This is a genomic window from Microbispora amethystogenes, assembly GCF_016863015.1.
GTDB lineage: Bacteria > Actinomycetota > Actinomycetes > Streptosporangiales > Streptosporangiaceae > Microbispora > Microbispora amethystogenes.
Genome location: NZ_BOOB01000047.1, coordinates 56,835 through 114,505, shown reverse-complemented (window position 1 = coordinate 114,505; position 57,671 = coordinate 56,835). Strand labels below are relative to the sequence as shown.

Sequence of the window (57,671 nt, the reverse complement as noted above, 5' to 3'; positions counted from 1 at the left end):
GCTGCCAATCGATCCTCTTCGTGGGAGGCGGGGAGCCGATGACCCATCCCGCTACCGTGGACGCGATCGAGCGGGCTGCTGGACACGGGATGTCGGTCGGTCTCGTCACGAACGGTTCCCGAGTCTTCCCCGAGCACGCCGCTCGGCTCAAGCAGGCCGCCACCTACGTCCGGTTCAGTCTCGACGCCGCAGACCCCCGGCTGCACGCGCGGTTGCACCGCAACGACGATCACCACAGGATTGTCGCCAACCTGCGCGCGCTCGCCGAGGCCGACGGTCCCTGCACGGTTGGCACCGGGTTCTTCATCAACGAGGTCAACGTCGGCGACACCGTGGCCTGCGGGCGGCTGGTGAAGGACTGCGGTGTCGACTACATCCAGTACAAGTCGTACTCCGGAATCGCCATTGACCGCGAGCTGCACGAGCGGATGCTTCGGGAGCTGGCCGAAGCCATCGAGCTGGACGACGAGACCTTCGACGTGCACATCGTGGACCGGATTTTCGACAACGCTGTGCACCAGGTTCGTGGTTACAGTCGCTGCCACTGGCAGGCGTTCAAGCCGGTGATCGGAGCGGACGGTTCGGTATACCTGTGCGCCCAGAAGCGAACCAGCACCGACGGGGTCATCGGCAACGTCAACACCACCTCGCTGTCGGAGATCTGGCACGGTGAGCAGCGCCGTCAGGTCCTGGCCGAGCTCGACCTGAAAAGGTGCCCGTTCTGCGTCCATGATCGACAGAACAAGCTGATCGAATTCCTGGGCTCCTTCGCCGCCCCACACAGAGCCTTCTTCTAGTCGCTGGAGGTCCCGATGAAGGGATTCGAGCTCATCACGGCAACGGCCAGGCCTGCCGACTACTGGTCAGGCGTCAAAGCCCTCTACGCAGCGGACGAGACGAAGGCTGCCGACCCGGACGTCTTCGACGGCGGAATCGCGATCCGGTCCGCACCTTGGTCATTGGAGCTGTACCCGACGATGGCCTGCAACGTGTCCTGCGTCCACTGCTACGCCCAGACGCGCAACGAGCAGTACGGCTTCTCCGGCATGAGCATCGAGATGATGGACCGTCTGCATGCGTCGATTACGCGGATGGGTGTGCGGGGCGTCCAGTACTGCGGCGGCGGAGAGCCCACCCTGTGGCGCGGCGGAAAGGTGGCCGACTACATAGTGGGGCTGCCGGAGCAGGCCCGCGCCGCTATGGCTTCGAACCTGATCAAAGGTCACGTCCTCGCCCGCGCCGACGTGCTGGCGAAGATGACATTCATCGAGGCCGCCGTGTTCGGCTACGACGACCCCACCTATACGGAGGTCGCAGGTGGCCGCGGCGGACACACCGCGATGACTCGCGCCGTACGGGCGATCCTGGATGCCCGGGACAAGGCCGGCCTCAGCACTCCCGTCGTCAACGCCAAGGTGCTCATCAACAACCGCAACTACACCTGGCTCCCCCGCATCTACGACTGGGCAACCTCTACGGGCTTCGACAACGTCCACCTCCGCCTGGTCGACGACTACGAGGGCATCGGCGGGTTCACCCTCAACGACGCCCAACGCGCGGAGTTCCGCGAGCTGCTGAGCACGTTCGCGAAGGACCAGGGCATCACCGCCTGGCTTGACCAGCTCGATCTCATCATGGGCGACAAGGGGGCGGCCGACGACCACCGGTGGTGCTGGACGGTGGCGATCGGGCTGAACTGCTGGGTCCTGGCGAACGGCGAGGTGTACGCCTGCGGACCCCAGTGGGGACGGTCCGATTACCTCATCGGCACCCTTGAGGAGAACGACCTGGAGGACATCTGGAGAGGTGAACGGCACCGTCAGGTCGCCCAGCGGCTCATCGACTCCATGGCCGCGAGCCGCTGCTTCGCCACCGGCTGCCGGCACATCAAGCAGACCATGGCCATCGAGGCCTGGCGCGCTGGCGCCCTGCCTGCGCCGCCGGCCGACGAGTTTGCATCTCGCCACGCGTGGTTCCTGTGACGTACGACGTGGTCATCATCGGAGCCGGCCTGTTCGGCATCGTCACCGCTCAGCACCTGGCCGAACACGGTCTGAGTGTCGCACTGGTGGAACGCGACGCGCAGATTGGCGGCCTGTGCCGTTCGGAACGCCACTCCACGAGGGTCGAGTTCTGCCCGTACGGCACCCACGTCATGGCCACCGACGACCTGGGCATCTGGCGGTATCTGTCACGCTTCGCCGACTGGATCGACTATCGGCACACGGTTCACGCCCTGGTCGACGGACATCTAATCCCGATGCCGATCGGGCTCACGGCGATCCGCCACTGTTACGGACAGGAACTCAACCCCGAAGAGGCGCGTCGGAGCGTGGATCGAGACGCCGCGCCGTACCGGAATCGCCTGCCGGGGACCGTCGAGGACGTCGCTCTGGCCAGCCTCGGTCCACGGCTGTACGAGATGTTCGTCGCCGCGTACGTGACCAAGCAATGGGGTGTGCATCCGTCCCAGCTCGATGCCGCGGTCTTCACCAGCCGCTTCGCGATCCGTTTCGACGATGAGGACGGCTATCGCCAACGTCGGTTCGAAGGCCTGCCCGCCGACGGCTACGGGGCCATGTTCGCCCGCATGGTCAGCTCCCCACTGATCGACCTGTACATGAGCCATCGAGGGCCATGGCCGCGTTCACGGCACGCCTGCGTCTACACCGGACCGCTCGACGCCTACTTCGGCCACCGGTACGGCCGGCTGGCACGCCGACGAGTCGCCCTGGAATGGCGTGAGGTCAACCAGGTTCCCGGCGTTCCGGTGACGACGCACCCCGATGCGGCTACTCCTCACTACCGCACGCATCGGCCCGACCTACTGCCCTGGAACCAGGCTCCTGCTGTAGCCCTGGTCGGGACCGAGCGAGCGGGCGACGGGGAGCATGCCGTCGAATTCGTGCTTCGCACTCCTGCCAACACGGCCCTGATTCGCCGTTACCGGGAACTATCCGACGCCACCACCGGCGTGGTGTTCGCCGGCCGAGGCGCGGGTGCCGACTTCTACCTGGACATGGGGCAGACCGTCGCCGCGGCGCTCAGCTGGGCCCACCAGCTCGTCTCGCGCGCCGGCAAGGAGATCGCCTGATGGGCCTCGTCGTCGCAATTCACCAGCCTCACTACCTGCCGTATCCAGGGTTCTTCGACAAGATGCGGCGCGCCGACGTGTTCGTCTATCTCGACCACGTCGCGTTCACCCCTGGATGGCAGAACCGCAATTACATCAAGGCCAGGACCGGTCCGGCTCGGCTCACCGTCCCCGTCACGCGCCGCTCTCGCGGCGGTCCCATCCGCGAGGCCTCGATCGCACAAGGAGCCGACTGGCAGAGGCGGCATGAGTCCACGATCCGGCAGGCCTACGCTCGAGCCCTCCATCTGGGGATGTGCGCAGATCTGCTCGGCCTGCTGTACCACCACTCGTGGACCAACCTCGGCATGCTGAACCTGGCCTGCGATCTCCACTTGACCCGGATGCTAGGCATCACCACGCCGTGGGTGCTCAGCAGCAGCCTCGGCGAGTTCAGGCAAACGAAAACCGCCCTCCTCGCGGAGATCTGCCGCCGTCTCGGGGCCGCTACCTACCTCGCGGGCGACGGCTGCGCGTCGTACCTCGACCCTGAAGTCCTGGAGGTGGCGGGGATCGAACTGCGCTGGCAGGGCTATCGCCCACCGCGCTATCCCCAGCTCCACGAAGGCTTCCTGGACAACCTGAGCGTCCTCGACTTGCTGATGAACGCCGGCGCGGAGGCTGGACGAATCCTCACGTCGGGGGAGTCGGCATGACAAGGATCGCGTCCTGGAGGACGCTCGTCCTACCGGAGGTCCGCGACGCCATCAGCGATGACGTCGCGAGGATCATCGTCTCAGGTCTACTTCGCGGCGGCCCGCATACGAGAAGGCTGGAGGAGCGTCTCGGCGCCGACTGGAACCGCCAGGCCGTGGTCGTCGGGAGCGGCATGGACGCCCTCGAACTCGTCCTTGAGGATCTCGACCTCATGAGCCGTAGGGTCCTGGTCCCGGCCAACTGCTTCGTCGCGATCCCGGGCCTTGTCGCCCGGCTCGGCGGCATCCCGGTGCCAGTTCCCGTCGATGCCGTACGGTTCGCTCCGCTCATCGACCCAGACACCGTCAGCGGGCGGGCCGTGGTGATCTGGATTCACCACGGCGGGATGGTTGGTGAGCACGCAGAGGCCAGCATCTGCGCCCTTCGCGCCCAGGGGTGCCTGGTGATCGAGGACTGTGCCTATGTCCTTGCCGGCCCGCGGCCCGGCTCCGGGCCAGGGGCCTGGGGAGATGTCGCGATCATGTCGTTCGCGCCGACGAAACCGATCTGCGGGAGCGGCGGCGGAGCCGTACTGACCCGCGACGAGCATCTCGCCGAGCGAATCGCCGCCCGTCGTTCGCACAGTGGGCAGGAACACCGATGGGCGGTCGGTGAGAGTATCTACCGCTTCCGGGGGATGAGCGAGATCGAAGCAGTGATCGCCTACCACCAGTGGGAGCAGCGTAATGTTCTGCGTGCCTGCCTCCAGTGCGTCGCGGAGACCTACCAACAAGCTCTCCCCCAGGCCGTCGTGATGCCGGGCCGTACTCCTCAGGCCACCCAGAGCCGCTACGCCGTCCACCTTCCGAACCCGATGCCTGACCTACGGGGAAGGCTCGCGAGGCACGGCGTCGCCAGCACGGTCATGTTCGAGCGGCCGTGGTTCGACTACCCGGCCCTCGCCGTCCACCAGGACGAGGAGGACTGGGACGAGATTCGGGACTTGCTGATGCGCACGCTGTTCCTCCCCTTCCATCCATCGCTCGGCACAGCCGACTGCATGACCGTGGTGGACGCCCTGAAGCGCTGTCTTCTGAGCGAAGACCTGGAGAGGTGGAAGACCAGCCTATGATCGCCATCTTGCTCGCCGGAGGCAGCGGCACCCGACTGGGCCGCGACAAGGCAACCCTCCGGTTGGGCGGAGAGACTCTAGTGCAACGACACATGCGCCAGGCTGCTCGCGCGGGGGCTCAGCATTTCCTGGTCATCGCGAATGACGGGAACGTGCAGCAGATCAAGGCGGACGTCGCTGCCGCGGGCTGTCGCGATGTCCAGGTCTGTCTGCAGGAGGGCTTCCGTGCGGATGACGCCGCTCTCACCGGGCTGCGGCGCGTCGGTGCCGCGGAGTCCGTGTTCGTGTGCGGCATCACCGACGTGGTCCCCGACGACGCCTACGAACGCTTGGCCGCCTGTCCGGCGCCGATCGCCGTCACAACCGCAGTGCTCCAGAGCACCTTCATCGGCGGCATGCTCACCCTTGGTCCCGGGTTCCATATCAACAAAATCGTCGAGCGCCCTGCGGGCGGCTGCCCGCCCGGAGCTTGGGCCAACATCTGGGTCCACCGCATCAACGGCGCCAGCCTCGTCCGAGAGTTGACCGCCACTCTTGCCGACCTGGGCTACTACGAGATCTCGATGAACGTGTTGTTCGCCCGCGGACACCAGGGCATGGCCGTACCCGTGGAACAGTGGGTGCCGATCAAGACCCCCGAAACGATCCGCCAGGCCGGCACTCGCTTCGGCCTTGCCGTACCTACAGAGGAGACGACCGCATGACAGCCGCGCGGAAGATCCGGATGCTCGTCACCGGGGGCGGGACCGGCGGACACACCTACCCCGCGCTCGCGACCATCACGGCGATACGCGAGCATGCCGCCGCGCAGGGCCGCGATGTGGACGTGCTGTGGGTGGGCACGTCGGACGGGCTGGAAGCGCGCATCGCCGCGGAGCATCACATCCCGTTCAGGGCGATCAGCGCGGGCAAAGTCAGACGATCACCCAACCTCCGGGAGCTCGGCCAAAATGTGATCGACCTCTTCAAGATCCCCGTCGGCGTTTTGCAGGCGGCCGCCATAGCCGCCCGCTACCGGCCCGATGTGGTGTTGTCGACGGGAGGGTACGTCAGCGTTCCCCTCGGCCTTGCCGCCCGCCTTCTCGGCCGCCCGCTGGTCATGCACGAGCAGATCACCTCGCTCGGCCTCGCGAACCGCATCCTGGCCCGCGTGGCCACAACGGTCGCGCTCACCCACCCCACCTCCATCGACCACCTCCCTCAGCGGGCACGCGCACGAGCCGTGGTCACGGGCAACCCCATCCGCCCCCAGCTCCTGCACGGAAACCCTGCCCGGGCGCATGAGCGGTACGGCCTGGCCCCGGATCTCCCGCTCGTCTACGTGACCGGCGGCGCTCAGGGCAGCCGGCAGATCAACATCCTGATCGAGCAGATACTCCCCACGCTGCTCACGCATGCCCAGGTGCTTCACCAGTGCGGTCGGGACTGGATTGGCCATCTCACCGAGGTCGCCGCCAACCTCCCCACCGAGATCAGTGAGCGCTATCACCCCACGGCGTACGTCGGTGAGGAACTGCCTGATGTGTATGCCGCCGCGGACGTCGTCATCTCCCGCAGCGGCGCGGGAACCGTGGCCGAGCTGGTTGCGCTCGGGAAGCCGTCCGTCCTCATCCCCCTGGTTCCCGCTGCCGGAGACGAGCAGCGCAACAATGCCCGCTACCTTGTCCACGCCGGAGCCGCTCGCGCCCTACTCGAACCCAACCCGACCCCTCAGCAGCTCCTGGCCGAACTCGACGAACTTCTCCTCGGTCCCGGCCTTCGAGCGCGCATGACCGATGCCGCCAAAGCCCTCGGCCGGCCCGATGCCGCCGACGCCCTCGTCAAAATGATCACGGGCCAATTGAAGTAACCTTGGCCAGCAATGATCAACAGCCTGGCGGTTCCGACGCTGGCCCCAAGTCGTTGTCGGCAGACACGCCTCATCCGGGCGACTCGGTACAGAAGTGGTGGAGGATACACGGCTTCTCCGGGGAGCTGAATTGGAACGAGATTGTCTTCCGCCCACCGGCGCAGACGGGCCAAGCCAGAGCCGAGGTCGGGTAGCGGCGGGCCGTCCGCGAGGCCTACCCGCATCATGGCCTGGCTCGCGTCGACGCCGGCAGGTAGGCGGTTGCCGCCGCAGGACCGCGAAGGGGCGCAGAGGCCATCACGACATCCACGGCAGGTACCGCGTAAGCCATGGCCACGACCTCCTCGAATGCCGCGTATCGGCACACCGATGCATCAGGCCGAACTGCGGTTATCTCTGAAAGTTACTGGATGAAGACTTTAAGTGGCGCCCACTTCTCTGCCAAGTCCGGGGGCGAGGTCGAGCCTGTTGGTGAAGCCGAACGGCCGTCGTCGCCAGTCTTGATGGTGCTACACCAGGCCGATAAGCGGTTCGAATGCCCCGCGCTCGCCAGGGAAGTCCTTGGCCTCGCTATGACGGGTGTCACGGGGTGCGGCAGGAGGCCGCCACATCGGGCTGGCCCCGCAGTTGGGACTTGCAGAGGATCGACATCTCTAACAAGGTTCCAGTGTGTCCGAAGGAGACGCCTTTAGAGAGACAGTTGAAGAGTAGATCGTGAGGGGAATCTGATGCTAACGTGATCACACCGTCCGCGAAGATCACATGCGGATGGCTCCCCTATTGACAGGAGTGGGTCATGCCCAGCGGTGAATACGCAGACAGGTACAACCACCTGGTCGGAGTGGTCCTGTACGTGATCACGCTCGTCATCGTGATCAGGCTTCTGCAGCCTCAGCCGGAGTGGCTTCTGGGAGTCGGCGGCCGATGAATGAGACCGGGGATGCCCGGATGGGCATCCCCGGCAGTGGAGCCGGTCCCGAAGATGGGACCGGAGCGGCTTAGCCGACGGACCGACTCATACGGACGCACTGGCCGCAATGGGGCTATGCACTCAGGTGTGCTAGGAGCCCTGCTCACAAGGCTGGTCCAGCGTAACGCGGCACCTGGGTTGGACAGGAGTCGGGCGAAGTCCCGAAAGTGTCGGCGGGAGCGGCTAGATTGCGGATCCTCCTGCTTGATCCGATCAGAGCGTCTTCGAGGTGATCCCCCCGATGCCCGACGAGCGGCGGACAGAACAGACGGAAGACTTCGGCGCGTTCGTGTGCCGCGCCGTGGGGAAACCGTTGACGCCGTACCCCTACCAGGCGAGGTTGGCTCGGGAAGGGCTGCCGGAGCTGTTGCGGGTACCGACCGGCGCGGGTAAGACGCTGGCCGCCGTCCTGCCGTGGTTGTGGCGCGGGAAGGCGTTCCCCGACGACACCCCGCGTCGGCTCGTCTATGTGCTGCCACTGCGGACGCTGGTGGAGCAGACGGCGCGGGAGGTGGCCCGGTGGCTCTTCAACCAGGGTGAACGCGCCTCCGAAGATCCCCGTCAGGCGTGTCGCGACGACTCGGTGGTCCTCCAGATGCTCATGGGCGGGACCGATCGGGAGGACGACGCCTGGCAGCTCGCGCCCGGCAAGCCGGCCATCCTCATCGGGACGCAGGACATGGTGCTGAGCCGGGCGCTCATGCGGGGATACGCGGAGTCCAGGCCCAAGTGGCCGATCTCCTATGCGCTGCTGCACTCCGACACCCAGTGGGTCTTCGACGAGACGCAGTTGCTCGGCCCTGCCCTGCCGACGAGCGCCCAGCTCCAGGGACTGCGTGACCGTCTGGGTACGGCCGCGCCGACGGCGACGATGTGGATGTCGGCGACCCTCGCGGAAGAGGGATTGTCGACCGCCGACCACGACGTGACCGCGCTGCGCACGGTCGAGCTGACGGCGGAGGACCGCGAAGGTGAGCTCGCGAAGCGCCTCGACGCGCTCAGGACGGTCGAAAGGCTCGACCTTCCGGCTGATTCCAAGAACTATCCCGTGGCTCTGGCCCGGGCGCTGCTGGCGCGGCACCGTCCCGGCACGCGCACCATCGCGGTGCTCAACACCGTGGAGCGTGCCACCGCCGTACGCGAGGCGCTCCGAAAAGAGGCGCCGGAGACCGATGTGGTGCTGATCCACTCCCGGTTCCGGCTGCTGGAGCGTGGAAAGGCCATGGATCTGGTCACAGCCGACCCGCCATCTGGCGGGCGGATCGTGATCTCCACCCAGGTCCTCGAAGCCGGGGTGGACATCACCTCGTTAACGCTGTTCACCGAAGCCGCGCCGTGGAGTTCGATCGTGCAGCGCGCGGGGCGCTGCAACCGGGGAGGGGAGTACGAGGACGGGGCCGCGCTGCTGTGGAGCCTCCCGCCGGACGGGCGTTCCCCTGCCGCGCCGTACGCGCAGGAGGACGTGGACGCCGCGGCGGTCGCGCTCGGCGAGCTGGAGGGGGTCGCGGTCACCTCCACCGTGCTCCAGAGGCGTCCGGTCAAGCAGATCCACGAACTTCATGCCGTCCTGCGCCGGCGTGACCTCCTCCAGCTCTTCGACACCATGCCCGATCTCACCGGCGCGGACATCGACGTCAGCCCGTGGATTCGGGACGGCGATGACACCGGCGTCTTCGTGGCCTGGCGAGACTGGGCCGGGAGCGAGGGCAGGCCCGCCGAGGACGAGCCGCGGGCCAGGCGCGACGAGCTGTGCCCGGCCCCGATCGCGGACGTGCGGAAACTGGTCACGCTCCCTGGCGGGCGGCGGCTGTGGGTGCGCGACCGGGTGGGAGGGCAGTGGCGGTGGGCCTCACGGGCGGACGTCGTACCCGGTGCCGTGCTCCTGGCCGACGCCAGGGCCGGGTGGTACGACTCGGAGCTCGGCTGGTCCCCGGCCGTGACAACACCGGTCGAGCCCGTCACGCCGGTCGAGCCGGGCGAGGACAGGGAAGGGACGCCACCGGCGGATGGCGACGCCCTTGGCGACGACCCGTTGTCCGAGAGCCGCGACACCTGGGTGGGGCTGGCCCGGCATCTGACCGACGTGGAAGAGGAGGTCGCCGCGGTAGCCAAGGGTCTGCGCCTTCCCGGCCTGGCCGCCGAGGTGGTCGAGGCGGCGGCGCTGGCCGGGCGCTACCACGACCTGGGCAAGTGTCATGAGGTGTTTCAGGCGACGCTCAGAAGAGGCGGTCAGAATCCCCCTGACGGGTTGCTGGCGAAGTCGCCGGGCAGCGGTGGCCGGCACTCCCGGAGACACCTGCGGCACGAACTGGTCAGCGCGCTGATGCTCACCAGCCCCGAGTGCCGCCTGCTGGAGGACCGCCCGGAACGCGAACTGATCGTCTATCTGGTGGCCGCGCATCACGGCCGCGTACGGATCAGCGTGCGCTCGGTCGCCGATGAGGCGCTCCAGCGGCCGCCGCTGCTGCTCGGCGTGGCCGACGGCGACCACACCCCGGCGTTCGAGCTGACGACGGGGGAGCACGTGAACGCCTTCACGCTCTCGACCTCGTCACTGCGGATCGGTGCCGCCGATGCCCCCGGCTCCGCGGCGGACGGCTCGTGGACGGAACGCGCCGTGGCACTGCGAGACCGCCCCGACCTCGGCCCGTTCCGGCTGGCCTACCTGGAGGCGCTTGTCCGCATCGCCGACATGCGGGTCAGCCGGCGCTACCGAGAGGAGGGGTGACGCCGTGAACAGGATCACGCTGCGCGGCTGCCGGGCCGACGTCCTCGCCGGCTACCTGCAGGCGCTCGGCCTGCTCCGGGTCGTCGCGGCCCAGGCCGACCCTCGCGCCCGGTTGCACTGGCGCGGTGATGTCGCCGTGCTCGACACGGTTCTCACCGAGGACGACATCTTCACCTGGCTGGTGCGCCGCTATGTGCCCGCGCCCATCGTTTCGCCGTGGAACTCCGGCTCCGGATTCGCCGGAAACGGCAAGAGCCGCACCGCCGAGGAGTCGCTGGCCGCCGTACGCGACCTCGACGACGACCGCTTCCGTCCCCTGCGTGAGGCGATCCTGCGGAGTGAGCGCGTCGTGGCGGAAGGACGGCGACGGGGATGGGGCGGCGCCAAGGATGAGCTGTGGGCCAAGGACCACAAAATCGACGTGATCCGCCTGTGCCGGTCGGTCCTGCCCGACGACGCGTTGCCCTGGCTGGACGTGGCGGTGACCCTGACGCTCGACGATCTGACCTTCAACGCCCTGGCCGGAACGGGTGGCAACTTCGGCCGGCAGGATCTGTCCGCGACGTACTACGACCGGCTGCTGCGGCTCATGGGACCAAAAGCCAAGGTGCCCGAGAGCCGCGCGTGGGCCGAGGCGGCGCTGCTGGGCCGGGAAGACGTCGCTTATCTGCGCGACACGGTGGGTCAGTACGATCCTGGCCGCGCCGGTGGGATCCTTTCGGCCGCCGACGAGAAGGGCGACGGGTTCGCCAACCCCTGGTCCTTCGTGCTCGTCATGGAGGGCACGCTGGTGTTCGCGAGCGCGGCGGTGCGGCGCAACGGAGCGACCAGGGCAGGGGAGGCCAAGCCCTTCTTCACCCGCTCGACACCACTCGGCCACGGCAGCGCGGCGGAGGCCGAGCCGGTCAAGGGCGAGCAGTGGGTGCCGCTGTGGGACCAGCCTGCCGGGGCGGGGGAGATCGCTCACCTCATCGGCGAGGGCCGGGCCCAGTGGCGGCGCCGTCAGGCCACCTCCGGACTGGAGTTCGCCCTGGCCCTGGCCTCGCTCGGGGTGGACCGCGGACTGACCGGCTTCCACCGGTTCGTGATCGCCGAACGCCTGGGACAGAACCCACTCGCGATCCACGCGGGCCGGATTCCCGTCGCGGTCCGCCCCGAAGAAGGATTGCTGCGCCGTCCGTACACCTGGTTGGAGCAGGTGCGCAGGGGGAAGCCGACCAGCGCCGTGGAGACCGCGCTGCGCCGGGTCGAGCGTGAGGCGTTCGCCGTCGCCTCCGGTGACGGGCAAGACGCCCTCGCCCGCTTCGTCATCGAGTTCGGCCGGCTGCACGAACTGGTCGGCCGTTCCGGGCACATGCGTTCGCAGGTTCCGCCTTATCGGCCAAAGGAGCGGCCCGACTGGCTCGCGGCGCTGGAGCGTCTCGGCACAGGACGGGAGGAGTTGTGGCTGGCCGCCGGCTTCGCCGGGCTGTGCGACGACCCGGCCACCGCCGGCCCCGGCATCCGCGCACTGCTTACCCGCGCCGACGGGGCGGTCTGGCAGGACGCTCCCGGAAACGGCACGGACCTGTACGGGTCAACACTGGCGAAGGCGCTCGCCGAGGCACACCGCGTCCGGGTGATCAAGGCGCAGGACGACCGGCCCCGGCTGAACGGCGAGGATGTCACCGCCCGTGGTGTGCAGACGGCCTTCGACTTCGGGCAGCGGCTGCCGATCGGGCTGCTCGACCGGTTCGTGACCGACCCCTCACGCGATGGCCTGGTGGCCGACTACCTGCGCGGGCTGCTCACGCTCGGATGCGCCACCCGCACGGAGGCGGCCTGGCCGCATCGTGAGCATGCGGTGCCAGGCTGGGCCGTGTCGCTGCTCGCCCCGTTCTTCGGCACCGGTGATCTCACCGTACGAGTGCGCGACCGGCGCAGCGGTGACCACCGGCTCCACCCGGTGCGGCTCGCACCGAGGCCCGACTGGATCTCCCGGCTGATCGCGGGTCGAGGGGATGCGGTGGCCGCCGACGCGCTGCTCCGCCTGCGGCTGGCCGGGCTGGAGCCCAGAGTTCCCGTCCTGTCCGGGTCCCACGTCGACGGCACCCGGCTGGCCGCCGGACTCCTGCTGCTGACCGGACAGAAGGACCGCGAGCGTTCGCTGACCCGAATCTGCGTCGCCGAGGCATTCCACCCCGAAACCCTTCATGATGCTGACTCACAAGGAGCTCTCGCATGATCCCCCTTGACCGCCCCCGCCTGCGGTTCACCGCCGACCTGCAGCCCCTGCTCGGCTCGATCTTCCAGGCCACGAACTTCCCCGACATCGGCTCAGCCAAGTTCCAGCGCGCCCAGGGCGGCGACAGCCTGCTCGTGGAGTCGGTCCAGTCGATGGCCAACCGCCTGGAGGGCATGGCCTGGGACCGCGCCTCCCATCGGCCCGTCCCCCTGGTCGAGGCGCTGCCATACGTACGCGTGCACCGCAGGGACGACCCCGAGACGTACCTGACCTCCAGCCGCGAGGAGGCGCACCGGCTGGCCTCCGCGTTCGTCCGCGAGGCCACCCTGGACGGCACGCCGATGACAGACGTCATCCGCGACCGGCTCGGCCTGGTCAAGGACACCCCGCTCGACTACCCCCGGATGGCTCGCGCCGTTCTCGGCCTCGACCCGTTCTGCCTGCTCCACGGGGTCTTCTTCGGCCGGAAGGAATGGCTCGGCCAGCCCAAGTTCACCCGGGCGATCTCCGGCGTCATCGAGGCGCACGACGTACGCGAGGTGGTCAGCGGAGGACGCAAGGCCGACCATGTGCGCCACCAGCTCGGCGAGGGCGGCGGCACCAGCGAGGGCTATGGTTCGGTCCCCTTCCATCGGGTCGAATGGACCGCCGGTGAGATCAAGGCCATGTTCGTCGTGGACGTCGACCTCCTCGCCTCCTACGGCCTCGGCCCCGAGATCACCGAATTGCTCGCGCTCATTGCGCTGTGGGAGATCCGCACGCTGCTCTCTCGCGGCCTCCGGCTGCGCACCGCCTGCGACCTGGAGGTCGTGGAGGAGCCGAAGGACCTGCCGCACCAGGCGGAACTCGAGGCTCGCATCGGCGAGCTCATCGCGGCGACAGAGGTAAGCGCCGACCCGATCACCGTGCTCTGGAAGGGCTGACATGGCGGTCGTCCTGGCGATGCGCTTCCCGTGGGGGCGTTATCACGCCACTCCCTGGGGGCGTTACGTCAACGAAGGGGCGGTGGAGTTGCCGCCGTCGCCGTGGCGGCTGCTGCGCACCCTGTATTCAATCTGGCAGCTCCGGGCGCCCGAGCTGGACGCCCACGTGGTCAACGGCCTGCTGGCCCGGCTCGCCGTCCCGCCCTCCTACCTGATCCCGCCCTACCGCGTCGCGCACTCGCGGCACTACTACCCCGACACCAGGCACCACGCCGGGAAGGCCAGCACCGACAAGGCCGTGGACGCCTTCGCCGTTCTCGACGACGATCAGACCATCTATGCCATCTGGCCCGGAGAGCTGGACCCCGAGCAGCACGACGCTCTGGCACGGCTGGCCAAGTCGATCCCCTACATCGGGAGAGCCGACTCCACCTGTGAGGCCGAACTGCTGCCCGCCGTGCCGCCCAGCGCGTACGGCCACGGCCGCGCCGAGCCGCTCGGCCTGGATGGCGAGGAGCTGGGTGACGGGCACGAGCCCGCCGAGGTGCTCTGCCCCGAGCTGCCGCTCGACCTGACGGCGCTGGTTATGCGGCCTGCCGACGTACGGGGCAGGAAGCTGCTCTTCCCGCCGAGCACCAGGAAGATCACTTATGCCGTGCCGGCGCCCTCGCGGGTGTCCCGCCCCGCCCGCCGTACGGAGGAACGGACCAGCGTGGTGCGCCTGGCGGTGAGCGGTGTGGTGCAGCCGCCGATGGCGCACGCCGTCCCGCTCATGGACGCGCTGCGCGGCGCCTGTATCAAGGTGCTCACCCGGCGCGGCGGCGCCTTCGACAGCATGCTCGCCGGGAAGTCGGCGGACGGCAGGCCGCTGGCGGACGGGCATCGCCACGCGCACTTCCTGCCGTACGACGCGGACGGCGACGGGCGCATCGACGAGATCATCGTCTGGGCCCCCGGCGGCCTTGTCCCTCGAGAGGTCGATGCGCTGGACACCGTGGCACGACGCGAGATCGGCGTCCCGAGCGGCGTCACCGGGCCACGCGACCTCACTATGCTCCTGACGGCCTCCGGCCACGAAGATCTCCTTCCGGCCGGGTGGCATCAGCCCGCCGCACGGCACTGGACGTCTGTCACACCGTTCGTGCCCTCCCGCCACCGCAAGCCGAGGCAGGAGCCCGCCGAATTTCTGCGGCAGGAGGTGCTCAGGGAGCTGGGCTACCGTGGGGAACGCTTCCCCGAGGTCCTGGTCACCGCGGGGAACCTCGGGTCGGAGTTCGCCGGCTTCGTACGGCACCGCTGGCGGGCCCGGAAGCCCAACGGCACCCCGCCCGGCTACCGCGTCGATCTGGAGTTCGCCGAGCCCGTCGAAGGCCCCATCCTGCTCGGCCATCTGTCGCACTTTGGTCTCGGCCTGTTCGCCGCCACGGGCTGAACGGCTGGACTGCTCCTTGACAACTGAAGAGAGGACAAGCCGGCCCGGCTCATCGGGCCAGGCCAGCCGGTACGGCCCCGATTCAGGGTGCGACCGCTCCAGTAATCAAGAGCCACCCGGGGAGCACTCGCACGTAGGTCAGAGGCACCGAGCAGCACACCAACCGCGTATCGAGCTGCCCGGGATCGGCGGTCTCGCGACGGCGCTCGCACAGACCGCTAAACTCCCAGCTCAACGGCCTCGAATTTCCGGAGCCGTCTCCGGGGCCGCCCAGCCCGGCTCCATTGCGGCCAGATGGGTGCGACGCTGACCCGGATCAACGTCATGGACGTCTCCCGGGTCGCCCAGCCCCGGCTCCATTGCGGCTGGGACTGCCGGGTTCACCAACCTCGCGTTGACCGCGTCTCCGGGGCCGTCCAGCTCCGGCTCCATTGCGGCCCGCATCCGACCACGCGGAATCTGAAGATGGAGCGCCGGTCTCCGGGGCCGCCCAGCCCTGGCTCCATTGCGGCGGCAACAACGCCGGGACCGCGATCATGGGCAGCATGTCTCCGGGCCGTCCAGCCCTGGCTCCATTGCGGCGCGTTGGTGGCGACGGAGTTGATCCAGTAGTTCACGTCGTCTCCGGGGCCGTCCAGTCCCGGCTCCATTGCGGCGGGCACCTGGGCGACCTGCACTACCGCGATCTGACGGGTCTCCGGGGCGTCCAGCCCCGGCTCCATTGCGGCGGCGGGGCGTTCAACCTCGACCGCGCCCTGGCGCACGTCTCCGGGGCCCTCCAGCCCCGGCTCCATTGCGGCGCCTCCGCCGTGATGCGGTACGCCCGCGCGAGCAGCGCGTCTCCGGGGCCGCTCAGCCCCGGCTCCATTGCGGCCTGTAGAAGCTCGCGTCGGCCATCGGCACCGGCATCGAGTCTCCGGGGCCGTCCATCCAGCCCCGGCTCCATTGCGGCCTTCGTACGCTCAGGGTTGCCCGGGCCGGGCGGGCGACTGCGTCTCCGGGCCCGCCCAGCCCCGGCTCTATTGCGGCCAGGATGCGGCGACGGCCGCCGACAGATACGCGCCGGGTCTCCAGGGCTGTCGAGTGCCGGCTCCATTGCGGTGCCTTCAGGTGGCCTGTGTCGATCTCTAGCGCTTGGGTCTCCGGGGCCGCCCAGCCCGGGCTCCATTGTGGCTCCCACCGGCCGTAGCAGTTGACTGCGGTCGCGCCGTCTCCGGGGCCGTCCAGTCCCGGCTCCATTGCGGCTGGTCAGGGCATTGCGCGCCGACGACCAGTCAGCCGGTCTCCGGGGCGGTCCCCCAGCCCCGGCTCATTGCGGCCTGGAGACCATCCAGCGGGACATCACGCAGAGGGTGTCTCCGGGGCCGTCCAGCCCCGGCTCCATTGCGGCCGCTGGTTCAGCACACGCCGGGCGTCGATCGCCGTGCGGTCTCCGGGGCCGTCCAGCCCCGGCTCCATTGCGGCCTGCTCACCGCCCTCTAGGGCGTGGACGAGGACCGCGGTCTCCGGGGCCGCTCAGTCCCGGCTCCATTGCGGCTATTCTTCCTGCTCAGCGTTGTCGAAGGTACGGCCGGGTCTCCGGGGCCGCCCAGCCCCGGCTCCATTGCGGCCGGCATTCGTGCGAGTCGCCGGAGTACACAGCGCCGCGTCTCCAGGGCCGTCAAGCCCCGGCTACATTGCGGCCAGTACAGGCTGCCGTTCGTGGGCGTCGGCATACCCTTCGTCTCCGGGGCCGACCAGCCCCGGCTCCATTGCGGCAGGCCGTCCATGCCCCGGCGGAACTCCTCATCCGACATGTCTGCGGGACTGCCCAGCCCCGGCTCCATTGCGGCGACGGACTCGACGTCGCGCTCATCGGCAGCGTGACGCGAAATCCTCGTCGTGTCTTCGGGGTCGTCGTGCCCCGGCTCAATTGCGGCTTGTGGACCTCGATGTAGTGGCCGATTTCTAGCATCGGGTCTCCGGGACCGTCCAGCCCCGGCTCCATTGCGGCGCGTACTACTTCTGGGCCCACCGACACGCATAGGAGGTCTCCGGGGCCGTCCAGCCCCGGCTTCATTGCGGCCCGATGGCGATCATTCTCGACCCGCCGCCGACCATCAGGTCTCCGGGGCCGTCCAGCCCCGGCTCCATTGTGGCTTCGTCACCAGCCCCGCGAGCGGGTCCGCCTCGATGAGGTCTCCGGGGCCGTGGCCACGTTTGGAAGCCAAAACGACGAACAAAGGAGCTGTGCGATGCCTCGACGCCCCGACTCGGTGGATCCCGCGCAGTCCCCGCTGCATTTGCTCGGGGCGGCGCTGCGGCACTGGTGCGACGTACGCGGAATGTCGCTGCAGGAGGTCGGCAAGGCGGTGTTCATGGACTGGTCGACGCTCGCCCGCTGGGAGCGTGGAGAGCGTCGTCCCCCCGACGACGTCATCGAACGGCTCGATCGGGCGTTGAAGGCGGACGGCTGCCTGGCCGCGCTTCACGGGGTGGTGGTGGCCAATATGACCCCACAGGTCATTCCGGCGGTGCCCGAGCCGGGTGAGTGGCGAGAGCATCGCCGCAGCCGCTTATGTGAGGCATCCGCGTCTTACTGAACGTCTATGCCCCTCACCTTGTGTCGGCCTGCGCCTTGCTCGATGGCAGAGGTAGTCCGCTCCTGAACCCTCGCCGGGGTCGCGTCCGAGATGCGGTGTAAAAGTGAACGAGCGTAGGTTGCCGTGCTGAACCGTCCAAAGTTCGCACTACGCAAGGACCTACGCTCGTGGCACGCACACTACCGCCCGTTCATGCCATCCGCGCCGAGATCGATGCCCTGTTCACCGAAGGTCGTGACCTGGTCGAGGTCATCGAGGACGTCGCCCGTCTCGGTGCCCGCCTGATCATCCAGACCGCCGTCGAAGCCGAGGTGGACGCTTTCCTCGGCCGCGCCCGCTACCAACGCGCCAACGCCGCCACCAGCAGCGACCAGGCGCACACCGTACGACCCGGTCACCGCAACGGGCACTGCCCGACCACGATCAAAACCACCACCGGGCCGGTCACCATCGCCCGGCCGAAGCTGCGCGGCACCACCGAGAAGTTCGCCTCACGCTTGTTCGGCGCCGGTGTGACCCGCACCAACGCCCTGGAGACCCTGGTCATCGCCTCCTTCGTGCGTGGCCTGTCGACGCGTGACGTCGAAGGCGCACTGGCTGATGCTCTCGGCCCCGAAGCCGCCATGTCGAAGTCGACGGTCTCGACCATCTGCCAGGCCATCGTCGCCGAGTACGACGGCTGGTGCCGACGGGAGCTGTCCGGCGTCGAGCTGGACTACCTGTTCCTGGACGCCTCGCATTTCAAGATGCACCAGGGGCAGCACGCCGAGCCGATCCTGGCCGCCTGGGGCATCACCACCGCAGGCAAACCCGTCTTCGTCGGCCTGGCCGCCGCCGCGGCCGAGTCCACCGATGCCTGGCACGACTTCCTGTCCGACCTGGTCGCCCGCGGCCTGCGCTCGCCACTGCTGATCGTCTCCGACGGCGCGCCCGGCCTGATCAGCGCCGCCGAACGGATCTTCCCCGCCTCGCTGCGTCAAAGATGTCTCGTTCATCGCGCCAGGAACGTGCTCGCGAAGGTCAGCACCGGCGACCAGGCCGAAGTGAAGGCCGCATACTGGCAGATCTTCGACCTCGGCGAGCTCGGCGAGCTCGGCGACGACGTTACGGCCGGTCAGCCGCTGGTCGACCTCGTTCAGCGGCGCGTCGACGCCTTCGCCGGCACCTGGGGCCGCCGCTACCCGGCGGCGGTCAAGTGCCTGCTCACCGACCGGCAGAGCCTGACCCCGTATTTGCGCTTCCCGCTTGAGCACCACAAGCGCGTCCGGCACTCCAACTTCATCGAGCGCACCTTCGGCGAGACCCGCCGCCGCGTCAAGGTCATCGGCCGCTTCCCCGGCGAGACCAGTTGCGTGTCCCTGGTCTGGGCCGTGCTCGACCGCGCCGCCCGCGGCTGGCGCGGCTTCACCATGACCAGCAAGGGCCTGCGCATCCTGCAAGACCTCCGCCGAGCCCTGCTCCACCCGCCCACCCAGCTCCACGCAGAGGCCACCCCCGCTACCGACTCGACGCCCTCGATGGTGGCCGCTTAAGATCAACCCACGGCACCTACCTCGTCGAGCTTTTACACCGCTCCGAGGACGCGACCCTCGCCGGCCTGGTGGAGGTCATCGACTTGCCGAGAGCTAACGCACCGGAGGGATCACGGGCGGAGCCCCATCAGGGCAGCCCACAACCTCTGCTAGAAGATGCCATCAGCGGGAACCTTCATTACCAGCGAACAGCGTCGCGAAGGCTTTCTCTGCTCTTGGAGCAGGCGGAATTCCGAGGTCGGTGTGGCGCTGCCGCAGCAGCTTGACGGTTCGACGCGCGTCGTCTCTGCGGCCGAGGTCTAGCTGCAGACGGACGATGCGGAGGTATGTCTCCTCTGTGTCAGGATCCATCGCGCGAGCTCTCTCCAGGGCATTAAGCGCTTGCTCAGGATCGTTATCACCGCATAGTTCGGCGAGTTGGCTCAGGATGTCGGCCTGCGACCGGGTCAGAGGGTAGCGGTGCTCATCGATCCACTCGGTCTCCAGGCCATGCGCTAGTTCGCCACCGCACAGCTGCGCTGCCTTACGGAGAGCGGAGAGCTTGCTCATAGGTTCTGATGCTGTCCTGAGCTCCTCCAAGGCTGCCCGGTAGTCCCAGAGATCCACGCTGACCAGTGCTGGGTCGATATGGTACGTTGCGCCTTCCTGGGTGGTCGACGCGTTGATGAACGGTGCCCGCTTCCGCTCGGGGTTCTCGTACCCAGTCGCGGTAACCAGCGCATTCCGAAGGTGCCGAAGCGTGTTGTGCACGTCCTTGCCGGTGTCCTCGGGCCATAGGGCTGTGGTGAGCTGGTCGCGAGTGACTCCTGCGGGGTGGAGAGCGAGGTACACGAGGGCGTTGAGCTGCAACCAGCCCAGCTCAAGGGGAGCGGACCGCCCGCGTACGTTAACGGTGGGTGGGCCGAGCACCGAGAGGCGAACCAAATGCGGGCCAGACCAGCTTTCAGGTGCTGAACTCGGAGCAGGCCCTTCCACGACGGCCGCCGGCTCCTCCTGGGGCAGCAGCTCTCGTAGATGAGCTGCAGCTTCCTCCTCGTTGATATGGAAGAGCTCGGCGCCGGAGATCGCCTCGGCGAGCTGTCCCTCAACTTTGACGACCTGATGATCCTCGTTGATCTCGGAGGTCGTGCCGCACGGCCAGTCGCCGAGAAGCACTGCGGCGACTGCTGCCGTCGAGGGGGCGACCAGGGGAGCAGAGACGCGGTCGAACACTTCGTCATCGACTTCGGCTACGAGGACGATGGTCGGCAGGACTTCTCCGGGATCCCGCTCGCGCAGTTCCTCGATGTTGCTCGCTTCGCGTTCGAGCAGCATGTACTTCCGGGTGAAGTACGTCTGCTCGAAGTGCTGCAGCGCGGCATCCGCTGTCGGCACGACCACCAGGCCAGGTAGGGCGTCGCTCATCGCGCTCAGTTCCTCGGCGGGAATTCCGGTGATGACCTCCGCCAGCTCGCTGCACACCACGACCTCGATGCGGAAGTTGCTTGACTGCCGGACCATGTCGACCAGGAGGTAGCGAGCGACATCCTGAGCGCCGTCGCCGGTGAGGCTCAGCCCGGGGCCGGTAAGCGCGATCTCGACTGGAGAACCGTCAGCGTGCCTCCCGATGGAGAGCTTCTCCGGTACGTCGATCGAGTGCGCATCACGTAGGAGCTCGATGTCAGAGGGGACCTGCTCGCCGCGTTCAGTGAAGCTGCGAATGTGGGCGCGGCGGACCTCGGCCACAGCAGGATCTGGTTTCGGCTCAGGCGTGACGACGACGGGATCGGATGCCGACGGCGGGGTGTGGCGTCGGCGTCGGCGCAGTCGGTTGGCCACGTATGCCGTGCTGATGCCCGCGGCATAGCCCAAGGCCACAAGAGAGCCCGACTCCAACTCGATCGCGCTGCGGCGGTCCTGTTCCACAGAGGTGTGCAGCGTCGCCTGAGCGGACTCTGCCGGCTCGTGACGATCCTCTACCTGGGCAGCAGGGGGCCGAGATGCCGGCTTCGTTGGTTGTTGAGTCTCCAAAGGGCGGGACGTGTCGCGCTCAATCCTCCTGCCCTGGTACGGGAGGCGGAGCTTCCAACCAGGCTGGATGACCCCGGGGTTGCTGAACCTGCTCCCGTCTGGCTGTGGGGAGCCGGCGTTGAGTTTCCAGATCTGTTTCCATCGTCTCGGGCTGCCGAGCTTGTCGTCGGCGATCTCCCACAGGCTGTCGCCCTGCTCCACCTGGTAGACGGGCTCATGCGCCGTTGGCGGCTCGTTCCGAACGACGTCGCCACCGAGAGCATGCGATGGCGCCATGGCGACGACAGGAGGCGGAGCCGCCTCCGCCGCCATGGCCGCCGGGGCAGTGGCGAGGAGCGAGGCGGAAGCCACCAGGTAGGCAGCCAGACGTTGCATCCCGCCCAGGCCGGACAGCCTGGGAGTGAGCCTGGCGCCGATGAGCCGGGCACCGATCTCGAAGAGCACCGAGAGCGAGAACGCCGCCCATGCCACCCATGCGATGAGCTCCAGGACGGCGATGAAGAGAGTGCCGTCATCCCGGGCAGCCAGCCTCTGCCCGACTTCCTGCAACGTTGGGATGTGGTCGGGAAGCGGGAAGCCGACGAGCCGGTAGAAGAGGATCGGGAAACCGACAACGGTGGCGGCGAGCACGATCGCCGCGACCAGTGCTCGTAGCAGGCGAGACAGCGTCATCACTTGGGCCTTTCGACGCCGGAGACGAGATCAGCGGTGGCGGTCGCGGTCATGGACACCGAGGAGAGACCGACGAGCGAGAGCAGCCACGTCGGCTTGGTGACGGTGACTTGCACCCGGATCGAGTTCGGGCCGGAGAGGCCGACGGTGCCGGGCCGGCCGGTAGCACTGAGATACGCCCGCGCTGCGCGTACGGCGGCGCCGCGATCGAGGATGAAGTTCCGGCCCTCGTACGCGGCGCGCCGGTCGATCTGACCGGCGCCGGCGCGAGCCGCTTCCTCGGCGATGCCCACTGCCTCCCAGCCCGCCCGCAACTTGGTGCCCCCGTCCACCGCCAGGCCGATGAAGAGCATGAGCACGAGAATGGAGATGAGTGCGTACGGTGTGATCGATCCGCGTTCGGCCTCGTAGGGCGCACTCACGATTCCCTCCCGCGGTACGGGTCCAGCGGGCTGGTGAAGGTGGCTCGCCGGGCGACGCTCCCTGGCAAGCCGGGGAAGGCCACGTCATCGAGCGGCACGGAGCAGAAGACGGTTGCCGAGACGGTCGCGGGGCTCCCTACCGGTCGGCTGAACCCCGACGTGCTGAGACGGACGCTTACCGAGTCGCATCGGACACCGCGGCTCCTCAACGACTCACGTGCGCTCGACTCCGCTGTCCTGCCGGCCTCGGAGGCCGACCGGGCGATGGACGCCTGACGAGCGGCATCTCGCGCCGCCGCCTCCACGGCCGCGCTGGCGACCGTGATCCTCCCTCCGGCCACGCCGAGCAGGATGACGAGGACGATTGCCGTGATGGCGAGCATCGCTTCCACCGTTGCGCTGCCACGGTCGTTCATGGCACTTGCCCTGGTGTGGTGAAGCGCTCGACAGCTCCCGCAGCCTCCTCCGAGACCCGGATCGAAGGCAGGAACGGCACCAGGGAGAGCGCACGACCCTGCACCGTCACCCGCACACTCGTCGCATCACCTGCACTGCTCGTGCTGATCGAGTGGAGGAACCCGCCCGCCGTCCGCTCCGCGTAGCTCCTGGCCACGCCTGCACCGGCCGTACGCGAAGCACCGTCGGCGCGTGCGGCCCGGACGCCTTGCTGAGCAGCGGCGAGCGCGACCGACTGCGCGAAGAACAGCAGGCAGAGCTGCATGCAGACGAGGATCGTGAACATGACGGCAGGCAACGCGATCATCACTTCTGCCGAAATTGAGCCCTGATCGTCTCTGCGCCTCACGCTGCGGGTCACAGGTTGATCGAGTTGGCCTTGGAGATGATTTTCGCGGTGACGATGCCCATGACCGTGATTGCCACCAGTACGAGCGCAGCGATGATGATCATTGCTTCGGCGGACATCGCTCCCCTGTCGGGATGCTCCCGAGCCCGTTCGAGCCTGTCGAGCAGAAGCTTCCGGACGGCGAGCCAGTAAGCGGCCTCCGGCGGCAGGAGAGGGGACATGCGGCATCTCCTCAGCTCATGATTCGGTAGACGGCGGGAAAGCACACAAGCGCCAGAAAGCCGAAGACGGAGATGCCGATTGCGATGGGCATCTCGCTGGTCCGGCTGTTGGCACGGGCCCGTGCATCGGTCAGCGCGGTGGTGCGCATGGACTGCGCCTTGGCCAGCAGAGTGGACAGCACCTGGGCGCCCTCGGAGCCTGCGTCCTCGGCGATGTCGGCCAGCTCGGTCAACTCCGCGATGCGTATCTCCTCGCCCAGTTGAGCCAGGCCGCGCCACGGCTGTTCTCCGGCGCGTTTGGCGTGCTCCAGGACCTGGGCGATGCGGCGGAACACCCAGCCGGTGCACACCTCGGCAGGCACCTGAAGGGCCTGTGGTGGCCCGGCGCCGGCGGATCGTTCCAGCGCGACCATGTCGAGGTACGTCGCCAGGGCGGCGCGGAACTCCTGCCGGCGCTCCCGGGCCTGGCCACGGACGGCGTAGTCAGGGACCAGGGCGAACAGGGCCCCGCACAGTACGCCGGCGCCGGTCGGCACGGCCCAAGGAAGGGAAACGCCTGCGACCGCGCACAGCATGGTCAGTGGGAGCGGCAACACCAGACCGAACAGCAGGAAGGCGACGCGCTGCAGAGTGAAGCGCTCATCGCTGATGCCGAGAAGCGCCAGGTCCTCGCGGGGAACGGGGAGCCGTGACAGCCGCACGGTGAGCCGGCCGCGCGGGCCGGGGCGGCGAGCGCCGTCGAGTCGCGCGAGCGCGTCGTTGAGGCGCGGAGGACCAGGAGACAGCTCGGACCCGACGATGACCAAGCCGAGGCCGATCATCGCCCCCGCGGTCACGGCCGGGATGTTCATCGCTGCTTCCCGGGATCCGTGAGAAAGCGGTGACCGACGGCGGAGCTGCCGAGCCGATGCAGCCACCACAGCGCCACGCCGTACAGGCTTGCCACCATGGCCAGGACGACCTGTCCGACCGGCGTGCCGAAGGGCGCGACGTAGGACCGCTGCGTGATCGCGACAGCCGTGAAGGTGACGAGGATGCCGATGATCCAGCGGACGGTCGTACGGTGCTCGGCTCGCGCGGCTTCGACTTCCCGGCGGTCGCTCACGTCCTTCGCGACGAGCTGGGCGAGCTGGTGCAGCAGCGCGCTGGCGCCCTTCCCTCGGCGTCGTGCCACGAGGATGAGAGCTGCTGCGATGCGGTCTCCTACCGGATCGTTCAGCTCGTCGGCGAAGAACCGCAGCGCCTGCTCGGTCGGCATTTGAGCGACGCGGAGCCGACGGGCGAGCGAGGACACCGGCGCGGTGATGGCAGACGGGACGTTGCGGGAGGCGCTCTGCTCCAATGCCTGTTCCAGGGCCCGGCCGGCCACCAGCAGGTCGGCCAGGCGCCGGGTCCACAGCTCCAGTGCTTCGAGCTTCCGGATCTGCTGAGCGGCGGTGCGGCCTGACACCACTTTCGGTAAGGCGAGCACGGCTACCGCCGTGGCGCATGCGGCAACAGGCCATCCGGTCAGGCCGAGTACGGCGACCGCGGCGAAGAAGGAAATCACGGCAAGCCGCCGCCGGGCGATCAGTGCCCTCCGGATCGCCGGCCAACGGGAAGGAGGTCGTACCGGCTCGACGGGCCCCCGTCCGGCGAGTCCGATGACGATGCAGGTCACTCCGCCCAGGACAGCCGATGTGCCGAGGCCGGCGAGCAGGGCAGGAGTGTTCATCGCACCTCCCACATGGCGGCGTACGGATCGAGGAGCGTCGGGTCAAAGCCCGCGGCCTTCAGCTGTGGAAGGCACTGAGGAGTGATGTCCGGCATTGCCCGGCCGCCCGGTCCTGTGGGGCTGTAAACGCGGTTACGGCTGGGCTGCTCGCTGTCAGCCGGAGGCATCACCTCAAGGACCTCGGAAACGAAGCGTGTGTTGGTCGCGGGATCCATTCGCAGGTGGACGACCAGGTCGATGGTCTCCCCCGTGTTCAGGTGGATGACGTCAGGAGGCGTCTGGGCACCGACTCCACGCGTCCAGAGCATGACGACCCGGTTGAAGATCTCCTCTGTTCCGTTGGCGTGGATCGTGCACATCGAGCCCGGGTGACCGGTGTTCATCGCCTCGAACATCGGGATGATCTCGTCGGCCCGCACCTCGCCGACGATGATCCGCTTGATGTTCTTCCGCAGGGAGTGCGGGATCAGGTCGTTGAGCGTGACCGCTCCGGCGCCTTCGGAATTGGCCTGCCGTACCTGGAAGGCGATCACGTTCTCGTGGCGGTGGCGCAGCTTGTGCAGGAACAGTTCGTAGTCCGACTCCAGCGTGGCGAGCCGTTCCGCCGGGTCGATCGCCGAGGCCAGCGCGCGCAGCATCGTGGTCTTGCCCGCCGCCGTACCGCCGGTGATCACGATGTTCAGCCGGGCCAGCACGGCCGCACGAAGGAAGCCGTACAGGCTGCGGTTGATGGTGCCGAGCCGGAGCAGGTCGTCGAGGGTGACGTCGACCAGCCGGTGGCAGCGGATGCTCGCACAGGGCCTGGTGGTGACGGCCATGGTGGCGCTGAGCCGTACGCCCACGCCGCCTTCCTCGTCCCCGGGCCGGAGCGCTGTGTTGAGCAGCGGACTCGCGCCGGAGAACTCGCGCGGATTGTAGCTCTTGTGGAGCGCCCACATCTGGATCATTTTGATCAGCTCGTCATCGGTGGCGGCGACCGCCGGGCCGCGCTCGCAGGTGCCGTCGCTGTAGGTGATCCAGACCTCGTCGCACCCGTTGATGTCGATGCTCTCGACCCTGCTGTCATTGACGTACGGCGTGAGGACGCCGAGCTCGAACCGTTCGTCCAGGACCGCCTGCACGAGCCGGCGCTGGGTCGCGAAGCTCACCGCGACGCCGTCCGCCAGCCGTTCATGGGACCAGCGCTGCACCGATGACTGGATCACCTGTCGAGCAGCCTCACGATCCTCGCTGTCCTTCAGGTCGTCGGCGATCGAGGCGGTGATGTCGAGCACGGCTTCCCGGAAGTCCTTGACGTCGAGCTCCTCTGCCGGAGTCGCCGTACGGGGAAGCAGACCGGGGTCGGCGGGGCCGGCGATGGGACGTGGAGGCCAGACATCACCCGGCGGCCAGCTGCTCATCGCTTCACCACCTCAGTCGGCTCCAGCGACGTCGCGAGGTATTGGCGCATCGCCCCTGCGAGGAAAGACGCCCCACGCATCAACGGCGCTCTGCGGAAGGAGCGCTGCGCTCGTTTGCCGTCCGAGAACACCGCAGCCGACCTCGGATCGTCTGGAATCCCCGCGATGACGGGCAAGCCGAACAGCGCATCGCTGATCTCTTTGGGGGTGTAATCCCCCTCGCCGACGAGGCACAGAGCGACCGGCACCTTCGCGCCCACATAGCGGCCGACCGCATCCAGCCTGGGGCGAGCGTCCGCGACCTGGCGCAGGGAGGGGCGCAACAGCATCAAGGCCAGGTCCGACGCTGCGATCAATTGCATGGGGGTTTCCGGCCCGCCGATCTGGCCCACGTCCAGCACCACGTCCACGACTCCCGCGCCGGCTGACGTAATCGCCGTCGCGATGGCATCCCACGCCGTTTCGAGCTGCGCCGCGTGGCGTGGGTCCCTCGTTCCGGGGAGCAGGAGCCACTCGCGAGCGTCCTGGTCGAGAGAGACGATGTATTTCCACAGAACGGCTGGATCGGGCTGGTGGGCGATGGCGAGGGCGAACTCCAACAGGCCGCCGGGCAACCCTTCCATCCGGCCGCCGAGAAATCCCTGGAGGACGCTGCCGCCCTTGGGGTCGCACTCGGCGAGCAGGGCGCGGCCTCCCCAGGCGTAGGTGACGGCAAGAGCGGTCGTGGTCACGCCAGGGGACCCGCCCGGGCTCATCAAGGCATAGGTCGCCATTCACCTGCTCCGCGGATTGAGGACCAGGGCGACCTGGCCGCTGGCCGCCAGACTGGCGAGCTCGGCGCCTCGCGAGTTGTTCACGATGAGATCGACGACCATGAGGCCATCCGCGTCCGGCCCCTTCACCTGGTCGACCACCGCGTCGATGACGGGCCTGGCGTTTGCTCTGGAAGCAGGTACGGCCTGGTTCTCCGGGGTGGCGAGGACGAGAACCGCGTCTCCGGGCCGTAGCCCGCGGGCCGGCAGTCGGCTCGGCTTCACTGCCACGGGCACGAGCTGCTGGCCCACGACGGGGACGACCTGATCGGTGAGCAGCCTGGGCTGCATGAGCATGCCCGCAACCAGATCCGTCGCGGCTCGTTTCCCGATCACTTTGGGGAGATCGCGGGCAGGAATCGTCGGTACGAGGTTGTCCACGCCCACTGTGGTCGTCGTGACGTTGTCCGCCGTCAGTTGCCGGCCGGGGGCCACATCATGTGTCATCACGAGGACCGGCACCCGGGCGCTCAAACCCGTGATCGTCTGATAGCTGATCACTCCGCCGCCGGCCACCACGAGCACGCCGAGGAGCAGTAGTCCTCGGCGGCGTTGGCGTGGTTGCGGCGTAAGCTTCGGCACCTGCACTGGAGGGGCGACGCCGTTCCCTGCGTGCTGAGGTGGCGAGGACATGTGGTTGCGGACCATTCAGGAGCTCCTCTGGATGAGTGCCTGGCCTTCGGCGATCCGCAACGGGAAAGTCGTGGACGTCGTCATCGGCGCCAAAGGTCCGCCGGCACCGTCGGAGCCGGTCCACGCGGCCGTCCAGACGACGGAGACGGTCACCTTGTAGTGAGCGCCCGGGAGACCGGCGCTGGAGCGTGTGAAGAGGTACGTGCAGGCGCCTCTTTGGTCGGTCACGGACGGGTCATACGCGATGCCGGGCCCCTTGCATGTCACCGTGGCCTGTCCCGCACCCGGACGAACGACCAAGGTTGTCGGCGTCGCCGTGACCTCGGCCCACACCGGGCCGGACGTCGCCCGCTTGCTGATCGTGCGCCATTGGCCTCGCTGCGCCCAGAAAAAGTGCGGCAGGCCGACCAGGCCGTCCTTGCCGCGTGGTGGTGCCGTCGCGATCCGCGGGGCAGGCGGCTTGACCTGGCCGAGGGCCTGCTGCAGAAGCATCTCGGGCGTCACGGCAGGCGCCGTCGGATCTTCGGGCGTCACGCCCTGGAAGGTGTTCCGCTGGCCGTTGGGCCCATAGTCGCACTGCAGGTAGGTGACGCCGTTCGCGCCACCGACTGTGTGGCAGTTGGTCCACTTGCTATCACCGTCGTCGCCGACCCTGGAGGATCGGACAGACTGTCCGACTTCATGGCTGCTGTACGCGACCCAGCCGCTGCCCCAAGGGAAGGCTCCATGGTCGTCCATGGGGACACCCGGACCGAAGGCGTTGGCCACGAGGAGCGGAGTCAGGACGAGGGTGGCGTGCACGCCGCCTCCCTGATGCTCAGTCCGACGACGCGCCAACGCCCATCGGAAGACTGCCCCAACTCCGCCTTGATGTTCGCCGTCGAATTGGCCTTGATGGTGCCGGGGATGAGCTGGTGCGTGCGGCGATCGGCCATGCCGGCCTTGGATGTGTCCTGGCAGTCGATGAGCTCGGCGTGCTTCCCGCCGACGCGCACCTGCTTGACGCGCGGGATCACCTCCCCGTACGGCTCCCGCCCCTGCTCATCCATCTGCCGAATCCCAGCAACAAGATGATCAAGGTATGGGCCGTTGACGTAGCGCTTGAGCAGACTCCGGGCCTCCTCCGGCGAGGATCTGCCAGCGGTAGTGAGTGTTGTCCAGTACTCGCTGTAGGTCGCGACGATTACGTCATGCGTCACTCGTGGGGTCGGTTTCGCCGGAGACGGTGTCGAGACAGAAGGCGCTGAAGTCTGAAGTGGCGAGGAAGAAGGAGGTCCTGCTTCGCATGCACTCAGGAGAGCCAAAGCGCAGACAGCTGTTGCTGCGTAACGAGCAGTTATTCGACCTCTCCTCAGCTTGGCATCACAGTTCTTCATTACTCTCAGCTCCTATTTAGTTGCGGAGAGTAGAGTACGCAGATCGCAAAGGCTGGGACAAGGGAGAGACGGCAGCGCTTCCAGCTGTGACTCCACCTCTGGAAGATCCCGGAGGCCCCAAGGGTAGGCACGCAATCGAGGAGGCCCGCATCGCTCTCTGGGGCGAGGCCGCCGCCGGCGTGCCTGGCAACCTCGGACAGTGCGCCAACCTGCTGTCCTCGGTCTTCGCCGTGGCTACAGGCGCGTTCCATGCAGTCGCATTCGACACGAACACGCCGGGCCGGGCGCGGGTCGAGGTGCGCGCCCCCGATGGCTCTCCGCTGGAGCTGACGCTGACTGATCCGACGGCCCAGGGCGAGACGCGCAGCGACCGCGAGGCGTGGACGTTCGCCCTGTTCCTGCCGCGCGAGCGCGTGGCCGAGATGGTGCGCCTGCTGGAATCCAACGGGATTGAGGTGTACAGCGCCTGGCAGGTGAGAGCAACCCCGTCTTCGGAGCCTGAACAAACCGGGGCAACGCCTCCGCCGACTGGGCCCGAACCCTACCACCGGCCCGGTCGGGCCACATGCTGGGGAAAAGCAGGTGGACATTCTGCGGACATCCGCGCCGACAGGAGTTGATGCCGACCACCTGCAGAGGGCATTCCACCTTCGCCCGCGCGCATCAGTCGGCTGTACGTTTGATGATCTTGACTGGATGGCAGTCGGTACCGCCCTGACGGATACGGACGATGAGGATGAGGGACGCTGGTACAGCTATCCCCTGGTGGGTGTCAAGGCCACACTCGGACTGAAGCTGGCACAGTCGGTGGGCGGTTGTGAGTTGTCCTTCGAGGTGTTCGGTTCTGCTGATGACGTTCTCGCCGCACAGATCAAGCTTGCGCGCGACATGGCAGCTAAGTATGTGATCATAAGCCGTCTGGTCTGATGCTCTGGCAGCGGCCAAGTCGGACTGTAGGCCGGGTTCTAATTCCGCGTGCTCGTCACCTGGGGCGATTCCGTTCGCACCTCCTGTGGCCTGGGCGAACGCTTCCGTCCGTTGACATCGTTTCGCATCATCTTCCACCGCAATGTGCCCCCAAAGCGCCCCTGGCAACGTAGCGTTGAGCCATGGCACTGCGTCTTCGTGAGAGGCTCGATCCTCAACCAGCGAGTTGGTACAACGATCAGTCCGGAACTGCTGCACATGGCGGATGTAGCGCGCATGGCACCCCTCCATGCAGCGAACCCATTGTCGCCAGCCTCGTGTTGCAGGATTCGGGAAGCGACGACATTCGATGGGCAGTATGCCGCCGGGGACTGGAACCTTTCCTCAACGACTCCAACGATATAGGCGGATAGATGCCGGTTCACCGTGACGCGCACACATTGCAGATCTGTTGCGTCGTGACGGCTGCCTTAGACCAATGAGGATGGATTCTCTGGTGCTTGTGTCGGTGGCAGGTTGATCGACGCTATGTTCGTTTTGGCCTTCGCTGCAGCCTTCATGCTTGTCGTATCGGAGCGACGCAGGACGAACATTGTTACGAGGGTCAGTAAACTCGGTCCTGCCATCATAGCCGCGAGCCAAGGTTGGTTATTCATACCTAGGACCACTGCGGCACCAAGCATGCTTACCGAAATGACGAAACCGGCGATAAGGCCACTCAGATATAACTGATGCATGCGGCGATCTTTGGCTTCCTGACGTTCGGCTTCCAATCGTGCAATTCTGAATTCATGCTCTCGGCGGAGCTCGGGTTCAAGAGCTTTTAGGGCAGCTTGCAGGTGCTCCGCAGGGAGCTGGCCCCATTGAAGTGCAATCTCCAGCCCAGTCAAGGGCTGTTCCCGGTCGGGCGTCATCTGATTGCTCCTCCGCCGCCACCCATGGGACGCGTTTCCCCTGATGCGAGATGATCGGGCGGCAGCCCAAGACGCCTGAATAACTGATCGAGACCGTTAGCAATGGCCGCGGCCGCAGCAAGTGAATGCCGATCGTTGACTACATCTAAGAGATTTATTGACGGATTTGCCCTGCTCTGACGGTCCGGGATTTTCAGACTGCTAGCAGTAAGAACGCCCTCAATGCGAGGGCCACCCAACCACGAGAAAGACAGAAACGCGACCTTTGCCGCATCGCTCCAAGAATCCCACTCCAGCATGATTTCAGAGGCGCTCTTTCCTTGCCAGGGTGGCTTCCGATTCCTTGTTAGGCGCATCGCGCGAACTAGGCGACGAATCTGCCTGACATCTTGTCGCGATAAGTAAGGGATTGCTGCGGTACTACTTATCGCAAGCTTCCCGAGGGGGATCCTTTTTCTCCTTTGCCGCTGCACCCAGAGCCGCCCCTCCTCACGAAGAAGCTGCCCAATGGAGGGCCTCGGGAAGAGCTTCTCTAAGTCCTCGATATCTAAATAAGAATTCCTATCTTTGTGGCGGCGATACAGCCAATCGTCCAGCCTTTGGCGAATTTTGCGAAGCAGCGTGATCACCTACCGGGGAAGATTCGTCCTATCCAGGGTAACCTTTCGCAACTCCTACAGGGGAGGGGGAGAAGGGCTTACTCGGGTGAGGCTTCGCTTCCCCAATCGGACAGAACCCTGCATTAACCGATAAAACCAGCATTATCGGATGTAACGTACACAAGCCTCATAGCCCCCACTGTTACTTGCGGCGCCGCACGTTGTCCCCTGCCCTGATCTCTCGTCTGCCGTCGACCCATCGCGAAGCGACAGCGGGTCAAGCTCTGCCTCGCGTGTACCTGCTCCCTGTGACCTTCCTCGCGCGCTGGTTGTCCTGCTTGCACGGCTGGGCTTGACCTGGAGGAGCCGGGCTGCTGGGCTCTGCCTGGGTCGATGGCAGACGAGCGATCAGGCTTCCACCCCAGCCACTTACGGCGCGAGCCGTGCGCGGCCCCCGGCTCTCGGAGTCGGAGGCCCCGGGGTTTGGGGCAGCGCCCCAAGGTCCTTGCCCTTGCACCTTCCGCCTATCTCCCCTCCCCGCTCTCTCTTGTAACAGAGCCTGCGGTCTGGGGGGGCTCGCTCCGCGCACGATCGAGACCGCCTACACGATCTTCGCGAGCATCATGCCGCACGCCGACAAGACCGTGATCCGGCTCCTGACGCCCAAGCAGGTCATGAGGTTGAGTCGCGCTATGCCGCCCCAGCACGGGCCGTTGGTGCTGCTCGGCGCCGCTGCCGGCCTACGGCAAGGGGAAGCATTCGGGCTCTCGGTGGATCGCGTCAGGGTTCCCATCCCAACTCCGTGTGGCCCCTACACGAGTCGCGATCATCTAAAGCTGCATGATGGCGACCCATGAGTACACATGTCCCCGCACTGGCTGCCTGCCGGGGGCACTCTCCCGGGTGACTACCTCATTCCCGAGCACGAGCACGAGCACGACGGAAGCGTTGCTCCGGACCAGATACACCCGCCCGCGCTCCCGGCAGAGGAGAGGGCGTGACGTTTGAGGTGTTCCGCCCCGCCGCGTGCAGGCCGGCGAGCACCATACCGACCGCAACCGCACGACCCGGTGGGCCTTCGTCGCTAGCGCCAGCCGCTCTGACCTTGCCAACCAGTACGGACTGGCCATAGGCCGTGTGCCGTTGCGGACCGGGATGGTGGCTTTTGTCAGCACCCGCTTACGGGTTCGGCTCCTGGATGCTGCTCTTGCCAACACGAAGAGGAACTTCTGCGCACGTAGATTTCGGGCACGACTTAAGTAAGCCAGCAGGTAGCTACTCAGAGATTATCCCTAAAGCATCGCAAGCTTCCTTCGATTCAGCTACCGTTCACGAGCGACACGGCTCGCATGTAGGGAGGTGAGAGGATTTGAGAATCACGGTGACGACCAGGCGCCGGCGCATCACCTTGATCATGGTGAAGCGGAGTGCCAAGACGACGCGCCGCCACCGTAGAGGAACAGGCTCCGGCTGGCGTTAACAGCCGGAGCCTGCCGCGGTGGGGGGCGCTTGATGCGCCCTCCACCGCACCACTGTAGACGAGGCGTTATCCGCGGCAACCGACCGCGGCTTTATTGCGGCTGCGCGCGCTGATTACGAGCCCGTCATCTCAAAGTTGCTTCCGCAGCTACCGTCTGCGGCCTTATTGGGCGAGGGGGCGCCGAAATGTCAGTCCTGGTTGCCATCCTTCATACCTGTCGGCGATTGGGGAGTTCGAAGGAAGAAAGGTGCTCGGGATGAGCAGAAGTTTGACAGCGCAGCTCGTAGAGGCGCTGGGCGAGGACAGAGCTCACACGGCCGTCGTCGTGCGCGCCGTCTATCACCCCGTGGGCGGCGTAGGCAATTCGGTCATGCCGCCAACGTTCCCGATTGAGGATCGGGAGCGGGATCTGACCAGGAAGTACCTGGTGGCTGACCGTATCGTCGATGGAGAGGCAGTCAAGACCGTCACGATCGATCAGGAGCAGTCGCAGGCCAACCGGGTAGAGGAGGCGCTGCGGGACGCACGGGACAGGGGGCGACTCGAACTGCCGATGCTGGAGTTACGGGCGCCCACCTCTCACGGTGGCATCCGCATCACCTCATTCGACGCCCCTCACCGCTACGCCGATGCGTACTGGCGGGACTCGTTGGTCGACGGGGTCCGCTTCGATAAGAGCCAGGTCGGGCAGCGGCTGCGAGCCGTCAGCGCCGCTGATGCTCGGCCGCTGTTCGAGCGCGAGCCCGCTTCGTTGATCTTCGGGGCGTGGGACTCTCACCGTAAGGGGCGCTGGCCGAAGTTCGCGCGGCTGTACACGGCGATCATGTTCGGTGTCGAACCTGTGTTCGGTTCCCGACGCGGTGGCCGGCTGGACCCGGTCAACCTCACCGGCGCGGTGGACAGCAAGGACAAGGCCGAGAACGACTGGCAGTACGTCGCGGAAGGGGCGAAGAAGACTGGCCAGAAGCTCAGCGAGATCGGCCACGGCAACATCGCTCCCAACCCCGTCCCCGGCGGCGTGACCGTTCGGGAGATCCGCCGTGTGGCGAGCATCTCGTTGGCGGGGATGGAGCGGCTGCGTTTCGGCGACGCCTCGATCGAGGCCGCCACGACCGCTCGTGCGGCTCTGGTAGCCCTGGCCCTGGTGGGGGACCGGCTCGCGTTCGCTCGCCCCTCGGTCTGGTTGCGCTCGGGCTGTGACCTGGCCAAGGCGAGCGAGGAGATTGGGCTGGAACGCCCCGGCGGTGACCTGGAGCGCCTGGATGTGTCCGTTGCTGCCGCCGTGGACGCCTTTCACGAACTGAAGGAGTCGGCGGCCAAGTTAGGCGTGGAGATGGCCGCCGACGTGATCTCGGTGACGCCGATCCCGTCGCTGCAGAAGGCGATCGAGGCCACCGTCGCGCACGCCGCCTCCGACGAGGGCTGAGCCGATGCCTGTTACGGTTCAGGTGCGGCTGCGCCATGGCCGCTACGATGCCGGCAGCATCCGTCCGAGTGTCGCTGAGTGGCCGCCGCATCCGGCGCGGGTGTTCTGTGCACTGGTGGCCTCGGCGCAGAGCGTCGAGGACTGGGATGCGCTGCGATGGTTGGAGCGTTCCGGCGCACCCGAGGTGTGGGCGGACGGCTCGGTCAGCGTGAGCCGCACGGACAGCTTCGTAGTGACCAACCAGACCGAACCCAGTGGCGGGAGCCAGTTTTGGCCGGGGCGTACCAACCAGGCGCGCAGCCGAGCATCGGCCACCCCGGCGGGTGAGGACTTCGCTGTCGTCTGGCCGGAGGCCGACGTAACCGGTGACCTGGTCGCGCGGTTGGAGCGCATGGCCCGGCGGGTGCCGTATGTGGGGCGGTCCACGAGTCAGGCCGAGGTGACCACGGTGGCGATGCTGCCGGCGGAGCGGCCGGCGTGGTCGCGGTGGGTGCCGAGCCGTATCGGGGCGGCGAACGCCGTGGACCTGCGGGTCCCGTACCCGGGGTACGTTGACGCGCTGCGTGAGGTCTATGACCTGGGCGGGCGGGCCTGGGAGGTCGCCCGTTCCGTTCCCTACGGCCCGCTGGTCGACCAGATCCCTGCGGTTGAGCTGGTTCGGTCGCCGTGGGACGACCTGATGATCTGGGGGTTCGGCCAGCCGACGGCGCGGATCGGTGGGGACCAGGTGCTGAGGCTGACGTCCATATTGCGGAAGGCGGTGCTGAAGCGGATCGGCAGCGACATCCCGGCGCAGGTCAGTGGTCACGGGGCCGATGAGCGGCCGCATGTGGCCTTCCTGGGGCTGCCGGACGTGGGGCACGAGCACGCGGATGGTCATCTGCTCGGCGTGGCGTTGGCGATACCGCGGGACATGCCGGCCGAGGAGTGGAAGCACCTGGTCCGGGCGGTGATCGGGGCCGATCCGCTGACTCGTCTGACGCCGCGGCCGATGCCGGAGATCTCCCTTCGGTACGGGGCCGATCCGCGTCGTCGCACGCTCCGTGTCGAGACCTGGCGGGGGCCTGCTGAGGGGGCGTGTTCCTGGGTGACGGCGACGCCGATGGTCACCGACGGCATGCTGCGTGCCCGCCGCAGTGTGGAGGACCTGGTGGCCAAGTCCTTGGCCCGGGTCGGCTACCCCGAGCCGGTTGACCTGGAGGTGTCGGCCGCCCCGTTGACCGCGGGTGCGGTGTGGCGGCCTCGCCGGGAGACGCTGCCGGAGGGGCGGCCCAAGCGGCCGGTAACCCATGTGCGGGTGAGGTTCGCGCGTCCGGTGGTCGGGCCGGTTATTGCCGGGTCGCTGCGCTACCTGGGGTTGGGGCTGTTCGTCCCGGAGCGGGAGCAGTCATGACGGGCCTGCACCGGCGGGACTTCGCCGCCTTCTACGCTCAGGTTCACACCACTGGCGACGGCGATCGCCGCGAGCCGTTTCCCTGGCAGGAACAGCTGCTGGATCGGGTACTCGCCGGCGGATGGCCCGAGCTGATCGATGTCCCCACCGGCCTGGGCAAGACATCGGTGCTGGACATCGCCATCTTCGCCGCAGCCCTGGACCGGGGCAGCGTGCCCAGGCGGTGCTTCTTCGTGGTCGATCGGCGTCTCATCGTGGACGAGGCCTACCGGCATGCCTGCCGCCTCCGCGACGCCCTGACCGCCGCGAGTGCCGACAGTGTGGCGGGCAAGGTCGCCGCTGCCTTGCTGGTGGAGCACGATGAGGAGCCGCTGGATGTCACCCGGATGCGGGGCGGGGTGACCTGGTCATGGCGATGGCTGGAACGGCCAGACCGGCAGGCCATCGTGGTCGGCACCGTCGACCAGATCGGCAGCCGGTTCCTCTTCCGCGGCTACGGGGTGAGTGATCAGCTGCGGCCGATCGACGCCGCCCTGGTCGGCACCGACAGCCTGATCATCGTGGACGAGGCCCATCTGTCCCGGCCCTTCCTCACCACCCTGGCGGACGCGCTGGCCCAGGACACCACCCCGGCCGAGGTCAAGCCCGTGGTGGTGACCATGACGGCCAGCCCCACCGCCCAGGGCCCCCGCGTGCACCGCATCACGGACGCGGATGAACAGCACCCGGTGGCAGGCAAGCGGCTGCACGCGGGCAAGACCGCGCACCTGGTCGAGGTGAGCGAGGCCACCAAGAAGAACAACGACCAGCAGGTCGTGGCTACGCTCGCCCAGTGGGCCGAGCACCTGTCACACACCAACCCGGTCGTCGGCGTCATCTGCAACACCGTGGCCCGCGCCCGGGCGGTGTTCGAGCACCTGCACGGGGCTTACCCCGGGCGGTGCATGCTGCTGACCGGCCGGATCCGGCCGGTGGACCGGGACTACCTGCTGCTGGAGTGGTACGACCGGATCAAGGCCGGCCGCGCCTGCGAGCCGGACGACCCCGTCTTCGTGGTCGCCACCCAGACCGTCGAAGTCGGCGCCAACCTCGACTTCTCCGCACTCGTGACGGAGTCGGCGTCGCTGCCACCGCTGATTCAGCGGTTCGGCCGCCTCAACCGCCTGGGCTCGGCCCCGGCGGCACCGGCTGTCATCGTGCACACCGAACTGGACCGTGAGGGCGTGTACGGCGAGGCGCGCCAGGCCACCTGGCAGTGGCTTACCACATTGCAGACCCCTGCTGCATTCCGCCCGGGGACGCCCTCTCCCTCCCTGACGGAGGAGGGGATCGATGTCTCCCCCGCGGCTCTGCGCCGCCTGACCGCGGTCATGTTCGAGCAGGACAGGGAGACCTGGGAGCAACTCCAGGGTGCCGAGGCATACACCCCGTACCTGTCGCCGGCACATCTGGATGCCTGGGCGCGTACATCGCCGGTCCCGAGCCCGAACGACCCGTCCCCTGCGCCGTTCCTGCACGGTCTGCAGCGGGAGGTCCCGCACGTGTCCCTCGCCTGGCGGGAACTGGCCAGGGATGAGGAGAAGTGGTGCCAAGCGCTCGAGGCGCTCCCGGTGATGGCTGAGGAGAGTATCGAGGTGCCGCTGCTGGCCGTCCGGCAGTGGCTGTCCGGCCAGCAGATCACCGCACGCTTCGCCGACGTGGAAGGCGAACCCTCCCCGGACGAAACCCCGCGCTCTGCTTCCTCGCCAGGGGACGGGGTGCCCCGGCGGGTGGTCCGCTTCAGATCCCGGGAGCTGGTCGAGGTCATCGGCGGGGATGAGATCCGGCCCGGAGACCGAATCGTCGTCCCCGTCTCCTACGGGGGTTGCGACGCCTTTGGGTGGAATTCCGCACTCCGGCAGGCCCTGCGCGACATCGGTGACCTGTGCGGCGGCAACGGCAAACGGCGGGCCGCAGTACGGCTCGGGCCGACACTGACCGCGGCGATCGCCGCCCACGACCCGGAACTCGCCGGCGCGCTGCGGGAGGTGGTTGACACTGCCGAGCGTGACCGCCAGGCCGAGCAGATGGATGCCGGCGCCTACTGCCGCCAGATCGAGCAGATCCTGCGCGCCCGGCCGGACGTCATCGAGGTGCTCGGCGCCGACCTCGACCACGACGGTGATGACGTGCCGCCCCACCTTGCCGTGCTTCGTCGTCTGGCCCTGGCTAAGAAGCCGAAGGTGGAGGAGCATCTGGCCTCGGGCACCGTGGTGTTGACCAGTGACATCACCAGCTACGGCGAGGATGACAGCGCCCAGGGTTCCTCAACCGCACGCACCCCGATGCGGCTGGATGACCACCAGTGGGCGGTGCGGAAACGCGCCGAGGAGTTCGCGCGGAACCTGCAGCTACCCGTTCCCTTGGTGCAGGCCGTCGGTCTTGCCGCGCTCTGGCACGATGAGGGCAAACGCGATGAACGCTTCCAGGCCATGCTGCACGGGGGCGACCGGTGGGCCGCCGCGGCCGCCGAAGCCGAAGACCCTCCGCGGATCTTGGCCAAGTCCGGCATGAACCCACTCGATCGTCAGCTGTTTCGGGCGGCTCAGCAGCGCGCCGGCTATCCCGCCGGTATGCGCCATGAGGCCCTGTCCGCTCAGATCGCCGACGCCTTGCTCGACGACACCACGACCGTCGACCGGAACCTGGTCGTGCACCTGATCGCCGCCCACCACGGCTACAACCGGCCGCTGCTGAAACCCGTCACCGACCCCTCACCGGTCACCGGCATCCAGCGGCACGGGGAGAAGATCGAGGTGGACACCGCGCGCTCCATCGACTGGTCCTCCCCCCAGCGATTCACCAACCTGGCCAGCGTCTACGGCAGGTGGGGGCTGGCCCGGCTGGAAGCCATCGTCCGCCTGGCTGACATCTGGTGCTCAGCCCGCGAGGAGCACGAGGCATGAACACTGTTGAACTCCCCGCCCTGGACGGCCGCGAGCCCCTGGGATTCCTCGCCGCCCTCGGCGTCCTGCGCGTCCTGACGGAGGAGAGCGGCATCCCGGCCCGGTTGTCGTTCTCCGGCACCACCGCCTGCGCCCACCTGCACAGCCCCCTCCAGACAACCGGGGACATCGCCGAGGCGCTGGCCGAGGTCGTGCGCTCGATCGAGGTAACTGCCGTACTGCCGGGCATCGGGCGGGGCTTCCCCCCTGCCTCCGGACTGGGGAAGGACCCGCTGCGGTGGCCCCGGCAGGAGTATCGGCAACGCGCCGCAGACATCCGGCGCACCCACCCGCTCGCGGCCGACCGCTGGCTGCCCTGCCTTACGACCGACCTGGCCGTAGACGCCCAGGGTCGCGGTGCCCTGTCGCCCTTCATCGCCCCCTCCGGCCAGCAGAAAATACGCACCTTCTTCGAAATGCCACTCAAGGCCGTACGGGACAACCCCGAACACTTGCACGAGGCCCTCACCCGATGGAGCCGCATCGAAGGCTTCACCGGCGAATACCTCGACCACCGCGTCTTGCGCAGCACCGCCGACGACCCAGAAGGACGGCCCGGAAGGGAGGCCGGCGTCCCCGGAGCCACATGGCTGGCCACCATGGCACTCCCGCTGTTCCGTCTCACGGGTGACGGTCAGAAAGTCCGCAGCACCCTGTGGCACCGGTTGGCCGGCGACAACGTCATGATCTGGCCCCTGTGGAAACCTGCCCTCGACACCGACGCCGTCCGGTGCCTCCTCGAACACCCCACCCTCAAGCCCATCGACGACCAACCCACCGTCTCCCAGTTCGGGTGGGCAGCCCTCGGGGTGTTCAGCGTCCACGGCGCCCACCGCCAACGCATCGCCGGACGCAATTTCGACGGGGTGCTCTCCCCCCTCCCCGTCCACGTGCGGTAGACCTAACCACGTCAGCGTGATCGCTCTTTGACAACAGCACAGCGCGACACGGCGTCCACGCGAGCTTCGGAACCACCAGTACACACGCCTGGCCCGGGATGTTCCGAACCCTGAACCCGCAGCATGGCACCCAAAACGGACACCAGGCCTTGCCTTAGTCGGCTACGAAGAGTGATAAGGCCCGATCACAGACCGTCTCACCCGGCCCCAGCGGCCCGGCCTCATCGCGGCTGCGCCAGGGACTCGACCGCACCGCCCGCACCGCCGTCTCACCCGGCCTCAGCGGCCGGGCCTCATTGCGGCACCGCCAGGACGACGGCTGTGATGCCGCCGGCGAGGTCTTACCCGGCCTCATTGCGGCGTTCTTGCGTCCACGCTGGAAACGGTGGGCCTGCCCGGGTCTCACCCGGCCTCAGCGGCCGGGCCTCATTGCGGCGCCGGTGATGACACCTGGTCGGCGTACGGCACGGAGCGGTCTCACCCGGCCTCAGCGGCCGGGCCTCATCGCGGCTATCCGGCCCTGGGGTACCGCCCGCTGTCGCGGCCGTCTCACCCGGCCTCATCGGCCGGGCCTCATTGCGGCATCACCACAGCGGACGAGGGCGAAGACCCCGGCCTCAGCGACCGGACCTCATTGCGGCTGCGTCTGGTAAGGATCAGGCCCGAACACCCTCCGCCCGTCTCACCCGGCCTACGTGGCCGGCCTCATTACGGGTGCCAGCACCGCCCCGCCGCCACCACGAGAATCGGATATCACCCGGCCCAAACGGCCGGCCTCATTGCGGCACGACCGCCCTCGTCAAGGACGCCGTGGAGACCCTCCTCTCACCCGGCCTCCGTGGCCGGGCCTCATTGCGGGGCCATCTCTCTGGGGTGGATGACGTCCTGACGCCTGTGTCTTACCCGGCCCCGCGGCCGGGCCTCATTGCGGGACGCACGTGATGGCGTGGGAGGCGGTGATGCCGAGTTTCACCCGATCCCAGCGGCCGGGCCTCTTTGCGGGAGATTCGCCCGCCCCTCGTGGTCCCAGAATTCGAGCAGGTCTCACCCGGCCTCAGCGGCCCGGCCTCATTGCGGCACAGGGCGCTGGGCTCACCACCTGCCCAACTGACGCGGGTCTCACCGGGCCCCAGCGGCCCGGCCTCATTCTGGGCCCTCGCGCCATGTGATGCCCTCGTGGATCGTGAGGTCTCACCCGGCCTCCGTAGCCGTGCCTCATTGCGGGCATGCGTCAGGCCGTGATCACCTGCACCCTGGGCGTCTCATCCGGCCTGCGTGGCCAGGCCTCATTGCGGGGCCACGACCTTGTCCGATGCGACGATCGTGCCGTCCACGTCTCACCCGGCCTCAGCACCTGGGCCTCATTGTGCCCGAATCGGTCTTGCCCTTGCTTGTGATGTCTCACCGGGCCCCAGCGGCCCGGCCTCATTGCGGCTTGCCCGCCCGCAGCTCCAGGCGGCAGCAGGTGGCAGTCCCTCGGCCTACGTGGCCGGGCCTCATTGCGTCGGTTACGGCGGGCGGCTGTACGACCGGGAGCAGCTGAGCCTTACCCGGCCTCCGTCACTGGGCCTCATCGCGGCGAGTGACAGACCTACGACCTGCGCGAGCCTGCCCAGGCTCCCACCCGGCCTCTGTGGCCGGGCCTCATTGCGGGTCCAGCGCCGCCTTCTGCTGCAGCTGCAGCACGTGGTCTCACCCGGCCCTAAAGGCCGGGCCTCATTGCGGGATGGTGCGGCTCGACGGAGGGGACGTGGCTGGCAGGTCTCACCCGGCCTGCGTGGCCGGGCCTCATTGCGGCGGGTGGGAATGAAACGGGTCGTCAACCGCAAACGACGAGGGTTCACCCGGCCCCCGTGGCCGGGCCTCATTGCGGGGAGGACCTGAGCGCGGACCCGAACGACGGCCGGTACCTAGTCTCACCCGGCCCTAACGGCCAGGCTTCATTGCGGCTGCGTCTGGTAAGGATCAAACCCGAACACCCGCCGACCGTCTCACCCGGCCTCCCTGGTCGGGCCTCATTGCGGGATCCCGCACCTGTTCAACACCGCCAACAACCTGCCGGTCTCACCCGGTTTAAGCGGCCGGGCCTCATCGCGGCAGGGCGGTGTACGGGCGGCACGATCGAGGAGGTCACTTGTCGACTTGGCCCTAGTGGCCAGGCCTTATTGCGGCGTCCAGTACTGCGTGGTGTTCATCGCGGGCGGCGTCTCACCCGGTCTTCGTGACCGGGCCTCAGCGCGGCATGGTGGTGTCCTGCCGGACACCGACGACGAAGGCGGCCGGCCTCATAGCGGCCCCGCCGTTTCGGTGGGCTGGACCTGGTTGCCTCGATCTACCCGGCATTTACGGCCGGGCCTCATTGCGGGAGCACATCAATGTCGTGCTGCACCCCCTTAGTGATCGAGGTCTCACCCGGCCCTACCGGCCGGGCCTCATTGCGGGGGCACCTGCGACGCCAACTTCGCCTGGCAGGAATGGTCTCATCCGGCCTGCGTGGCCGGTCCAATGGCGGGATGAACGTGACGGGCCTGTGCATGACCACCGAGGTAGTCTCACCGGCCATCGCGGCGGGCCTCATTGCGGGGTCCTCTACTTCTGGGCGCACCGACACGGTTGGTAACTCACCCAGCCCAGCGGCTGGGCCTCATTGCGGCACCCCGTCAACCAGGTCGCGGTCGATCATGCCCCGAAACCTATTACCCGGCCCTACCGGCCGGGCCTCATTACGGGGTTGATCCCATCTGGACTGCTCACTTCAACCTGGTCGTCTCCCCCGGCTTCCGTGGCCGGGCCTCATCAGAGAGTAGAAGTCGCTTAGGTTCCGGCTTCCTAGATCAAGGTGCCATTCAATCCGGATGACTTGACAAGGCGGGCCCAGCGGGGGCTGCGGTGGAATTGCCGGGCAAGATCGATGGATCGTGGCAGTGTGCCGTCTGGACGGCGGTTTTGGAGTGCCCACTGCCAAGCTTCCTGCTGGAGAGTGCGTCCGCGCTTGCCGTCGGCCGATACAGGTGCTGAGACGGCTGTGAGCTCCTCGGGAAAGAGTCGACGGGTGACGCTTTGCCGTACCAGCCGGAAGGCCATCTCCAAGCCGCCGATCATTGCGAAGGCCGGCCAAGCTGCCACAGCACGACCGATGAGGGATGGCTCAGCGACAGCGACGTTGGCGGCAACGCTCGCAAGGCTGCCAACTACCAGAAGCGTCCAGGGCAGGACTCCTCCGCGCCTCCCGCGCCGCGAGTCGGCGAGCAGGGCCATCGAGGCGCAGAGCACCATCCCGTCGACGCTAAGTGGTAGAAGCGCAGCAGTCCAAGGCGACTCGCCGTGTCGAACCGCGAGTAGGTGGAGGTGCCGGTAGGAGATCAAGCCGGCGATGAAAGCCAGCGCGACCACGCTGGTTATCGTCGTGCTCAGGATGACCGTTTCGATTCGTCTTTGGTCGGCGCCGTTCATGGGCTCGGCCACTGGTCCTCGTTCCCTCCAGCATGATCAAAGGGCTCGCTTTCGTACTCGTCAGCGAAGCGAGCCGCACCATTGTCAGGATGATCTGCGCGCGCTGCGATTCCGGATCTTCGTGAACGCGTCGAGCGCTGTCTCGTCGGCGTCGTCCAGTGTGTGCAGGTACTTCTCGGTGGTCGCGATCGATGCGTGCCCAAGTCGCTCTTTGACCACTTGGAGGTCGGCGCCACCCGATAGCAACCACGATGCGTGTGCGTGACGAAGGTCGTGGATGCGGACCTTGACCGTGAGGTCGGCCGCAGCGAGGGCGGGCTTCCAGATCTGGTTGCGGAACGCCTCCGCAGGTACGTGGCCATCGGTGTCGCGGATACGGCGCCTGCGAGGGCTGTCATTGCCTTCGGTCTGACGGCGCTGTGCTCGGTAAAGGGCAATGGCGGCACGGCAGTGCTCGCAGCGGCACTTGCCGGAGTTGTAGCCCATCAGCGTCCCGTGTTGATACTGCCGACCTGCCGCAGTCGGGGGAGTGAGGCCCAGATGCTCAGGATCGGGAACCACACGTAGCTTCGTGCGGGGAGCGGACTCCTGCCGCCACATGAAGAGCAGATCGTTCGGTCCCAGCTCTCGTTCTTCGATGTGCAGGCGCAACTTGTTGATGAGCTGCCTAGTGAGCTTGAGACGCCGGAACTCCTTGTCCTTGGGGTACTCCTTCACGAGGAAACGGCCGCCGGTCGGGTGGAACTGAGGATTGACCTCGACGACTGCCCGGTTGACGGTCAGGATCCGTGAGCCTGTATCGAGATCCTTGACTCGTAGTTCGGTCAGCTCACCCCAGCGGAGGCCAGTCTCGATGTCGGTCTCGACCAGCAGCTTCGTGTCCGCGTCCGGCAGGGCCCGATAGAGCGTCTCGAACTGCTCAGGAGAAATGATCGTCCGCGGCTTGGCCACCACCGGTGGCGACTTGACCCCCTTGCAGGGGTGAATGAAGGTCACCTGGTCATTCAGCGCGGTCGTGAAGATCGCGCTCAGGACGATCTTCGTCTTCTGGATCGTCACGGGCGACGCACCCTTCTTCTTCATGGCGACGATCCAGGCCCGGACATGCTCAGGCATGATGTCGATCATTCGCATGGCGCCGAACTCGGGCAGGAGATGCTTCCTGATCGCGTAGGTGTAGGTCTGCCGGGTCGTGGCTTCCATCTCGTGGTTGGGCAGCCAGGTGCCTTCGACGTAGCTCTTGAAGGTCTGCCGTCCACGCTTGGGATCGCCGATCCGCCCCTTGGCCACCTCTGCCTCGGCCATCTGCCAGGCTCTGTCGGCGTCCTTCTTGTTGGAGAAGGTGCCCGCCGAGAGGATGTTGCCTTTCAGGTCTTGGTAGCAGGCCGTGTATCGCGGCTTGCCGTTGCGATCGAGTCGCTTGAACGAGTAACCCACTCAACCCCGCCTTCATGATCCTTCGTTAGTGACTCGTTAGTGGAGCTCGCGTCAGTGAGTGACACTGCGCGAGATCTCCCGACACGAGATCATGCCTTCTACCTGCGATTATAGGCCGAGAGTCACTAGAAGACCACGAAGCGTTGAACGCCGGGGCAAGGCTGATAAGGAAGAGGTCCCAGGTTCAAGTCCTGGTAGCCCCACCACAAAACACCAGCTCAGAGGCCAGTCCCCAAGATCCGGGACCTGGCCTTTTGATCGTTTGACCGTCATCTGACCGTCGTGCCGTCCGTCACCAACGGGCACCGACGCGTTCAAGTGAGTTTCTGTCGGCATCTTGATCAGACGAGAACTCCGTCGTAAGCGCAGAGGACAAGGGCAACCCTCACGTCGCCCCGTGCGTGTGCGGCGACAAGCCAGGCGAGCAGAGCTTCGGCCCGAGGAAGCTGCCATGGCGCGGCTGAGAGCTGCCTTTTCGAAGAGGGAAGCGCCTGGCAACCTCGCGCTAGCCGTGGTTCGCTGCGCCGTAGCGCAACCCGTCATACAGAATCGTGGCGATGCGTAGCGCATCGTCCTTCCAGCCTTTGGCGCGCATCCCGCAGATGCCGCCGAGGGCGCGCAGCACGACGCGCCCACTGATGCCACTGCGGACGAGGCCTGCTGCGACACCTGCGGCGAGAAGTTCGTCGAGGGCGCGGGCCATCTCGTCGCGTGCGTCGTCGAAGACCGGCGAATCGGTTGCCATGATGCTCTCCAGCGCCTCACCCATCCCTCTGCCTACTGCCGCGTGTTCCACTAGCAGCAGCAGGAAGGTGCGCAGTGCTTCGTCCGGGGCGTATTGCGCGAGCAGCCGGGCGGGGCTTGCGCAGAGCTCGGCGACCTCCTGGCGGTACACCTCCGCGACGAGAGCCTCGCGCGTTGCGAAGTGGCGGTACAGCGTGCCGACGGCCACATCGGCTCGGCGGGCGATCTCCTCTACATGGGCGTCGTCGTCGGCGAGGAACGCCTCACGCGCCGCGGCTAGGAGCGCTTCGCGGTTGCGGCGGGCATCGGCGCGCAGTGGACGTGATGACGGCAACGGTCCTCCATAAGGTGAATCGGACTCCGTTTAAGTGTACAGTTTCCGGAGTCGGGTTCACATTATTGAAGGAGTACGCCCATGACGATCGAGCAGGAACAGCTCGCCGGCCTGCGAGTGCTGGTGACCGGCGGTAGCCGAGGGCTCGGGGAGGCGACGGCTCGTCGCTTCGCCGCAGCCGGCGCCGTCGTGCTGACGGCCTCGCGAACCGCACCTCCGCAAGACCTGCCCGCCATCTTCATTCCCGCCGACCTGCGGTCGGAGGAGGGGGCGACGGAACTCGGCCGACGCGTAGTGGACAGCGTCGGAGGCATCGACGTCCTGGTCAACAACGCCGGAGCCGCAACCGGACCGATGCCGACCTTGGAGCGGTCGGACGCGTCCTGGCTCGCCGACCTGGAGATGAACCTGCTCAGCGCGGTCCGGCTTGACCGGGCCCTGGTTCCCGGGATGGTCGAGCGTGGCTTCGGTGTCGTGGTGCACGTCTCCTCCATCGCCAGCCACCTTCCCCAGCCTGCCGAGGCGTCGTACGCGGCATCGAAGGCGGCGCTCAACGCCTATAGCCGCGAGTTGGCGACGGCGGTGGGCGAGCACGGCGTACGTGTGGTGTGCGTTCTGCCGGGCTTCGTCGTCACCGAGGGAGCGGTCGACCATCTTCAGCAGATGGCCGACAGCCAGGGCGTGGGCATCGACGAGGTCAAGCAGCAGATCGTGGACCACCTGAAGGTGCCGATGGGGCGCCCCGGCGAACCCGGGGACGTCGCCGAGATGATCGCGTTCCTCGCCTCCGGCCGCGCCAGATGGCTCACCGGCGCTCAGTTCCGGGTCGACGGCGGCATCATCCCCGTGGTCTGAGCCGCCCCCCGCAGGCGATTCGAGGAGAGACACCATGACCTTCAGCCTGACGTCACTGATCGTGGATGCGGCGGACCTGGACAGCGAAAGCTCGTTCTGGCACCGGCTACTCGGCGGCTCGATCACGAGGACGGCGACGCACCACTTTCTTCAGATCGACGGCTTCCCCATGATCGTGATCCAGCACGCTCCGGAACATGTGCCGCCGCAGTGGCCCGACGGCGCCCCCCAGCAGATGCACTTCGACCTCGCCACGGACGACGCGGCGACCGCGGACAAGCGGGTGCTGGACGCCGGCGGTCGACGACTGCGACCGACTGACGACGTCGTCGCCTCCACCCAGCCGGGCTCCCGGGTCTACGCCAGCCCGGCCGGACACCCCTTCTGCGTTCGCTCGGCCTGACCCCGAAACCGAGCACGAAGTCACCGCGTGGTTGACCAGCGCCACCTGCCCCTCGGCATGCCTACCCGGACCGGACTCTGGAACCTGATGTGGAGGCCCATCCATGAAGCTTCGGCCAGAATCGCGAGGTTCGCTTCTTAAGCTTCACTGTTTATGCCGGCGCTGATCAGCCAGATGTGTTCGCAGGTCGCCGATGCCTTCTGCAGTTCCTCGCGGGACTCTTGTGAGGCGTGGTAGAAGGTCCGCTCGATCATCCAGCACAGGGCTCGTGCCATCGCTGACGCATGGTCTGGTGCGGTGCCGGCCTGAACGCCGGCTCGCTCCAGGACGGCGGTGATGGCCGTGATGAACAGGTCAGCTGTGTGGCTCCACAGCTCGCCGATCTCCGGCACGGTCAACGACAGGTCGATCGCCGTGCGGAAGACCAGGCCGTGCTCGTTCCACAGCTCGACCGTGCGCCGCATGGCCGCTGCGATGGCCTGGCGCGGCTCCTCGGTCTGCGCGGTGACCCGGGACCGCTCCCACAGGTGCTCGACGGTCCGGGCCACGAGTGCCGCGACCACTTCCTGCTTGGAGCCGAAGTAGAAGTACAGGGCGCCGCGTGTGATGCCGGCGCCCTGGGCGACGTCGCCGACGGTCATGGCGTCGTAGCCCTTTTGCGCCAGCAGGGCTTCGCAGGCGTCCAGAATGGCCCGCTCCCGGATATCGCCCTTGCGTTCGGTGGTGCGCCGGCTCCGCGCGCGGTCGTGGGCAGGCATCAGAGCTGCGCACCCTCGGCGAAGTCGGTCGAACGGGAAAGCGCCTCCCACGCGCGGATGTCCTCGTCCACAGCCGCGCGCGCGGCGGTGACCAGTCGCAGCGCGTCCGAACCCAGGACGAGGTGGGCCGGCGGCCGGTCGACCGACGCGATGTGCACGACGGCCTCCCCGGCCTTGGCCGGATTGCCCAGCTGGTTCCCGCTCGCCTTCTGCCGCGTCTCCCGGATGGGATTGAACAGCTCGTCGTAGTCGTCGATGCTCCGCGCGGCGCGCGTCATGGACCGCCCGGCCCAGTCGGTGCGGAAGGAGCCGGGCTCGATCGCCGTGACATGCATCCCGAACTGCGTGACCTCCTTGCCCAGTGCCTCGAGGATCCCTTCCAGGGCGAACTTGCTGCCGCAGTAGGCGGACATGCCGGGCACGGCCATGAGCCCGCCCATGGAAGTGACGGCCATCAGGTGTCCGCGACGGCGCCGGCGCATGTGGGGCAGTGCTGCCTGCAGGGTGGCCACTGCCCCGAATACGTTGACCTCGAACTGGCGCCGCACCTCGGCGAGCGGGGTTTCCTCGAAGGTGCCCTCCAGGCCGTAGCCGGCGTTGGCGACGACGACGTCCAGAGGGCCGACGCTCTGTTCCACCTCTGCGACCACGCGCGAGACGGCGTCGTCGTCCGTCACGTCCAGGATGCGGCCGTGAGCGCGCCCGGGTTGGAGTCCTTCGAAGGCCCGCAGGTCCTCCTCGGAGCGGACCGTGCCGGCGACGGTGTGTCCGGCGGCCAGGGCGGCTTGGGCGAAGGCGCGTCCGAGGCCCGCGCTGACGCCGGTGATGAGCCACTTCTGCTTCTGCATTGCTTCTCCAGAGAAGACTCGCGAGGAGCTGGACTGCTCTCGCACTCAAATTCTACACAGCGTCGATTTTTATCATCATCGTGTAGATTTCCGTGACGCCTCAGGGAGGGCTCCGCCACGCCAGAGGAGCAGCGCGCGGCCCGGCGGTCAGCGGCCGTACGCCTCCAGCAGTCGCAGCCACACCTCGCTGATGGTGGGGAACGACGGAACCGCGTGCCACAGCCGGTCCAGCGGAACCTCGCCGACGATCGCGATCGTCGCGGCGTGAAGCAGTTCTGCGACGTCCGGACCCACGAGCGTGAAGCCGACGATCACTTTCCTGTCCTCGTCGACGACCATGCGGGCGTGCCCCCGGTATCCGTCGGCGTGCAGGGCGGATCCGGCGATGGTGCCCAGGTCGTAATCGACGACGCGGATCAGTATCCCGGCGGCCTCGGCCGCGGCGGCGGTCAGCCCCACCGACGCGATCTCCGGTTCGGTGAAGACCACCTGGGGCACCGCGCGCTCGTCGGCCGTGGCGACGTGCCGGCCCCAGCGGCCGTCGTCGACCGCTTCGCCCTTCGCCCGCGTCACGATGACGTCGCCGACCGCGCGGGCCTGGTATTTGCCCTGGTGGGTCAGCAGCACTCGCCGGTTGACGTCACCGGCGGCGTACAGCCACCCATCGCCGATCGGCGCCCCGTCCTGCCCGACCACGCGCAGCGTGTCGTCCACCGTGAGCCAGGCACCCGGCGTGAGGCCGACGGCGCCGAGACCGATGTCCTGGGTGTTCGGTGTCCGGCCGATCGCCACCAGCACCTCGTCGGCCTCGACCTGCTCGCCGTCGGTCATCGTGATGTGTACCGTCCCGGCCTCGTCGCGGTGCACCGATGCGACCTCCGCTCCGAGGCGTACCGACACACCGGCCTCCCGCAACGACTCGGTGACCCGCTCGCCGGCGAACGGCTCGGCCAGCGGCAGCACGCCGTCACGAGCCAGCATCGTCACCGAGGACCCCAGGGCGGCGAAGGCGGTCGCCATCTCCGACGCCACCACGCCACCACCGATGATCGCGAGCCGGCCGGGGACCGCGCTCGCGGCGGCCGCCTCCCGGCTGGTCCACGGCGCGGCCTCGCGCAAACCGGGAACGTCCGGCAGCAACGCGCCGCTTCCGGTCGCGATGACCACCGCATGCTGTGCCGTCAACGTGACCGGGACGCCGTCGTCGCCGGTCACCTCGACCACGTTCGCGGACACGATCCGGCCCTGACCACGGTGCAGAGCGATCCCGGCCGAATCGAGCCAGCCGGCCTGGCCATCGTCCTTCCAATGTGAGGCGAAGGAATCCCGGCGGCCCAGCACCGCGGCCGCGTCGAGACCGCCGGTCACCGCCTCGCGCGCCCCGGGCACCTGACGCGCCGCCCGCAGCGCCGCCGCGCTGCGCAGCAATGCCTTGGTCGGCATGCAGGCCCAGTAGGAGCATTCCCCACCGACGAGCTCGCGCTCGACGACGGCGGCGCTCAGCCCACCCTGCACCACCCGGTCGGCGACGTTCTCCCCGACCGGACCGGCCCCGATGACGACGACGTCGTAGGTGTTGCTGTCCATGTCAGTTTCCCTTCGCGGCGCGGCCGAGGCGGAAGGCCGAGATGAGGAAAAAGATGCCGCCGGGGATGGCGTAGCCGGCCGCGTTGGTCAGCGTCGGGTTGGCTGCGGAGGCACCAAGGATGAACGACGCACCGGCGAGTACCGAGATGGCGCCGCTGATGATCATCGGCCACTGGCCGCCCATCTTGCGGCGGGTGACGCCCACGATCAGCTGGACCAGCCCGGCCACGATTGCCCAGGCGCCCCACACGCGCAGCACAGCCGGGATGCCGGACGCGCAGGCGATGGCCACTCCGATGGCGGTGATCAGGCTGACCGCGATGTTGACGTACAACAGGGCAGGTGATCCGGTGGCGCGCGACGCGCGGGCGTCGATGACGGCGGCGGCCACGTCGAACAGCGGGTAGAGCACGAGCAGGGTGACCACGAGCGGGCCCAGGTTCGAGGCGGTCGTGAACATCGCGAGGGCCCAGACGATGGCGAACGCGAACCGGACGAAGTACAGCCGCCGCAGTGCGGACGCGGTCCCGGAAATGCCGGGCGAAGCAGCGATGGAGCTCATGATGATCCTTCTCAGAGTTTGAATGACGAGGAGACCGCCCCGCTCGTTGCGTGGAAGCACTCCCGGCGCACGGGCGCTGCTGACGGCCAGGTCCAGATGCTCGACGGAAATCCGGGCCGGCTTCACAAAGGACGGAAAGTCCGGGGTGCTCCGTGCCGCGGACGCCGGACCCGCCGCCGACAGCCTGGCCGCGGCGACCACGGCCGCACCGATGAACAGCGGGGCGGTGCGTACGTGAAGACGACGAGCCACTGGAACAACTCTCTCGCAAGACAGAACGTTCTACCTCGCACAGCCTGCAATCTGCCGTGCAACCTGTCAAGACAGAACGTTCTACCTACTAGGATGGTCGCATGCGTAGCGAATCCGAAGGCCGGCCGTCCGAAGCGCGGTCCCGGCTGCTCGACACGGCCACCCGGCTCTTCTACGCCGAGGGCATCCAGGCCGTCGGCATCGATCGCATCGTCGCCGAGGCGCAGGTGACGCGGGCCACCCTCTACCGGCACTTCCCGGGCAAGGAAGACCTTGTCCTGGCCTACCTGAACGAGGTCGACCGGGCCATAAGGAGTCAGGCGGACGAGGTTGTGGCCGCCGGACTACCGGCCGCCGACACCATCCGCGCCCTCAGCACGTCCATCGCCCGAAGCATCCAGTCCCCCGGCTTCCGGGGATGCGCCTTCCTCAACGCTGCCGTCGAGTATCCCGACCCCGAGTCCCCGGTGCACAAGGCCGTGCTCGCCCACCGCCAATGGTTCCTGGAAACAATCACGGAACTGCTGGCCAGGATCCAGGAGACCGGCGCCGAGCCCGCCGCCCGCCACTTCGTGATGATGCGCGACGGCGCCATGGCCGCCGGCTGCCTGTTCGACCCGGTGCTGATCTGCGAGACCTTCCTACGCGGAGTCGAGAGGCTCCTGCAGGTTTATGCCGCCACCGACTACAGCGGACCGGCGAGCGCCTGAAGCCGCAGGCGCCTCCGCTCAGCCTTGCACGGCGACACATCAAGGCGAGGGCGTCCAAGACAAATACTCAGACGCCCTCGCTTCATTTTGATGCAGCCGAAGGCGGTGCGGCCAAGACATCCAGGCGCGTACGAGCCCCGTAGGGCGTATCGCCGCTCAGGCTGCCACCCGGCTATCTATCCCACCTGCTCCTCCACGTTGCTTAGATCGAGAGAAAGGATGCGAAGGACTTCGATGGTGGGAACCCGGTAGGTATCGCCTGCTTGAACGACTCGGCAGGGGAACTCGCCGCGTTTGACGAGGCGGTAGGCGGTGTTGCGGCTGAGGCCGAGGGCGCGGGCGGCAGTCAGCAGAGGGACGACGGCCGGGAGGGCACGTACCTCCTCGATGGTCATGGGCGTCACTCCGCCTCCCCTCTTCTCTCCGGCAGCCTGCAGGCGTGCCTTGGCGAGCGCGCAGTAGTCCGCGTTGGGCTCGATGCCGATGAACTGCTGGCCGAGTTGCCGGGCGGCAAGGGCCGTTGTTGCCGCTCCGGAAAACGGGTCCAGGACGGTGCCGCTGGGGCGGCAGCCGGCGGCAATGGCGCGGAGCGGGATGTCGATCGGGAACGGCGCGAAGTGGGCGCCTCGGTAAGGCCTGGTGGAGATGGTCCAGACGTCGCCGGGGTTGCGGCCGTTCCGGTTGGCCGCATCAATGGCACGGCCGTTTGAGCGGCTGGCGGTGCCGTGCAGTGTGCTGGCTGGCTCCGGCATGCCGGTTGGTGGCCAGGGCGTCTGGATGGCATTGAGCTTCATCCCGCCGCGCCGCGTCCGGTGAGACAGTGATCGGTTGCCGGTGTATTGCTCGCGGATGGCGTCGAGGTCGAACCAGTAGAAGCGTTGCTTGACGAGCAGGAAGATCAGCTCGCACCGGGTGGAGAGCCGGTCGAGGACCGACTGCGGCATGGCGTTGGGCTTGGACCAGACGATCGCGTTGCGCAGGATCCAGCCGTCCTGCTGGAGGGCGAAGGCGACCCGCCAGGGCATGCCGAGCAGGTTCTTGGGCGGCACGATGCGACGGGAGCGAGGCCGTACGGCTGGCTGCCGCTTGTTGTAGGTGTCGCCGCGGGCGTAGCCGTCGAAGTTGGCGGCGTACATGTCGCCGATGTTGAGCCAGCAGGTGCCGTCGTTGGCGAGCACCCGCCGGGCCTCCGCGAACGTGGCGCGGAGGGTGTCCACGTACTCGTCGGGCGTCGACGCCTGGCCGTACTCCTCCGCGGCCGTAGTCCCGAAGCCCGTAGCAGGGCGGGCTGGTCACCAGGCAGTCCACGGACCGGTCGGGCATCTCGGAGAGCACTTCGCGTGCGTCGCCGAGGTGCAGGGTGGCGTGGTCGTCTCGCCAGTACGGAATTCTCATTGCGCCTCCTCCTGCACGAACAGAGCCCTCATGAGAGGGGCGAGTCCGGCCGAGGCCGGCTGGCGAGGGACCTGAAGCCCCAGGTCGTGCTCGTTACTTCCATTTCTGTTCCGGGGCGGCACTCAGATACGCGCTTAGAGTGCAGCAGCGGCCTCCGGCACCGCTCCGGCGTGAGCTGTTACCCCTGGTGAGAGCACCTGCGTACCTCTGGCGCCGCTCTGGCGGACGCCTCTCAAATCGCCGCACCACCAAACGCCGGAGGCGTGCCAGAAGCAGTCGGGGATTGGCGCCGGAGCCGTGCCAGAGGGCCCTCCTACAACCGGGTTCGACGAAGCGAAATCCCTCTCGCCGTGGAGAACCCGATGCCTGCGAACCCATCCGAGATGGTCGGCCCGGACCGGTCACCCCTGGACATCGCCGAGCGCGCCTTCCGAATGCTCGCCTGCGCGCCCAGCAGCCTCGCCGGCCGGGAACGCGAATGGCCTGCGGCACCTGCTGGATGCGGCTACGTACGCCCGGGAGAGCAAGGAATGGTGGGAGTCGGACTGACTCGGCAGCCTGGCCGAGCGGGCTCTCGGCACGAGGGGCGGCCGGGAGCCCGCAGAGAGGCGGTCAGGCGGGGACCTTGTCGAGGAAGCCGTACACGTTGCCGATCCGGCCGTCCTCGGCGATCGCGACGACGTCGAAACCGATCACGACGGGCTCGGCGGCGCCCTCGGGGCCGAGGTGCCAGGTGAACCGGGCCGTGTCGTGATGACCGTCCACGGCGCCGCCCAGGGTGAACACGAACCCGGGGAACATGTCCTGCGCGCCGGCGATCACGGCGGTGACGCCTTCGTGGCCGGTCACCGTGGCCAGCGGGTCGATGTAGCCGCCGTCCTCGGTCCACAGCGCGGCCACTGCCTTCGCCCTGGCCTCGGGGTCACGCTCGTTCCAGGCGGCGATGTAACGCTCGGCCAGGGCGGTGTAGTCGGTCATCTTCGTGCTCCTTCAGGTTGTCTCGGTGACGACACGTGAACGGTGTCATGGACCCTTGAGGAGAGGCGATTACGCGCCGGGTAATGCTTCCGGCGCGCGCGTCTCCTTGCGCAGGTGGGTCTTGAGGACCTTCCCCCCGGGTTGCGCGGCAGCTCGGCCTCCCTGGACCAGAACCGGACCGGCACCTTGAACGCCGCGATGCGGTCGCGTAGGAACTCCTGGGGCGCCACGCCGGGATCCTGTCGTACGGGATGCGCGCGATCCGCCACGCTCATCGACCACGCCTCCCGCGGTCCTCGGGCATCACATGCTCGACAGGGACCGTCTCAGCGCGGTCGTAGCGGCCTGACCAGGCCATGTTCAACACGCTGCTCCGCATTCGGCACTTGTTGCGTGAGTGAGGCTCTTGACCCTCACGTGGCGGTGACGTCAGGCTGCGTAGTCGGTGCCGTGGAGGATCACTGGACTGTGGGACACGTGGCCGAGCTGGCCGGTGTGAGTGTCCGGGCGGCCATCGAGAGGGGACTCGAGGCACGGGCGAAGGGGCTGAAGGTGACACCGGAGGAGCAACTGGAGATGCTCGGCGCACGGCTGTACAACGAGATCGGCAGCGCTTACCCCGCGACACGGCGTACTGAGCCGCGGATCGCCGCGCAGATATGGGATGCACTCGGGGACGCGCAGACGGTGCTGAACGTCGGGGCCGGCACCGGCTCCTACGAGCCTCCCGATCGCGACGTGACCGCGGTGGAGCCATCGGCGGTCATGCGGGGTCAGCGACCTGCCGACGCGGCGCCGTGCGTGGCCGCCACCGCGGAGAACCTGCCGTTCGAGGACCGGTCCTTCGACGTCGCGATGGCCGTCTCCACCGTTCACCACTGGGGGGATCCGACAGCGGGGCTGCGCGAGATGCGGCGCGTGGCTCACCGCGTAGTGGTGCTCACCTTCGACACCGACGAGCCTGGCTGGCAGGACCGGTTCTGGCTTACCCGCGACTACCTGCCTGAGTTCGCCGCCGTCCTCGCGGAATTTCCCTCGCTTGCCGGGATGGCCGACGCGATCGGCGCCCGCGCCGAGCCGGTGCCCATCCCGTGGGACTGCGCTGACGGCCTGTTCGAGGCGTACTGGCGCCGACCGGCGGCTTATCTGGAGGAGCACGTGCGCCGTGCGATGTCGGTGTGGACGAAGGTCGGGCCTGAGGCTGAGCAGCGGGCGGTGCGAAGCCTCGGCGACGACCTTGACTCCGGCCGGTGGGCCGAGCGCAACAGCGACCTCACCGCCCTTGACGCGGCAGATCTCGGCCTCCGCTTGCTCATAGCGTGAACCACGCCGCAGCTCAGGATGGTTGTCTCATCCCTATGCACGCGGATCGCATCGGCCGGCAGCGGTGCGGCCGGGCACACCTCCAGGGACGGCAGGGACGTCTCGTCCTGCGCGAGGGTGTCCGGTGACGACCAGGCTCGTGATCTCCGTACGGTGCAGCCGCTCCTCCGCGTCCCCGTCGAACCGTCCGTGCGCTCGCAGATCTCGCAGCGGTCGCCACTGTCGGTTACGTGGCCGGATACGACAACTACATAGGACGGTGGGAAAATAGTTCATTGACTGATCAATGAACCGTTGTCGCTGAATCACGTGAGACACGTCCCCACCGAGCCTCGCAACCTGTGGTCGGTCGGTGGCTTCAAGGGAGGCCGAATGGCGACCAGCCCCATCGGGGCGGGGAGGCCGAGGACCCGCGGCGTCGTGCTCAACAGGATCCGGAAGGCAGGCACCATCAGCCGGGTCGAGCTCGCCGCCGACACCGGAGTCACGGCGGCGACCATCACCCAGGTCGTTCGTGAGCTCATGGACCTTGGGCTGGTCGTCGAGGTCGGGCGCGGCGCGTCGACCGGAGGCAAGCCTCCGACGCTGCTGCAGATCAACCCGCACGCCCGGTACGCCGTAGGAGTGTTGTTCGAACGCAACATCTGCATCATCGTCATCGTCGATCTGACCGGCCGGCAGGTGGCCAGGACCGCGTTCCCCGGAACGGCGCTGCTGCCTCCCGAGCAGGCACTCTCGCTGGTGGCCTCGCGTGTGGACGCCCTGATCGAGACCGCCGGAGTCGATCGCGGCAAAGTGCTCGGAGTGGGGCTGGCGACCTACGGACCACAGGACCGGCAGGCGGGCGTGCTGCTGACCCACCAGCCGACCGCCGAGTGGTTCCGATATCCGGTCGCGCCGTGCCTGTCCGAACTCCTGGGCCTGCCGGTGCTGCTCGACAACGACGCGGCGGCCGCGGCGATCGGCGAGTACTGGCTGGGGGCGGTGGAGTCCCGTACGTACGGGTGCCTCTACATGGCCAGTGGCCTCGGCGGGGGCGTCGTCATCGATGGCGAGGTGTACCGCGGCGTCTCTTCCAACGCCGTCGAGATCGGCCACATCACCATCGACGTCAACGGAGGACCATGCGATTGCGGCAACTACGGCTGCCTTGGAAACTACGTGGAACCCGCCGCCGTGATAAGGCAGGCGCTGAAGGAGTCGAGCCTCGGTCAACGGCTTGGGCTCGACCCTGCGGATACTGACGTCATGACCGGGTTCGCCCGCATCGCGACCGCCGCCGTCGCCGGAGACCCGGCGGCACGGACCTTGATCGAGCGCTCCGCCCGCCATCTGGGCACCGCCGCCGTCACGATGACGAGCCTGTTCGACCTCGACCTGATCGTGCTCGCCGGCCCCAGTTTCACCACCGCGGCGTCGATCTACCAGTCTGTGATCGAGGAGGAGGTGCAACGGCGTACCTTCGCCCGGCGGGCGCACCCGGTCCGGGTGGTCACCTCGGTCAGCAGCTCGGACGCGGCGGCGATCGGCGGCGCCGTGCTTGTCCTGCAGGGCGAGCTGGCCCTCCTCGAGCTGGACGTACGAGCCTGACGTCGCCGGAGCCGTCACACGTGCCGTGTTGTCCGGATGACGGCGGCGCCGAGAGGAGCCAATGTGATCTCCTCGGTTGCCGCGGCGCCCGTCAGCAGGTCGATTCCCGAGCGGTCCAGGGGAACGGCGACGTCCTCGTCGGGGCTGTGGTTGAGGAGGAAGAGGTACTCGTTCCCCCCGCCCTCCCGTACCGTGCACTCGACGTGGGTGGGCAGGCCCGGGAAGGGATCCGTGACCCCGGCCGTCCGGACCTGGTCCAGAAGGACGGCATGGAAGGCGGCGTCGTCCAGGAGAGTCGCGAAGTAGACGACCCGGCCGGAGCCGTAGGCGTTCGCGACGATCGCGGCGCGTCCTGCCAGCGGCCCGTCGGCGTATCTCGCCAGCGCGGTGCCGGTCTCCAGATGAATGTCCTCCCGCCACCAGCTCGCGGTGGCGGTACGCCCGTCGGCGAACCGGACCGCGAACCGCTCTCCGGGACGCGCCGGCCAGTACTCGTCGATCTTCGCCCCGATGAGGTGGCGGAACGCCCCCGGATAGCCGTGGGGGCGGACGCGGTCGCACTCGTCCACGACCCCTGAGAAGAAGGAAATGACGACGGTGCCACCGGCGCGGGC

The 57,671-nt window shown here is 67.7% G+C and carries 48 protein-coding genes (2 of these 48 cut by a window edge); 25 read left to right on the top strand and 23 right to left on the bottom strand.

Features of this window, described 5'->3' with window-relative positions; all coding sequences use genetic code 11:
* The 14 genes from Mam01_RS28980 to Mam01_RS28920 form a co-directional block, all read left to right on the top strand.
* Positions 1 to 797, top strand: partial view of a radical SAM protein gene (locus tag Mam01_RS28980; RefSeq protein WP_204288385.1) — the 3' portion only. 361 nt of this gene lie to the left of the window's left edge; 797 of the gene's 1,158 nt are visible here — the last part of the coding sequence; the start codon falls outside the window, past its left edge; it ends in the stop codon at positions 795 to 797.
* A 15-nt stretch (positions 798 to 812) separates the two neighbouring features.
* Positions 813 to 1,982 carry an SPASM domain-containing protein gene (locus Mam01_RS28975; protein WP_204288384.1) on the top strand — a complete coding sequence of 390 codons (1,170 nt, stop codon included), beginning with the start codon at positions 813 to 815 and terminating at the stop codon, positions 1,980 to 1,982.
* Positions 1,979 to 3,094, top strand: coding sequence for an FAD-dependent oxidoreductase (locus tag Mam01_RS28970; RefSeq protein WP_204288383.1), 1,116 nt, complete (start codon positions 1,979 to 1,981; stop codon positions 3,092 to 3,094). The genes Mam01_RS28975 and Mam01_RS28970 overlap by 4 nt, the downstream gene beginning before the upstream one ends.
* Positions 3,094 to 3,789 carry a WbqC family protein gene (locus Mam01_RS28965; protein WP_204288382.1) on the top strand — a complete coding sequence of 232 codons (696 nt, stop codon included), beginning with the start codon at positions 3,094 to 3,096 and terminating at the stop codon, positions 3,787 to 3,789. The genes Mam01_RS28970 and Mam01_RS28965 overlap by 1 nt, the downstream gene beginning before the upstream one ends.
* Positions 3,786 to 4,901 carry a DegT/DnrJ/EryC1/StrS family aminotransferase gene (locus Mam01_RS28960; RefSeq protein ID WP_204288381.1) on the top strand — a complete coding sequence of 372 codons (1,116 nt, stop codon included), beginning with the start codon at positions 3,786 to 3,788 and terminating at the stop codon, positions 4,899 to 4,901. Before Mam01_RS28965 ends, Mam01_RS28960 begins: the two co-directional genes overlap by 4 nt.
* Positions 4,898 to 5,605 (top strand): nucleotidyltransferase family protein, encoded by a 708-nt coding sequence (locus Mam01_RS28955; RefSeq protein ID WP_204288380.1) that lies wholly within the window; start codon positions 4,898 to 4,900, stop codon positions 5,603 to 5,605. The genes Mam01_RS28960 and Mam01_RS28955 overlap by 4 nt, the downstream gene beginning before the upstream one ends.
* A complete protein-coding gene (gene murG, locus Mam01_RS28950; protein ID WP_204288379.1) occupies positions 5,602 to 6,750 on the top strand; it encodes an undecaprenyldiphospho-muramoylpentapeptide beta-N-acetylglucosaminyltransferase in 1,149 nt (382 codons plus the stop codon). Before Mam01_RS28955 ends, murG begins: the two co-directional genes overlap by 4 nt.
* A 796-nt stretch (positions 6,751 to 7,546) precedes the next feature.
* Positions 7,547 to 7,678 (top strand): hypothetical protein, encoded by a 132-nt coding sequence (locus tag Mam01_RS37435; RefSeq protein ID WP_275409099.1) that lies wholly within the window; start codon positions 7,547 to 7,549, stop codon positions 7,676 to 7,678.
* Between the two features lie 271 nt (positions 7,679 to 7,949).
* A complete protein-coding gene (gene cas3g, locus Mam01_RS28945) occupies positions 7,950 to 10,448 on the top strand; it encodes a type I-G CRISPR-associated helicase/endonuclease Cas3g (RefSeq protein ID WP_204288378.1) in 2,499 nt (832 codons plus the stop codon).
* A gap of 4 nt (positions 10,449 to 10,452) precedes the next feature.
* Complete coding sequence (gene cas8g1 / locus Mam01_RS28940) at positions 10,453 to 12,672, top strand: type I-G CRISPR-associated protein Cas8g1/Csx17 (RefSeq protein WP_204288377.1); 2,220 nt, start codon at positions 10,453 to 10,455, stop codon at positions 12,670 to 12,672.
* Positions 12,669 to 13,595 (top strand): type I-G CRISPR-associated RAMP protein Csb1/Cas7g, encoded by a 927-nt coding sequence (gene cas7g, locus Mam01_RS28935; RefSeq protein WP_204288376.1) that lies wholly within the window; start codon positions 12,669 to 12,671, stop codon positions 13,593 to 13,595. Before cas8g1 ends, cas7g (Mam01_RS28935) begins: the two co-directional genes overlap by 4 nt.
* Before the next feature lies 1 nt (position 13,596).
* Complete coding sequence (gene csb2, locus Mam01_RS28930; protein ID WP_204288375.1) at positions 13,597 to 15,027, top strand: type I-G CRISPR-associated protein Csb2; 1,431 nt, start codon at positions 13,597 to 13,599, stop codon at positions 15,025 to 15,027.
* Positions 15,028 to 17,261: 2,234 nt separating this feature from the next.
* A complete protein-coding gene (locus Mam01_RS28925) occupies positions 17,262 to 17,609 on the top strand; it encodes a helix-turn-helix domain-containing protein (protein ID WP_204288374.1) in 348 nt (115 codons plus the stop codon).
* 167 nt (positions 17,610 to 17,776) lie between these two features.
* Positions 17,777 to 19,141 (top strand): IS256 family transposase, encoded by a 1,365-nt coding sequence (locus tag Mam01_RS28920; protein WP_204288373.1) that lies wholly within the window; start codon positions 17,777 to 17,779, stop codon positions 19,139 to 19,141.
* 162 nt (positions 19,142 to 19,303) lie between these two features.
* On the opposite strand, the gene Mam01_RS28915 is transcribed toward Mam01_RS28920, so the two are convergent.
* From Mam01_RS28915 to Mam01_RS28860, 12 genes are all read right to left on the bottom strand, one after another.
* Positions 19,304 to 21,823, bottom strand: coding sequence for an AfsR/SARP family transcriptional regulator (locus Mam01_RS28915; RefSeq protein WP_204288372.1), 2,520 nt, complete (start codon positions 21,821 to 21,823; stop codon positions 19,304 to 19,306).
* Positions 21,823 to 22,245 carry a pilus assembly protein TadG-related protein gene (locus tag Mam01_RS28910; RefSeq protein ID WP_275409098.1) on the bottom strand — a complete coding sequence of 141 codons (423 nt, stop codon included), beginning with the start codon at positions 22,243 to 22,245 and terminating at the stop codon, positions 21,823 to 21,825. The genes Mam01_RS28915 and Mam01_RS28910 overlap by 1 nt, the downstream gene beginning before the upstream one ends.
* The gene (locus tag Mam01_RS37775; RefSeq protein WP_204288370.1) at positions 22,242 to 22,661 is read right to left on the bottom strand and encodes a TadE/TadG family type IV pilus assembly protein; all 420 of its coding nucleotides are present in this window, start codon (positions 22,659 to 22,661) and stop codon (positions 22,242 to 22,244) included. Before Mam01_RS37775 ends, Mam01_RS28910 begins: the two co-directional genes overlap by 4 nt.
* Positions 22,658 to 23,062 (bottom strand): TadE family protein, encoded by a 405-nt coding sequence (locus Mam01_RS28900; RefSeq protein WP_204288369.1) that lies wholly within the window; start codon positions 23,060 to 23,062, stop codon positions 22,658 to 22,660. The genes Mam01_RS37775 and Mam01_RS28900 overlap by 4 nt, the downstream gene beginning before the upstream one ends.
* Positions 23,059 to 23,271, bottom strand: coding sequence for a hypothetical protein (locus Mam01_RS28895; protein ID WP_204288368.1), 213 nt, complete (start codon positions 23,269 to 23,271; stop codon positions 23,059 to 23,061). Before Mam01_RS28895 ends, Mam01_RS28900 begins: the two co-directional genes overlap by 4 nt.
* An 11-nt stretch (positions 23,272 to 23,282) precedes the next feature.
* Complete coding sequence (locus Mam01_RS28890) at positions 23,283 to 24,122, bottom strand: type II secretion system F family protein (RefSeq protein WP_204288367.1); 840 nt, start codon at positions 24,120 to 24,122, stop codon at positions 23,283 to 23,285.
* On the bottom strand, positions 24,119 to 24,985 hold the full coding sequence (locus Mam01_RS28885; protein ID WP_204288366.1) for a type II secretion system F family protein: 867 nt from the start codon (positions 24,983 to 24,985) through the stop codon (positions 24,119 to 24,121). Before Mam01_RS28885 ends, Mam01_RS28890 begins: the two co-directional genes overlap by 4 nt.
* Positions 24,982 to 26,385 carry a TadA family conjugal transfer-associated ATPase gene (locus tag Mam01_RS28880; protein WP_204288365.1) on the bottom strand — a complete coding sequence of 468 codons (1,404 nt, stop codon included), beginning with the start codon at positions 26,383 to 26,385 and terminating at the stop codon, positions 24,982 to 24,984. The genes Mam01_RS28885 and Mam01_RS28880 overlap by 4 nt, the downstream gene beginning before the upstream one ends.
* The gene (locus Mam01_RS28875; RefSeq protein ID WP_204288364.1) at positions 26,382 to 27,158 is read right to left on the bottom strand and encodes a hypothetical protein; all 777 of its coding nucleotides are present in this window, start codon (positions 27,156 to 27,158) and stop codon (positions 26,382 to 26,384) included. Before Mam01_RS28875 ends, Mam01_RS28880 begins: the two co-directional genes overlap by 4 nt.
* Positions 27,159 to 27,722, bottom strand: coding sequence for an SAF domain-containing protein (locus tag Mam01_RS28870; RefSeq protein ID WP_204288363.1), 564 nt, complete (start codon positions 27,720 to 27,722; stop codon positions 27,159 to 27,161).
* Positions 27,723 to 27,845: 123 nt separating this feature from the next.
* Positions 27,846 to 28,631 carry a hypothetical protein gene (locus Mam01_RS28865; protein WP_204288362.1) on the bottom strand — a complete coding sequence of 262 codons (786 nt, stop codon included), beginning with the start codon at positions 28,629 to 28,631 and terminating at the stop codon, positions 27,846 to 27,848.
* Positions 28,610 to 28,879, bottom strand: coding sequence for a hypothetical protein (locus Mam01_RS28860; protein ID WP_204288361.1), 270 nt, complete (start codon positions 28,877 to 28,879; stop codon positions 28,610 to 28,612). Before Mam01_RS28860 ends, Mam01_RS28865 begins: the two co-directional genes overlap by 22 nt.
* Before the next feature lie 506 nt (positions 28,880 to 29,385).
* On the opposite strand from Mam01_RS28860, the gene Mam01_RS28855 reads away from it, so the two are divergent.
* Together Mam01_RS28855 and Mam01_RS28850 are read left to right on the top strand one after the other, a co-directional pair.
* Positions 29,386 to 29,826, top strand: coding sequence for a hypothetical protein (locus tag Mam01_RS28855; RefSeq protein WP_204288360.1), 441 nt, complete (start codon positions 29,386 to 29,388; stop codon positions 29,824 to 29,826).
* Between the two features lie 76 nt (positions 29,827 to 29,902).
* Positions 29,903 to 30,133, top strand: a complete 231-nt coding sequence (locus Mam01_RS28850; RefSeq protein WP_204288359.1) for a hypothetical protein — start codon at positions 29,903 to 29,905, stop codon at positions 30,131 to 30,133.
* A 470-nt stretch (positions 30,134 to 30,603) separates the two neighbouring features.
* On the opposite strand, the gene Mam01_RS28845 is transcribed toward Mam01_RS28850, so the two are convergent.
* Entirely contained in the window at positions 30,604 to 31,047 is a 444-nt protein-coding gene (locus Mam01_RS28845) for a hypothetical protein (RefSeq protein WP_204288358.1), read from the bottom strand.
* Between the two features lie 2,335 nt (positions 31,048 to 33,382).
* On the opposite strand from Mam01_RS28845, the gene cas7g (Mam01_RS28840) reads away from it, so the two are divergent.
* From cas7g (Mam01_RS28840) to Mam01_RS28825, 4 genes are read left to right on the top strand one after another with little or no spacing between them, the layout of a single operon-like run.
* Positions 33,383 to 34,552, top strand: a complete 1,170-nt coding sequence (gene cas7g, locus Mam01_RS28840) for a type I-G CRISPR-associated RAMP protein Csb1/Cas7g (RefSeq protein WP_204288357.1) — start codon at positions 33,383 to 33,385, stop codon at positions 34,550 to 34,552.
* Positions 34,553 to 34,556: 4 nt separating this feature from the next.
* Positions 34,557 to 35,945, top strand: coding sequence for a type I-G CRISPR-associated protein Csb2 (gene csb2 / locus Mam01_RS28835; protein WP_204288356.1), 1,389 nt, complete (start codon positions 34,557 to 34,559; stop codon positions 35,943 to 35,945).
* A complete protein-coding gene (gene cas3g / locus Mam01_RS28830) occupies positions 35,942 to 38,890 on the top strand; it encodes a type I-G CRISPR-associated helicase/endonuclease Cas3g (RefSeq protein ID WP_204288355.1) in 2,949 nt (982 codons plus the stop codon). Before csb2 (Mam01_RS28835) ends, cas3g (Mam01_RS28830) begins: the two co-directional genes overlap by 4 nt.
* On the top strand, positions 38,887 to 39,828 hold the full coding sequence (locus Mam01_RS28825) for a type I-G CRISPR-associated protein, Cas3-extension family (RefSeq protein WP_204288354.1): 942 nt from the start codon (positions 38,887 to 38,889) through the stop codon (positions 39,826 to 39,828). Before cas3g (Mam01_RS28830) ends, Mam01_RS28825 begins: the two co-directional genes overlap by 4 nt.
* Before the next feature lie 2,829 nt (positions 39,829 to 42,657).
* On the opposite strand, the gene Mam01_RS28820 is transcribed toward Mam01_RS28825, so the two are convergent.
* The 3 genes from Mam01_RS28820 to Mam01_RS28810 form a co-directional block, all read right to left on the bottom strand.
* Positions 42,658 to 43,293 (bottom strand): DUF2637 domain-containing protein, encoded by a 636-nt coding sequence (locus tag Mam01_RS28820; RefSeq protein ID WP_239101703.1) that lies wholly within the window; start codon positions 43,291 to 43,293, stop codon positions 42,658 to 42,660.
* A gap of 72 nt (positions 43,294 to 43,365) precedes the next feature.
* The gene (locus Mam01_RS28815; RefSeq protein ID WP_204288353.1) at positions 43,366 to 44,718 is read right to left on the bottom strand and encodes a tyrosine-type recombinase/integrase; all 1,353 of its coding nucleotides are present in this window, start codon (positions 44,716 to 44,718) and stop codon (positions 43,366 to 43,368) included.
* Between the two features lie 505 nt (positions 44,719 to 45,223).
* Complete coding sequence (locus tag Mam01_RS28810; protein WP_204288352.1) at positions 45,224 to 45,796, bottom strand: TetR/AcrR family transcriptional regulator; 573 nt, start codon at positions 45,794 to 45,796, stop codon at positions 45,224 to 45,226.
* 81 nt (positions 45,797 to 45,877) lie between these two features.
* Between Mam01_RS28810 and Mam01_RS28805 the strand changes: the two genes are divergently transcribed.
* Together Mam01_RS28805 and Mam01_RS28800 are read left to right on the top strand one after the other, a co-directional pair.
* Positions 45,878 to 46,651, top strand: coding sequence for an oxidoreductase (locus Mam01_RS28805; RefSeq protein WP_204288351.1), 774 nt, complete (start codon positions 45,878 to 45,880; stop codon positions 46,649 to 46,651).
* Positions 46,652 to 46,685: 34 nt separating this feature from the next.
* A complete protein-coding gene (locus Mam01_RS28800) occupies positions 46,686 to 47,054 on the top strand; it encodes a VOC family protein (protein WP_204288350.1) in 369 nt (122 codons plus the stop codon).
* 137 nt (positions 47,055 to 47,191) lie between these two features.
* On the opposite strand, the gene Mam01_RS28795 is transcribed toward Mam01_RS28800, so the two are convergent.
* From Mam01_RS28795 to Mam01_RS28780, 4 genes are all read right to left on the bottom strand, one after another.
* Positions 47,192 to 47,812 (bottom strand): TetR/AcrR family transcriptional regulator, encoded by a 621-nt coding sequence (locus Mam01_RS28795; RefSeq protein WP_204288349.1) that lies wholly within the window; start codon positions 47,810 to 47,812, stop codon positions 47,192 to 47,194.
* Positions 47,812 to 48,660 (bottom strand): oxidoreductase, encoded by an 849-nt coding sequence (locus tag Mam01_RS28790; protein ID WP_204288348.1) that lies wholly within the window; start codon positions 48,658 to 48,660, stop codon positions 47,812 to 47,814. The genes Mam01_RS28795 and Mam01_RS28790 overlap by 1 nt, the downstream gene beginning before the upstream one ends.
* Positions 48,661 to 48,807: 147 nt before the next feature.
* Positions 48,808 to 50,247, bottom strand: a complete 1,440-nt coding sequence (locus Mam01_RS28785; protein ID WP_204288347.1) for a dihydrolipoyl dehydrogenase family protein — start codon at positions 50,245 to 50,247, stop codon at positions 48,808 to 48,810.
* Position 50,248: 1 nt separating this feature from the next.
* Positions 50,249 to 51,010 (bottom strand): hypothetical protein, encoded by a 762-nt coding sequence (locus tag Mam01_RS28780; RefSeq protein WP_239101702.1) that lies wholly within the window; start codon positions 51,008 to 51,010, stop codon positions 50,249 to 50,251.
* Between the two features lie 152 nt (positions 51,011 to 51,162).
* On the opposite strand from Mam01_RS28780, the gene Mam01_RS28775 reads away from it, so the two are divergent.
* The gene (locus tag Mam01_RS28775; RefSeq protein WP_204288346.1) at positions 51,163 to 51,771 is read left to right on the top strand and encodes a TetR/AcrR family transcriptional regulator; all 609 of its coding nucleotides are present in this window, start codon (positions 51,163 to 51,165) and stop codon (positions 51,769 to 51,771) included.
* A gap of 176 nt (positions 51,772 to 51,947) precedes the next feature.
* Here Mam01_RS28775 and Mam01_RS28765 read toward each other — a convergent pair whose 3' ends face one another.
* Complete coding sequence (locus Mam01_RS28765; protein WP_239101701.1) at positions 51,948 to 52,988, bottom strand: DNA methyltransferase; 1,041 nt, start codon at positions 52,986 to 52,988, stop codon at positions 51,948 to 51,950.
* A gap of 790 nt (positions 52,989 to 53,778) precedes the next feature.
* A complete protein-coding gene (locus Mam01_RS28760) occupies positions 53,779 to 54,144 on the bottom strand; it encodes a nuclear transport factor 2 family protein (RefSeq protein ID WP_204288345.1) in 366 nt (121 codons plus the stop codon).
* Between the two features lie 477 nt (positions 54,145 to 54,621).
* Here Mam01_RS28760 and Mam01_RS28755 point away from each other — a divergent pair, with 477 nt between their 5' ends.
* Entirely contained in the window at positions 54,622 to 55,467 is an 846-nt protein-coding gene (locus Mam01_RS28755; RefSeq protein WP_204288344.1) for a class I SAM-dependent methyltransferase, read from the top strand.
* A gap of 372 nt (positions 55,468 to 55,839) precedes the next feature.
* Positions 55,840 to 57,057: an ROK family transcriptional regulator gene (locus Mam01_RS28750; RefSeq protein WP_204288343.1), complete on the top strand. Its 1,218-nt coding sequence runs from the start codon at positions 55,840 to 55,842 to the stop codon at positions 57,055 to 57,057.
* A 14-nt stretch (positions 57,058 to 57,071) separates the two neighbouring features.
* Here the strand turns inward: Mam01_RS28750 and Mam01_RS28745 are convergent, their stop codons facing one another.
* Positions 57,072 to 57,671, bottom strand: partial view of a beta-galactosidase gene (locus tag Mam01_RS28745; protein WP_239101700.1) — the final stretch only. 1,434 nt of this gene lie beyond the right edge of the window; 600 of the gene's 2,034 nt are visible here — the last part of the coding sequence; its start codon lies beyond the right edge, outside the window — the gene reads right to left on this strand; it ends in the stop codon at positions 57,072 to 57,074.

Coding starts and splice junctions, on each gene's coding strand:
- Mam01_RS28925 (WP_204288374.1), top strand. CDS start 17,262: ATGCCTCGACGCCCCGACTCGGTGGATCCCGCGCAGTCCCCGCTGCAT.
- Mam01_RS37435 (WP_275409099.1), top strand. CDS start 7,547: ATGCCCAGCGGTGAATACGCAGACAGGTACAACCACCTGGTCGGAGTG.
- murG (WP_204288379.1), top strand. CDS start 5,602: ATGACAGCCGCGCGGAAGATCCGGATGCTCGTCACCGGGGGCGGGACC.
- cas7g (WP_204288357.1), top strand. CDS start 33,383: ATGAGCAGAAGTTTGACAGCGCAGCTCGTAGAGGCGCTGGGCGAGGAC.
- Mam01_RS28860 (WP_204288361.1), bottom strand. CDS start 28,879: ATGGATGAGCAGGGGCGGGAGCCGTACGGGGAGGTGATCCCGCGCGTC.
- Mam01_RS28790 (WP_204288348.1), bottom strand. CDS start 48,660: ATGCAGAAGCAGAAGTGGCTCATCACCGGCGTCAGCGCGGGCCTCGGA.
- Mam01_RS28880 (WP_204288365.1), bottom strand. CDS start 26,385: ATGAGCAGCTGGCCGCCGGGTGATGTCTGGCCTCCACGTCCCATCGCC.
- cas3g (WP_204288355.1), top strand. CDS start 35,942: ATGACGGGCCTGCACCGGCGGGACTTCGCCGCCTTCTACGCTCAGGTT.
- Mam01_RS28795 (WP_204288349.1), bottom strand. CDS start 47,812: ATGCCTGCCCACGACCGCGCGCGGAGCCGGCGCACCACCGAACGCAAG.
- Mam01_RS28850 (WP_204288359.1), top strand. CDS start 29,903: ATGGCAGTCGGTACCGCCCTGACGGATACGGACGATGAGGATGAGGGA.
- Mam01_RS28975 (WP_204288384.1), top strand. CDS start 813: ATGAAGGGATTCGAGCTCATCACGGCAACGGCCAGGCCTGCCGACTAC.
- Mam01_RS28750 (WP_204288343.1), top strand. CDS start 55,840: ATGGCGACCAGCCCCATCGGGGCGGGGAGGCCGAGGACCCGCGGCGTC.
- Mam01_RS28955 (WP_204288380.1), top strand. CDS start 4,898: ATGATCGCCATCTTGCTCGCCGGAGGCAGCGGCACCCGACTGGGCCGC.
- Mam01_RS37775 (WP_204288370.1), bottom strand. CDS start 22,661: ATGAACGACCGTGGCAGCGCAACGGTGGAAGCGATGCTCGCCATCACG.
- Mam01_RS28760 (WP_204288345.1), bottom strand. CDS start 54,144: ATGACCGACTACACCGCCCTGGCCGAGCGTTACATCGCCGCCTGGAAC.
- Mam01_RS28895 (WP_204288368.1), bottom strand. CDS start 23,271: ATGTCCCCTCTCCTGCCGCCGGAGGCCGCTTACTGGCTCGCCGTCCGG.
- Mam01_RS28875 (WP_204288364.1), bottom strand. CDS start 27,158: ATGGCGACCTATGCCTTGATGAGCCCGGGCGGGTCCCCTGGCGTGACC.
- Mam01_RS28885 (WP_204288366.1), bottom strand. CDS start 24,985: ATGAACACTCCTGCCCTGCTCGCCGGCCTCGGCACATCGGCTGTCCTG.
- Mam01_RS28825 (WP_204288354.1), top strand. CDS start 38,887: ATGAACACTGTTGAACTCCCCGCCCTGGACGGCCGCGAGCCCCTGGGA.
- Mam01_RS28805 (WP_204288351.1), top strand. CDS start 45,878: ATGACGATCGAGCAGGAACAGCTCGCCGGCCTGCGAGTGCTGGTGACC.
- Mam01_RS28890 (WP_204288367.1), bottom strand. CDS start 24,122: ATGAACATCCCGGCCGTGACCGCGGGGGCGATGATCGGCCTCGGCTTG.
- Mam01_RS28785 (WP_204288347.1), bottom strand. CDS start 50,247: ATGGACAGCAACACCTACGACGTCGTCGTCATCGGGGCCGGTCCGGTC.
- Mam01_RS28845 (WP_204288358.1), bottom strand. CDS start 31,047: ATGACGCCCGACCGGGAACAGCCCTTGACTGGGCTGGAGATTGCACTT.
- Mam01_RS28960 (WP_204288381.1), top strand. CDS start 3,786: ATGACAAGGATCGCGTCCTGGAGGACGCTCGTCCTACCGGAGGTCCGC.
- csb2 (WP_204288375.1), top strand. CDS start 13,597: ATGGCGGTCGTCCTGGCGATGCGCTTCCCGTGGGGGCGTTATCACGCC.
- cas7g (WP_204288376.1), top strand. CDS start 12,669: ATGATCCCCCTTGACCGCCCCCGCCTGCGGTTCACCGCCGACCTGCAG.
- Mam01_RS28775 (WP_204288346.1), top strand. CDS start 51,163: ATGCGTAGCGAATCCGAAGGCCGGCCGTCCGAAGCGCGGTCCCGGCTG.
- Mam01_RS28965 (WP_204288382.1), top strand. CDS start 3,094: ATGGGCCTCGTCGTCGCAATTCACCAGCCTCACTACCTGCCGTATCCA.
- Mam01_RS28915 (WP_204288372.1), bottom strand. CDS start 21,823: ATGACGCTGTCTCGCCTGCTACGAGCACTGGTCGCGGCGATCGTGCTC.
- csb2 (WP_204288356.1), top strand. CDS start 34,557: ATGCCTGTTACGGTTCAGGTGCGGCTGCGCCATGGCCGCTACGATGCC.
- Mam01_RS28800 (WP_204288350.1), top strand. CDS start 46,686: ATGACCTTCAGCCTGACGTCACTGATCGTGGATGCGGCGGACCTGGAC.